This window comes from Bacillus cereus group sp. N21 (assembly GCF_016483395.1).
GTDB lineage: Bacteria > Bacillota > Bacilli > Bacillales > Bacillaceae_G > Bacillus_A > Bacillus_A pseudomycoides.
Map to the genome: position 1 here is coordinate 1 of NZ_JAEHBX010000041.1, position 44,093 is coordinate 44,093.

A 44,093-nucleotide genomic window follows, 5' to 3' on the forward strand; every position below is an offset into this window, starting at 1 on the left:
CCCAAACTATAGAAGATCTAGCTAAAAAAGTAGCTTAGATTTAACTTTTTTGTGTCCAAAATATTGACTCAAATCCATTAGGTAAGAATGCTCCATTCTTCTCTATTTACCTATATTTATATTTTTACTAATTTATTATGATATCAACGTTGATTTAAAGTGTTTTTTTACGAAATAAACAAATGGATTTTTTCAGGAATACAAACACAATAAACTGTTCCGTTTTCTTAGTTCACATAATTTGAAGTTGTACTTAAAAAATCTAATCCAGCTGCAAGACGCATTGCATAATCCTGCTCAACCTCTTCGTCAATAACAACAAGGTGATTTTTGGATATTTCATTTAATATAACTTCTTTATCTCTATTGTTAATCTCAAATTTATCCATCTGTAGTAATAACTTCAAAAGATCTAAACTATCCTCAATCTTAGAGTGTAAACTGAATTTTTTAACTGTCTTATCCATCTCTCTATGTGAATTACAGCCTTCCCTTTTTTCTAACCTTTCACAAAAGGTTTTAATATCTTTAATTTCTATAAAGTCTAATCTATCCTCATTAGGTAGAATCTTTAAAGCATCACACGATTTTGGTCTATTAAACTTAAATCCACCATCTCACTTAAAATTAAACCTACATAATCTTAGCTTGATGGATATGTGTTACTACCCCCACTTTTAAAAATAAAAAAGGCAAGCAACCCCAGCTATACGCTAAAATCACTTGCCTCATAAGAATTATTTAGTTATGAAAAGTAGGCTTATAAAACGAACGATTATCAAGCGCAAAGACACGCTCTGTGTATTCACCTGGTTTCGTGCGTCCAAGGGCACGGTCCATCATATTCATCTTCGCATCTAAATTATCGATGTAATGCAGAATTTCTGCTTCTTTTACTAATGGCGGTTTTGGGCTACCCCATTCCGCTTTCCCGTGATGGGATAAGACGATATGCTGAAGAATTAATACTTCTTCTCCTTCGATTTTCAGCTCATCTGCTGCTTTTCCAATTTCGTTTACCATGATGGAAATGTGGCCAAGTAGATTTCCTTCTAATGTATACGTTGTTGAAATCGGACCAGATAATTCAATTACTTTTCCAAGGTCATGTAAAATAACACCTGCATACAGTAAATCTTTATCTAAAGATGGGTATAGCGTAGCAATGGCTTTCGCTAAATCAAGCATCGATACAACGTGATAAGCAAGCCCCGATACAAACTCATGGTGATTTTTCGTTGCTGCTGGATAGTCTAAAAATTCACTTTGATGCTTATTTAATAAGTGTCTTGTGAGACGCTGAATGTTTGGGTTCCTCATTTCAAATATGTACTGTGTAATCTTTTCTACCATATCTTCTTTTTTCACTGGTGCTTTTTCTACAAAGTCTGAGATATCTGTCACTTCATTCGCATTTGCAACGCGAATTTGCTTCACACGAAGTTGAATGCGCCCTTTATAGTTTTGAATATCTCCAGCTACCTTAACAATCGTTTCCGCTACATATTGCTTCTCTACCTCAGGTGATACATCCCATAGCTTCGCTTCAATATCTCCAGTTTGGTCTTGTAAAATGACTGTTAAAAATGGCTTCCCATTACTTGCGATACCTTTTGTCGCTGTCTTAATTAACAAGAAGATATCGACTTGTTCGCCAACTTCATACTCTGCAATTTTCTTTTTCATCCTGATTCCTCCACCAACTTAAGTACTTTTAGTATAGCACATTATACCTTATTTTCTTTACGCTCACGTGTTAATTTTATAATCTGTTTTTCCGTAAATAATGATAATAGATGGGCGTGGCATGTAAAGAAAATCACTTGTCTATCCTTCGCAATTTCTTTTATTAACTGGGTTGTTCGTTTTGTTCGTAGTGCATCAAAATGCACAAAGCTGTCATCAATAATAAATGGATAAGCATGCTCAAACGTCCGCGCTAACGCAAAGCGCAGTGATAAATAGAGCTGTTCCGCTGTCGCTTGACTGAGTTCATGGCTATAAAAACGAATACCATCACTTCGTTCTACAATAAACGGCTCTGTTTCTGATGGTGAAAAAATCTTACTATATTGACCACCTGTTAAATATACAAAATACTCCTCGGCCTTTTGTAAAATGCGCGGCAGCTGCACTTCATGATAGTATTGCTTTGTTTTTGTTAACACTGTTTTTGCCGCTGCATACGCCGCCCACTTCTTCACTTGCTCACGCACTTGGGACTTTTTCATTTCCCATTCATGGAGTAAATCGCCGTACGTACTACCTTCTTCTAAGTTCGCAACATCTACGCGGTGCTCCGCAATACGCTCGGTCAACTCCTTCTCTTGTGAAAGGAAGTCTTGTATATAGAGCGCTTCTTGTTTCAGCTTTCCTTCATACCCTTCCACTTGATAGTGTTCCGCTAATGATAAGCTTGTTAAACGTTTTTCTAACATGTCAATCTGAGGTGATAACCGTTCTACTTGCTTCTCTGCATCTTCATGCTTTTCTGCCCTCTTGCCAGCTTCTAAAAACATTTCTTCATCAGTAGCTGCTGCCATTTCCCAGAGCGCATCTCTTTCTAATGTAAGTTGTTCTACTTGATGCTGTAATAGTGCTTGTTCTTCTTTCCAATCAGCTAGCTTCCCTAAAAGCTGCTCCCTCTTTTGTTTCTTTTCTTTTTCCTTTTGAATACGATTACTGATCATATGAAGATGATCAAAATCTGTATTTTCCATAACGTTTTCTAGTTTATGTTCAAACTGCGAAATCATTTCATATAATATTCCTTTTCGCTCCGCCAGCTTTCCTACCTCACGATATAACTGCTGCATCTTTTCAATGCGTTCAAATGCTGGCAATATATGCGCATATGTATAAAAGTGCGGGAAAGAATAGCGCGCATTATATGTATCGACTTGCTCTCCCATACGAAACGTATCTCGCTCCCATTCTTCATATGCAGAAACACCTTTATCATAGGTTCGTTCTATTTGTTGTAATTTATAAGACTCTCGCTCAAATAATTTACGAATTTCTTCATCTTTTTCTAATTGATAACGAATGGATAGCGCCTCTTCATTTTGCCTTCCACCTGCACTTTGCTGCAGCGAGAGCAGTTCTTCTTGTAAACCATCGGAAGAAGTATCTTTATACAAAACAAGTGCAAGTACAATTAGGACAAAGACGATAACACTTGTAAATAACAACGCACGATTATCTAGAAATATACTTGTCAGCAAAATCACTGTATTAATAGCTAACAAAAGGAAACAAATCGTCTGCCAGCGCTTTTTCTTTTCCTGCGCGATTTTCATTCTTTCTTCATATTTACGCTTCATTCGTTCCACGCCAGTACCCATAAAAACTGTATCTTGAAACGATCTTTCCTTTTCTACAAGCGCCTGTCGCTCTTCATCCGCTAACATCTGCTTTCGGATGTGCCCTACATTCTCTTCCTGTTCTTCTAGTTGCTCTTGCACTACTTTAAAGCGCTCATCTAGCTGCTCTTTCCGTGTTTCTAATGCTCTTGCCTTTTGCACCGTTTGCGTTATCATTTCTTTCGCTGCAAGGCTTGTATCAAATGAAAGCACACTTTCTTTCTCAAAAGTAGCACCAATTTGCTGCTCAAGCTCTTCTATCTCTTCTTTCATATTTCCAATACTTACTATAATATCACGCATTTCTTGACGTGCATTTTCATATGACATATGCTGCATACGAAGTTCTTCTACATAGCTATCCTTTTGCAAGAGCTCTTCTTGTACTTCTACCCCATCCACTTCCGTTTTCATCATTTCCATCCTTTTCTGGATGGAATCCAATTGCACCCCGAGCGGCTCGAGTTTTGCTTTTATCGTTTCATAACGTTCTACTCCTCGAACAGGAAACGGATTCTTCTGTTCTTCTAGCACTTTTTCATATGCATGTTTTTCAATCACAAGAGGTTGCAATGCAGCCAATACTTCATAGTCTTGCTTACGCTTTTCTGCCATCTCTTTTTCATTCCGAATATGGGCAAGACGCCCTTCATTTTCTTTTAACTGCTCCATTAACTTTTCATACGTACCAATCTTCCCTTGCCACGTTTGCAGCTTTTCTTGGAGCTTCTTTATTTCTTGAAGTGACGCATTGATCTCAGGCTTACGACCATTTGGCTTAAAACGCTGCTCCATTTCTTTTTCTAACTTTTTATCTAACTGCAGCAGGGCATCGCTCCCAACTGCACTCGCCGAAAATAAATAATTTCCGATTTCAGCTTCTCCAATATGATGAATATTTTGAAGACCGTGCATATCAAACGAAAAGACAGAATCAAACAGGCTCTCATTCACCCCGCTCAGCACAGTCTGCAAAACTTCTTCTCCAGCTGTTGTTCCATCTTCAAAGTATACTGTTACTTCCCCAGCAGCCGTTTTCGGCAAGCGCTCGATTTGGAGTCTCCCATACTGCTCAGTCATAACAGTCACCCTACCGCCGTACTTCCCGCCTTCTTTCGGCTCATAACGCCTTTGTCCCCTTATTGGGAACCCAAACAAAATACTCTTTATAAACGAACGAATCGTTGATTTTCCTGCTTCATTTTCACCGTACAACACCGTCAGCAATGAAAGATCCATTTCCACATTTTCTAATTTTCCATAACCATAAATATGGAGTTTTTCAATTTTCATTTTTTATCCCTCTCTTGCTGGAATAGTTGCTCTAATATAATATTTTCCGCTTCCTTTTGAATCTCTGCTTTTTCCTCATCTGAAAAGGATTCAATCACATTACGCGCAACTGGAGATGTCCAAATCGTCCTGAGCACCGCATCCATATTCGTAAATGATTCCAATTCTTGCAATACACTACCAACAAAATGATTCTCCTCTTTTAATCGCTGGATTTCTGCAAATGAAACCGTCTCATTCTTCCACTTCATCACATACACAAAATCTCTTCGTTCTTCTCCCGCTGCTAAAATATGAAAAATCTCTTCCACACGTTTTTCATCACGTAAATAAGGAGACAATGGCCCTTGTCCGATGAATACAATTGTCAAAAGAGTTCCTTCCTCTTCCTGACGCCATTCATTCATCACTTCCGTACAAGCTGTCATAAGGTCATCAACTGTTTGCAGTTCATCAATGCTAATTTCCGTCTCTCCCCAAACTACATCCGCCGCACCGAAAAATGAACACACCGTTCCCTGCTCTGTTATCTCAACAAGATACGCCCCCTTCTCTCCTGTTTCCTTCCGGTGGCGTCCTTGTATATTGCCTGGATAAATGATATACGGCTCCTCTGCTAAAATCTCTCGCTTATGTATATGCCCAAGAGCCCAGTAATCAAATCCTTTTTCTTTTAACTCACGAATTTGAAACGGCGCATAGCGATTATGTTCCGCATCGCCTTCCACACTCCCGTGAAGCATGCCAATATGAAAAGGCGCATCGCTCATTTTTGCATACTGCGCCGTCATATTATCCGTTACAGCCTGCTGCAAATAACTAAACCCATAAATAGATGCAAGCAGTTCACCATCTTTATAAAACGGCTTTTCTTCTACATATGGCTCTGCAAACACATGAACATTTTCAGGAAACTCGATTGCTGCCCAGCTTCCCCCTAAATGATCGTGGTTACCATGAATGATATAAACCAGAATCTCATACTGCGAAAGGCGCTTCATCTGCTCCCTCACAAACACTTGCGCCCTAAGACTTCTCGTTTCCGCATCATATAAATCTCCTGCTAGTAATACAAAATCAACGCGCTCTTGAATTGCTTTATCGATAATACGCTCAAACGACTGAAACGTACTTTGCTTCATTCTTTTCCAAACAGATGACGGCACATTCATTTCCATCCCTTTAAACGGACTATCCAAATGCAAATCTGCCGCATGTATAAACTTTACTTGTTTCACAAATAAACGATCCTTTCTTTATCCTATAAAAGTTTCACTCTATTTTACCACGCAATGTCACATATTTCTTTGCATATTCTAGCATTTTATGACAAAATAGTTATAAGATTCTGATTTTAATCTTTGGAGGGAATTTTCATGGGAGTATACGTTCTAACAGTCTTTGAAAAAGATGGTTCCAAAATGCTAGACGAATCATTCGAGGCGGCAACAGAAGCAGAAGCGAAATCAAAAGGAGCATCCATTTTACAAGAAAAGGGATTGCATAAGCACACACATCGCTGCACATCTTCAGCAGGAAAGCTCGTTTTATTCCAGCGCTAAAAAAAGAAGCGTCATCCGCTTCTTTTTCATTCTATATCTTCATCACACCACGTAAATACCACATCTAGAATCCGGTTACCAATACGCACGCGTCTGTTCCACTTTCCAGTTTGAATTTGGCGCGTTAGCTCATCTTTCATCTTTTCCGTCCAGTCGTGAATGGTTCCATTCCCGTCGTACGGATATACATTAGGAAACTCTTCCTGCAGAAGACTCAAGCTCTCTGCATCCAAATGAAAATGGAAATAGTAGTTGGCCGTAAGCGATGGCTCTTGCAATTGTAAAAACGGATCGTCAACTTGCTTTCTATTTCGGTAGAAAGTAAATATATTCACCTTTCCGCTCGTAATTTGGTCAATTTGAATTTCGTGCTTCTCTATAATCACGTCGTGCCCACCTCGTTATATACTACCTTTAGTATATATGTCTTTTGCATCAAAGTTAACCATTTTCACACGAAATTCATTTCCTTCATCTATTTCCCGTACCTCCAAGTAACAATCAGAACACATAAAAAAAACAAATTTGAAGGGGAGCGATTCTATGTATTTCGGTAGCAAAGGTTGGTATGTAAAGGAACTAAAAAAATTAGGTATCCGTACTTATGAAGGTAAAAAACTAGAATCCTATCGTACGCATGTGTTGGCTAGTTTGCTTGAGAGAGTTCAGAAAGAATCGGCTTAATACTAATACAAGAAAGAAGCAACGTTTGTTTTTGCGTTGCTTCTTTTTTATTTTTCATAAAGGCTGTTTTCATATATATTGGAGACACAAAATCTTGAACGCATTAGGAAGTCTTGGTTTTAATCCATTACAAGGCATCATAGTGAGCGACGAAACTTTCTTTCGAGAATCTTTAAAAGGTCATCGTGAAATCGCTCATAGAAAAGACAAAAAAAACAACTTGAATTAGTCCAAATTGTTTTCCCTTAAGAATTGTATAATTTGCCCTTTGTGGTGGTTATCGTGGTCTGTAAATTCCTTAACAATATATATAAGTGAGTAAGGTGCTCCAGTATGTGGACAATGAGTTACACTATTTGCAGTTAATGACTTGTTTAACTTTTCGATTGTAAATTCGTTAAGTTCTCTTATAAGTAGTTCCCTTGTATCTTTTGCTTCTTCAAGAAGTTTTGATTGTGATATTCCTGATTTTGCATAGTCTGATGCCTTTTTATTATGTGTATCAAAATTTGGAAACTCCATTCCCTTTTCATTTTGTACAGATGGGAGGACTTCTTTTAATAGATGATTATCCCAATTCATAATATGGGCTATTATCTCCCTTACAGACCACTTACCTTCGGCTATTGATTTAGACCATAATGTGTCATCAATTTCTTCTAAAGTGCTTAACCAAGATGAATAATAACTAAAATTACTAATTATGTTTTTTACCTCACTCAATTTAATCCCTCTTTTCTAAATTAATTTAATTTAATTTAATATAATTATAACATTAAACTCATAATACACAAACGTATGTTCTTATAAATATTTTCAGTTATAAAACCAACAGCCTTTTATAAAAAAAGAAACAGATGATATGCATTTCGTTAGCAAAGGTTGGTACTTAAAGAAATTAGGTACCCGTTCCGATGCTTCGCCACATGAACCTCGGTAATATCCTTATTCTCTGTCTCCTTATCATAATAATCCTCTCTTTTATAATTCCTATCAAATTGAACTATTCGTCTACTCTCATATTTAAGAATTGCACAAGTTGATCATTTAAATAACTTGTACTATAAGAAAAATCATTTTGATACCATTCAATAATGATGCCAATAATCCCATTCGCTTGGTAGGAACAATAGAGTGAATGGTTAACTCCTTCTTTAAGAAAAGCCTCTTGATCTTGAAGTAACAAACGCTTTATTTCCTCAAACAATAAATAATAGTACATTAATGGAACCTTTTTTGAAAAAACAATTCTGTAGAATGACTTATATTTTTCGATATGATGAAAAACCCGAATGGTAGACGGGTCTAATTTACTCGTTTTCAATACTGATACGTGGCGATAAGGTTCTTGATAAGAACGGACCAAATCCGCTGTAATTTCTTTAAAATATTCCTCGAATAAATCTTCTACTTGTTTATAATGCAAGTAAAATGTACCACGATTTATTTTTGCCTTTCTGCAAATTTCCGAGATTGAGATGACTTCTAGATTTTTTTCATTTAGTAATTCTAACAATGCATTATGTAACGCCTCTTTTGTTTTCACAATCCGCATATCTGTACGCATCTTTTTTCACCTCTTATTGAACACATTTCTAACTATGTGTTAATTATTGAACATTTATCGTTTTTTTGCTCATTGTAAGCGCTCTTTTATATGATTATAATTTTTATTGAACAACTGTTCAATAAAGTGAAACTTTAATCAGTGGGGGGCTTCATTCCCCACTGATTATTAGTCGAACCAATCGGGCTTTTACGGGCAGTTGATCCCCCACCTAACTTCCTTGCTTTCGCTGAATTTTGAGGTGGAGGTCTTACTGCCCGTTAATGCGGGATAAACAGACAAAGGGGGCCGTTTCGAATGAGATTAAAAGGAAAAGTAGCAATTGTCACTGGTGCTGCGTCAGGCATGGGGAAAGCAATCGCAGAAGGTTATGCAAAAGAGGGCGCAAAGGTCGTTGTATCAGACTTAAACTTAGAAGGGGCTCAACATGTAGTACAGGGAATTAAGGCTACAGGTGCAGAGGCCATTGCTGTTCAAACAAACGTTACTTCCGATGAAGATCTACAACGTCTTTTCAATGAAACAAAACAAGCTTATGGGAAATTAGATATTCTTGTTAATAATGCAGGCATCATGGACGGAATGGAGCCTGTTGGTGAAATTTCAGACGAACGCTGGGAGAAGGTTTTCTCCGTTAATACAGTAGCTGTAATGAAAACAATGCGGATTGCAGTGAATCTATTCTTAGAACAAGGACATGGTACGATCGTTAATAATATTTCTGCAGGCGGATTATACGGCGCACGTGCTGGTGCGGCTTACACAGCATCTAAACACGCAGTCGTTGGCCTAACAAAAAACACTGCCTTTATGTATGCGAACAAAAACATCCGTTGTAACGGTATCGCTCCTGGAGCAGTCATGACAAACATTGCTTCTTCAATGACTCATTTGAGCGAATTTGGAGCAAGCCGCCAAGCATTAGGTATGGCAATTAATCCACGTGCCGGACAACCAGAAGAAGTTGCAAGGCTAGCTATCTTCTTAGGCTCAGACGAGGCTAATTTCGTAAACGGACAAGTGATTGCGGTAGACGGCGGTTGGACTTCCTATTAATACACCTATTAGGGGTTACAACCTATAGCTATCAAATTTAGAGAAATGAGTTGATCTGTTTTCTTAACTTGATGGGTATGGTGTTCATTCAGAATACATGTAAAAACGGGTCATAACATGAACTGACCCGTTTTACTCTTTATATCATTATACTCTTCATCAAATTAGTAAGTTTATGTTAAAATCGTAAATCTTCTGCATCACTCAGTTGTTCTGGATGTCTATTTTTCCTTTTTTGAGGAATCATCTTTGGTCACCATATCCTGGTAGGTCGCCCGTTCGTTTCCAATCTTGACATCAGCGATAAAAATCTTCCGTTCTTTTACCGGACTAGGTTTCAGTTCACCGTACTTCGGTTTCCACTGTGGGTGGTAAAGCCCTGTTTTGAGGTAAGGCGTACGCGCACGTGTAGTATAGGCATTAGGACCTTGCACTTCCCATACAACTTTTCCATCCTTCCATATTTGTAGCAATCCGTCGTTCCCTAATGACCACTTTGCATGAATTACCCAAGAAGACCAGATTCCTTTTTGCACCAGTTCGTCCAATGTCTTAGAATCGCGCTCTATATTCGCAGTAGGACCGAATGCGCGTTGTATACTCCATCTGTCACCTTTCACTGCAATAGCCAATTCCGGAAAATCCCGATCCACCCGCTCACTGCCGAGTACAGCATGCCATTGCATGACGATATCGTCGCCACTGCCCTTGTCGAACACCCAATCCTGCGGGATATAAATCCGTGCTGTATACCAACGTTCGTGGAACCCTTCTTCGTATGGCTGTGCAATTTCCGAGCGGAATTGTCCTTGAGAATGCGGAACAACGAACTGCACTGCTTTGTGATCTCCCGTCATGCCTGGCGCATTTACTACATGTACACGCTGCGTGATCGTGTCAATATCTAGGTTGGTGCGGTTTTCCGAGTCGTTGATTGCTATTTTCCATTTTTCTAGCCCAGATTGAAAGATATCTTCTAACATAATAGAATTATTTGTTTCCTTCAACTTAGGCTTCTTTTCTTTTTTGGATATATAGGGTTGAGTCACTGTCTCTTTTCTATTAACCAATACGATACCACCTACAAGTAAACTGACAAATAGGAAAGATATAGCAAGAATTTTTTTCATCTTTCGTTACACTCCATCTGGTTGATGTTTCTTTTGCATTTGATGGCATTAAAATCTCTTAAGTTGAGGGCGATGTATAGTTCCCCTATTATGTAATGCCAACCCATTCCTCTCCTATTATATCGAATTAATCCATCATTAAATGAAACAACAGAATAAATATTGAATGTCCCATAGCAACCATCTCTGGTCATTTCACTTCCTCAACTCACTATATTGCTTATGAATTCTGTTTTCTGGTTTTTTGTCCACCGTATACAACACAATAAGGAATAACCATTCCAAAGGCTTCATGATAAGATAGATAATGTCTGCAGACCATTTTGAATTGATATGCCTGCTGATTGGGTAGCCATACCTGTCATAAAAATTACGGATGGCTTTATGGAAGTTTGGAACATATTGTTCAAGAATATTCTCAAATGCATTAGCAATTAGTAGCTGGCGGTTCACAGGGATTCTTTCTCCACTTCTGATGCCTGCCCTAACTGGCTTGACCAATTTTTTATGCCCTCTAGCAGAGACCGTACACAAATAATGCCCGTCACCCGCCACTATCTCTGGTTTTGGCGCAGGGATATTCGAATAGTTGAAAGAACTTGTTTCAAGGAACACAAGAATAAAGCTATCTGGTCGTTGCCCAAACAGAACCAAAATTAGCTGGATGATAATCAGAACTGGAAACAAGCTTATAGCCCATAGTTTTGACATCTGTTGATAGTTATTACATACCCGGAAGAGAAATAGCATACATTTATTGTTGTACTCAATCTCTTTTTCATGCTGACTAGCAAGAAAATGGTTCAGAGAATCTTTCAAGCTTACGATATATAAAACAAACAACGATAGACAGCTAGTTTGCAGAAGAAAAACCGAATATTCTTCACCATCATTTGAGAAGGCTGTATGAGTGAGATAGGCAACCGCAAATATGATATTCAGTATCATTAATGTACTGCATACCACATAAATAAGCGGAGGAAGATCCCCATAATTAAGGCTTACGATCCAAAAGCTAATCATCCCCAATGTTATTAAGACAATTACTGAAACTATATATTCATTTGCAAGAGAAGCATATCCATTATTCTTAGCACCAGTCCTTTCAAAAATATGCAATTGCTCACCAGCACCCGCTGCCACTCCATTTAGAAAAAAGCCAAGCATGAATAAACAATAAATAACCATGGAGGCAAAAACATCTATTGATTTGATTTTGACTGATTTCTCCTTCGTAAAATTCCGAGACATCCTAAAAAAGGCATACCTAGGAATTGAAATAAATAAGAGCACCTTTATAAAAACAAGCAACTCTCTCCCTCCTCTAATCCATCCAAACACTTTGTTAGTATTTTAACAGTTTACCTTTTGCAAAAAAAACTATCATCTTATTTCTCGCTATTAATAATCCTAAGAACGAGCAAAAATATGAGAATAAATGTTTAATGATAAATAAAACGGACAAAATCCCTTCGCCCCGACCGCTTCTATGCATGGCCAGATGCTCTCGACCACCTCTAAAAAGAAAGGGGTCTTTATCTTTTATCCAACTGGCTCATTCTCTTCTATAAACATTTGAATTTGACAACTATAAGATTCTGTATTAAAGAAATCGTTAAATAACTCCACTTCAATGAAACTTTTAACTTTTAAATTATTTTCTTTTACATATTTAATGATTTTATTTCGACGTTCCTCTTCATTCTCTTTACTATAAGATAACGTTACATACTTTCCCTTTGGTAATATTTTTATATTTTGTTCAGCTTCTATATTAGAATCCCCTTGAAATCTACTAAAAACATATTTTGGTTCTGCATCCCCCTCTGAATTAAAGTTATATATGATTCCTCTTTCCATTGACATTTTCCCCTCTTTATCTTGAATGATTTTCTCTAAGTCTGAATAGTAAAGTAGCTCTTGTAAACTTCCCACTTCTTTACATGGTGCTACAATTACATAGCGCGGTTCAAAGAACTGAATAGATATCTCATCACTATTTAATATATCCTTAGAAGTCTCTACCTTCATATTTAAGCTATCAATGGTTTTGATTACTTCTTGCATTTTCTTTATGTTTTCTTCTGCTTCATATCTTTTTAATTGTAAAAATTGTAGTAATTGATCAGTATCACAGTCCTTAAAAATCTCTTGAAGCTCTACTATACTCGTTCTTAACTCTCTACAGCTTTTTATAATATCTATATGAATAAATTGATCTATAGAATAATACCTATAACCTGTTGTTTCATCAATATATCTTGGAATAAGAATCCCCATTTTGTGATAATATCGTAACGCTTTTATTGTGATGTCCTTTATTTTCGCGACTTCCCCAATAGAAAATAAGTTTTTCACCCTAATCACTTCCTTTATATTTTTCTTATATTATCATTGACTCTCCCCTTAAAGGAGACCTTATGATCATAATAAGATATTTGCAATAAAATACAAAATTCACTTATATACAAGGGAGTTTCGAAACATGAATACAGTAACATACAGAAGTCTAGTTAAAGAAGATTATGAACCTGTCAAAGCTTTGATTGGTGAAGCATTTGGCTTCAATGAAATGATTGAGGATAAAAAATTTTTAGATTCCGTATTAAACATCTATTTGCAAAGTTGTATTTTAGGGAGTTCATTTAGCAAAGTAGCAGAAAAAGACAATAAAATTATTGGTGTTATTTTGGGGGATTCAAAAAAAGACAAAAAGCGTTTAAAGAAAGCTCATAATACTTTAAGTTTTGCCTACACCATGCTGAAAGTATTCATGACTAATAAAGAGAATAAAAAATTCATAAAAGAATCCTCAAAGGTTGAAGACACATATAAAGAACTTATAGAAGGAAAGGAAGATGATTTTCAAGGTTGTATACAGTTATTTATTGTATCAGGGGAATCTAGAGGTCTTGGGGTTGGAAAGGCTCTAATGAATCATTTGTCTAATTATATGAAAAGTACGAATGTGAAATTTTTATATCTATATACAGATAATAAATGTAACTATGGATTTTATGATAGTCAAAACTTTGAACGTATAAATGAAAAAGAAATTTATTTTGATTCAATGAAAACAAAACTTAATGTATTTTTATACTGTTATGATTTTTAACTGCTGGTAAAAACCGTATCACTTATTCGGGGTACGGTTCACCATAACTCATTTAAATGAAATTTTCTCTGAAACAAATTGCTTTTTTACAATTCCAGCCTATTTCATTCATTTCCTGTTAGAAATTCGTCTATACCGGCCTACATTAAATTCATATTATATATGACAAACAATATTTGATGATTTAAAAAGGAGGCAGTGAATTGTCTTTTAAAAAATTTGTCGATGCATTACCAATTCCTCCTGTCTTAAAAGCAGAAGGTACCCATGATGGAGTACCATTCTATGAAGTAACAATGAAGCAAGTCAAACAAAAATTACATCGGGATTTGCCGCCAACTACTGTCTGGGGTTACAACGGTATGTACCCGGGGCCTACATTCGAAGCAGAAAGAAATCACCCTATTCTTGTAAAATGGAAAAATAAATTGCCCTTTGAACACCTGCTGCCTATCGACCAAACTGTTCATGGTGCGGAATCATCCATACCTTCTGTTAGGACGGTTGTCCATTTACATGGAGGCCGTGTTCGTCCAGAAAGTGACGGATATCCTGACGCATGGTTCACAAGAGATTTTAAAAATGTTGGGCCGAAATTCGTGACTGAAGTCTACTATTATCCAAACTGTCAACGCCCTACAACACTTTGGTATCATGATCACGCCCTTGGAATTACCCGTTTGAACGTTTATGCAGGTCTTGCGGGCTTCTATCTTCTCAGAGATGAAGAAGAGAAAAAGTTGAATCTTCCGAGTGGAAACTTTGAAATCCCGCTGGTCATCCAAGATCGTTCATTCTATGCTAATGGTGAACTCTTTTATCCATCCCAACCAGGAAATATGCCGCCTCCAGCCCCACAGCCACCTCCACCAATCGATCCTACATTACCAAATCCGTCAGTCGTCCCTGAATTTTTCGGTAACACAATTTTAGTCAATGGAAAAGTATGGCCTTATCTTGAGGTTGAGCCGCGGAAATACCGGTTCCGCATCCTAAATGGCTCCAATTCTCGTTTTTATCGTATGAAGCTGAGCTCTGGGCAAAATTTTGTCCAAATTGGTACGGATGGAGGACTTTTGGAAAAACCAGTCCTAGTATCCGAAATCATCCTTGCACCTGCGGAACGCGCCGATGTCATTGTCGATTTTTCAAACCATAATGGTCAACGTATTATTTTAACAAATAACGCACCAACCCCGTTCTCTGACGGCGAAAGTCCTTCTGAAGATCTGAGACAGATTATGCAATTTCGCGTCAAACAAACATGCTGCAAACCTGACAAAAGTAAAATTCCAGAGAAGTTGAGTTGCTTGGAACAGCTGAATCCCCAGGATGCTGTAATCACACGAAAAAACACTTTACTTGAAGCTACCGATAATTTTGGACGCCCTATGCCATTATTAAATAACATGGAGTGGAATCAGCCTATTACAGAAACCCCGTATAATGGAACTATAGAGATTTGGGAGCTGTACAATACGACACCAGACACTCACCCGATTCACTTGCACCTTGTCAATTTTCAAATTTTGAATCGTGCTGTATTTACTGGCGATCCAAATGGTTCTAACCTCAAAGTCGGACCGCCCATACCACCTGATCCGAACGAGAAAGGATGGAAAGATACTGTTCGTGCTAATCCTAGAGAAGTTACTCGAATCATTGCACGTTTTGGGCCATTTACAGGAACCTATCCGTGGCACTGTCACATTCTTGAACACGAAGATTATGACATGATGAGACCATACCAAGTGTTAGCTAATCCTAGCTTTAACCCATGCGAATGAGATCCAGAACAATGCAGCGATAACTCCTTTTCTCAATGTTTTGACTGCTATAAACAACGGAAAAATAAAAAAGAAGAGAAATAATGATTCCATGATTTCTCTTCTCCTTTTCATTCATTTGATATCTTTATCATAAAACTATTCAAAGTTCCTTATGCATCTTGAAATATAGAGCTTGTTCAAAAAGCGCATCTTTTGAACAAGCTCCATAAAATTAAGCAAATACTCGCTTAACCTCTTTTGCAATTTCATTTATTAAATCTTCCGCTTGCGGATACAAACCAATTTTATCCATAAATGCATGATCTGTACCGTTGTACTGAATAAGCTTCGTAGGTACGCCGCTTCGTGCAAGTTTTGCCGCGTAAGCTTCGCACTCTACTTTTAAATAATCAAATTCAGCAGTTGCAATTAGCGTCTGCGGCATATTACTTAATTGATCTGAAAGCAGCGGAGAAACATGAGGATCGGTGATTTCCGCTTTACTTTGCAAGTAAAGCCTGAAAAATAATTCACCGCTTTCAGCCAACCCTTTAATCATTGGAATGATGAGCTCAGAATAGTTACGAATCTCATATTGGTCGAGGCTCCAGTTGAAATCTTCAGTTTGGACGCCGGCCATATTCACTGTTGGGTAAATAAGCGCTTGTAGCTTAATCATCTCTGTTCCCTTTTCAATATCCATGAGCGCGCACACCGTAGCTAAATTCCCACCCGCACTGTCTCCAGATACGGCAATTTGCTGTGGATTCACACGAATTTCTTCAGCGTGCTCATACACCCATGTTACGGATTCGAAACAATCTGTCAGTCCTGCTGGATATGGATGTTCAGGCGCCAAACGGTAATCAACGGAAATCACAACGGCGCCTGCTTTTTCTGCCAATGCTTTACACGGATTTTCCACGACATCCACACTGCCGCCTATGAAACCTCCGCCGTGAAAGAAGACAACCGCAGGCAGAATCCCTTCGTTAGAAGGCGTATAGATACGCAGTGGAATCGGTCCATTCGTTCCATCAATTGTTTTATAAGTGGTTTCGACTTTCCCCTTCGTAACGTCGTCATTGTTCCATCCCATCATAGCCCGCATTCCCTGAACAAAACCGAGAGTATCTGACGGATCAAATGACTGGTTTTCCGTCGCAGCCATTTTTTCTGCCGCTTGTAAAGTCACTTGGAGAACACGAGGATCTAATTCACCAATCGCATTAGAATCAGGAATTGGTTTAACGATAAAATCGAAGCCTCTTTTTTGGACAGCTTGCACGTCCTTGCTCAGTTTAGAAACTAGATTAACGTAAGAAGTTGTATTACTCATCATTACCGTCTCCTTTTTTGATCATTTTTTTTTCGGAAAATTGGGTTACTGGTTTCTCCCGTACTTCGCTATACGAGAATTTTCAATTACACCGTTCCAATTGAGTCCAAAGGCGAAGTCATATACATGGCCCTCAGAATCGACATGGCATTTCATGTCATGTGCGACATCTTCTAGCTGCTGCTCAACTGTTCTCATATTCGCCGGCATTTGCATCGGCAATAGGCCTGATGGCTCGTAAGCTCCCGACAGAACGTCCATAATTGCCTGATCTTGAACGCCAAAGTTCGATACGATCGCATCAACTTCCGCTTCGAACTCTGCGACAATCATTGGATTCGACAGTAAAATCGATACGACGACCGGCTTTCCTTTCATCATTTCTTTCGTTTCAAGCACCATGTCCAAGTCGTGTGAATTGTGCGTTGTAACTGTTTTACCTTTATAGGAACGGTTTAGCAGATCAGTTTGCCTAGGGTCGCCAGCAATACTCCGTTCGCGGGCATGCTCAGCTGTATACGGCTTGTATTGAAGGCTAATTGGTACATAACCATTTCCTCCATTATCAGCATCCTCTTGACTGTACCCCACGCCTGACTTCGGACTTTGGATGAACACAAGTCCGAAATCCGCTTCGTCCGGATTATTAGTAATATCGAAATATTGGGCCACAACGTCAAGATTGACTGGATGCTCCAGTTTCTCCGGTGTTGGCATTCCAAACCAGCTCTTCCCAGCGGGCAAATACCTTTTCGGAATGTATACTTTGCTTTTTGGCTGAATCGGCAACGTCTGCCCCTTATTCTTCAGAAGGACGATTGACTTCAACTGCGCTTCATAACCTGTTTTCACGAAATCTGGATTGCAGACAATTTTCTCACTTTCCTCAGACTTGAGATAAGGATTTTCAAAGAGACCAAGTCGGAACATATTTAGAAGCAGACGGACCGCTGATTGTTCGAACCGTTTTTTCATATAAGCCTCTCCATGTTCAGATACCCCTAATTGGTAAGCCTCTAAAACAGGGCCAACTTCGTTATTGCCTCCAAACTGGTCCACGCCAGCCATCAACAGCTTATAGTGACGCTCCGCAACACTCAGATGCTCAACGCCCCATGACTTGCCCGTCATAAGTGTATCTTTGCCGCCACACTCATCAGCAGTAATCATCCAATCTGTGCAAACAACGCCGTCATAGCCATATTGCCCCCGCAGTAAGTCGGTAATTAAATAGGAATTATAAGAGTTGCCGACGTTCTCTCCGTTTACTTGATCTTGATCAAACGAAATCGTGTAATATGGCATCACTGCAGAAGCCTTACTCGTCTTACCCTCCAGTTGAAAAGCTCCGTCAATGAACGGCTTCAAATGCTCTTTAAAATTGTTTCCTGGATAAACGGCATACTTTCCACAGGCAAAATGCGCGTCTCTGCCACCCTCACCGCTTCCTCCTCCAGGCCAATGCTTCACCATAGCATTCACACTATCCAATCCCCAACCACCTTCTAGTTCCTGCTCGCCTTCTGATGTTTGGAAACCGTCCACATAAGCGCGCGCCATATCCGTAGACAAACGTGAATCCTCACCGAACGTGCCGCTGAAGCGGAACCAGCGCGGGTCAGTTGCGATATCGATTTGCGGTGACAGTGCTGTTGTCATGCCAAGTGCCCTGTACTCCTTAGAGGCAACTTCTCCAAATTGACGTGTCACTTCAGGGTCAAATGTCGCTGCAAGACCAAGCGTTTCAGGCCAGAATGATACGCGTGAAGCCGTTCCTGCGCCGACGTTAAATTCGGAGCTGGCATCAGAACCGTGACGCGGATCCGAGCTATTGTTCGCTGGAATGCCCAAACTTGTCCCTTCCGCAACAACCTGCAGCTTGTTGTTCCAGCGCGCGGCTGTTTCCGGATTTTCAACTGTTGTCATGAGAACATGACGGAGATGGTCTTCAGTCAAAAATGCGATTTGCTCATCGGTCAAATCCCACGGCTGAGCGCCGCTCTCTTCATAAGACTTTCCGCCGTAAGTCCCGGCAAACCAACTATCACTCGTGGCTGGAATTGCTTGATGCCCACTGTATAACATCAATCCTGCAATTTCCTCGATAGACATCCGCGTGGCAAGATCTTTTGCCCGTTCTTCAGCTGGTAATCTCCAGTCCTCATACGGCTTCAATACTCCGTCCTTACTTAAGTTTTTAAAAAACGAGCCGTTCTGCTCAATGATGCGAACCTTGGATAAAATGGAATAGCCAAGTGTAGGTCCGCCTTCGTTACAGACGTATGCAATCAACGGCTGACCTGCGTTATTTTCTTTGGCTGACATAGAAGAACCCTCCGTTTCTTTAAATAAAATCGCTGTATAGCGAACATATAAGTCATACTTTTTCAGAAAGCGTTTACAATTTAATTATTAAAAAAACCGCTCGTCCTCAAAGAGACAGCGGTTTATCGACTTTTATTGCCTTATTTAATCTTTTTATGTAAACAACTTGAATCATTGAATCAAAAGGGATTAAAATTTAACACAATTCGTCACCATGCAGGAATGAACTCAATCAACTCGACTCCGTGCGGCTCCAAAATGGAAATACAAGTGTGACTGTTCTCCACTTCAACATACCGACTCGTCATACGCGGCTGAGCGCCGGCCTTCAAATATTCCACATCCTCTAGGCAGAGTGATTGCGGCGCCCCCATCTCTACCCAGCGGTCATAGCTGCTTCCATATTTTCGGCCGAGCGTGCGGGTAACGATCCGATACTTTCCGCTCGGTAAACCCGTAAGCTCTAGCTCTAACTTTACAGTCTTCACGTCCTTGAAACCGTTATACCGGTTAACCGCATCAATAAAGGAAATATCACCAAGTGCGTACAAATCATCAAAATGACAATAATTAAAGGTAAGCACTTGATAGCCGCCTCGGCCAGAAGTAACGATGTAACGATCACCACGCTCAATCAGGTGATCACCTAACTTTGCTAATAATTCATAGGCAATCATACCAGCCTTAGGGATACCATGCTGAGCAATCAGTCCAAGTCCCCCGTGAAACAAATCCGGTGAAGCAGCCGTTTCTTCAATGTTGTCGCTTAGCACCCAGTAACCAAAGCCTTCGATACTGTCCAAATTATCAATAATATTTTTGACGATATAAGCAGCCTTGTACAGCGTATCATTCGTTAGTTCGCGATGATACGAAGTCGAATTCCACTCTGTCAAATACAAATCGGCCCCGGGCATCTCATGTTTCTCAAGTAACCTTTTCTCATGTGCAAGTCGCTCCTTTAGAAAATCTGGATTCGGAGATACACCGCCAAACTCTTCAATCAGTTTCCGAAACGACTCCAATTCGTTAAACACGTCACATTGTTCTAGATTATTCAGCCTTTCATGCGGGTAAAAATGAAGCGGAACGAAATCGGGCAAACACTGTCGCTCACGGCAAAATGCAAAAAACGCATCGTAAAACTTTCTTCCATCAATCGTAATGATTCGGCCAGGCGCTCCAATTTGAAGACGAGGCGATATACGTTTCACAGTTTCATAGGTGCGAGCATACAACTCCATATATTCCTCCATCGTTCTCGGCCAAAATGCCTTCAACTCCGGTTCGTTCCAAAATTCGAATTTCCAGGACTCTACCTCTTCCTTGCCGTAGCGATTCATACAATGGCGTAAAAAGCGATCAACAAGCTCACACCATTTATCGATAGACCTCAGCGGACTAATATAACTCTTTACATAAAAAATGCTTTTCTCCTTGTCCGCTGCCAAAGCAGATGGCATAAAGCCAAGCTCGATAAACGGCTTAATTCTAACTGAAAGGAGAAAATCAAATAGCTCATCGACCAATCTAAAATTGTATACAGGCTTGCCTGTCTCGTCCTCAGTGTATACCATCATAGAGTCGTCAAATATGCCATGAAACCGCAAATAGCGAAAAGGGCAGCGCTCCTGAACTCGTTTCAATTGCCACTGCACGTCCGCATGCAATCCTTCTTTTGCTTTTCCAATCGCGATCAAATTTTTCCATGTATGCCTTATTGGACTGCTGTGAGCGGATAGGCTAACCTGATATGCCTTCGTTTCGAGCCCTATAATCTCTTCTACCTGCTGCGAAGGACTTCTCTGTAAATATTGGCTAATAATTCCGAGTGCGCTCGATTGATTAAACGTCAAATAATTGGAAGATTCCCGTTCCTTCTTCTTACCAAGATCTGGGCGGAAATGCTTCCGGTATTCACTTGGCGTTACGTTATACCTTGCTTTAAAGGCAGTGTAGAATGACTTAGCGTTCGGAAATCCGTGCTTAAAAGCAATATCAGCAATAGGTATTTCCCCATTGTGAAGCAGTTCCTCCACCGTATATTTCAAACGAATGCTCGTTAAATAAGATTGAAAATTAAGACCGATGTTATCACTGAAAAACTTAGACAAATACGGAATAGACAAAAATTCACGCTCAGCAATTGCCTGCAGTGTAATCGGCTCCTTATAATGATCTTCTATATAAGTAATAATACGAAGCATCCGCTCCATATACTTCTCATTCATAATGCCCGCAGATGCTGAAACCTTAAATTGCTTCAAAAGAATAGAGAGCACTTCCAACATTCGAATTTGCATATCGATCTCATAGGCGTCACCTTTCTGATACATTAGCTGCACCATCTCAGCCAATAAACGTCGCACCAGGTCTAAAGCATGACGCCGCTCCTTATCTCCTGAATAACAATCAAAGCTAATCTCATCTGCCCGTGCTATTTTTTCCTTCAAATAACTGAAAGGAATAAGAAACGTCGCAATAATATTCCGATCAAGGCCAATCACCTCATGCACATGACATTGGTTGATAAGTAGCACGTCTCCCTCAGAAAGCGTCCGTTTCTCATGACTTAGCCTAACCTCCACCGTACCGCGCAGTACAAAAATAATCTCTACGCTGTTATGCCAATGACTCGGTACATAATTGACACTGTTCAATGAAACATCAAAAGGCAGACTATCATTCGTCTCAACCAACTCGTATACAGCATTTCGCATGAAGCTTTCCTCCTTTTAGAACGGTACTCTTACCTGTTTTTTGGAATGGAATTTTCTTTTCCATTAGGCTCTGATTTGTAGTATAATCCCTTAAAATTACAGTAATGATAAATTTATTGGGTATATCCGTTTTTTAGTATTATACCATTGAATTCTAAAGCTTCATCTGTAACGAGCACTTCATTTGAATTCATTTATAATAACTCGAGCGATGTACACTGAAAAATTTAGTATGCCATGTAATCAGACATGTCTTTTTTAAATATGAAACTTGTGCCTTTTAGTAGATGAAGAATCCCTTGAGTTCCATTATTCTTTCCACGGATACCTTTAATTTCACCAAATTCTTTATACTTTCTTCGCCAATCTTTAACTTGTGTAGAACTCCTAATATTCTATCGCTTAGCTATGAGTTGATAATTGCATTCACCATATAAATAGCTTTGAACAGCCGATAGTTGTAATTCGTCTGACTAAGTATTAGGTGTTGAACCTTTTTAACTATGAAAAATCCCCTTAGAGTATGTCTACTCTAAGGGGATGATCCTATCATTTCATGAGATGCTTTTTTTATTTTATATACGCACAGCCGTACCACTCACAGCAACCATTAGCATTCCGTCACGAACAACCTCGTAGTCTACATCAATACCAACAATGGCATTGGCTCCTTTTTGCTTCGCAAGTTGTTTCATTTCCTCCATTGCAATATCACGAGCTTCTTTTAATTTACTTTCATATGCACCAGCACGGCCACCTACAACATCACGCACAGAAGCGAATAAATCACGAACAATATTTGCACCCATAATTGCTTCACCATTTACAATATCCACATACTCAATAATTTCTTTTCCTTGAATTCCAGAAGTTGTTGTTACGATCATGATTGACACTCTCCTATAATTTATAAAATTTATTAGCGTTTCTTATATCTTTATTATTACATTAAAAAAATAAATGAACTATCTAATAATCTTACAGAAAGGTGACATCTTTGTAAGGTTTATAAATAAAAAGAACAGAATTACTTTATGGACTCTGTTCTAATCGTTTCGTTTATTTTTCCCTATCAAATGCTCGCTCTATTTTTTCTAATCTCAATTGTATATAAACTATAAAGGAGCACCCCTAGCCCTAGAATTTTTTCATTCTTAGACGCATTGGAACCTAATGTAATAGTAGGCACATTTAGTCCCATAAACCTTTCACTCCATTCTATAGGCATATACCCTTGCTTACCGATTGCTAATGTACGTCCATCTGTTGTACGAAGAGTACTTTGAATAAAATCAAACTCTACTTCTACATCGGACAATTTTGTTACTTTATCAGTCATTAAAGAACCACGTATCGCCGCAAATCCTTGTATCATCTTCTCTTTAAACATACCAATTTGGTTATAATTCGAATCATAGATTACCCAATCATACCCGTCAGCTTCAGTATGAAAATATGCCAGAATTTCCCCGCTACTCGCTTCTAATCCATAAACATCTCTATTACTTAAAAAAGGTATCACTGAAAAAAGAATGTTAGATGAAATGATCTTTGTTCCAGCAACATATCCCCCATCAGGATGATATAAACCAAATTGTTTATTCTGTTTAGGCAATTCTAATACGACAAACGTATCGACATCCCAAAACGTTACATTACTTTTCACCGCATTCTTTTGTATCAAATTCCCTTTTCGTAACTGCCAAAATCCAATTCCGAAAAAAACAGAAGAAACGATTACAATAAAAATAACTTGTCCCCAATTCACCATTCCCCAAGTTCCATATACACACCATAGTGCAAATAGAAAAATACCGGTTCCAATAAAAAGTTTAAACTTTCCTTTTCGCTTATAATAATCAAATAATTCCATATCTACGTCTCTACCCCTTATTTGTATTTCCCAACTATTAATGTATCAAAAACAAATTAGATCCTCTAGAAAAAAATGGCTCCGATCTAATATCGAAACCATCTTTTAAGTATATAATTTTAAGGCTCTTTCTATAAAACTGCCACTCGCTTTCCCTCCAGCATCAAGTACAATGACCCTCTTTAATCCCGATAAATGGTTTGAACCGCTTGATTTCGAAGGTCATAACAGAAGTCCTTCCCATCATCCTCTTCTTCATGTAACGCAAGCCACTGAAATTCGTAATCTTGATTAATGAAGATGTGGTCCGCAATATCGTTCATCTTCATTTTGAGTGACAAATACACCTAGTGCAAATTATAATGAATTTTTGAAAGCGTATTAATTCACGCGAAAAAGTAAGCTACAATAGAAAAAGAAAATAAACTACTATAAAACGAGAAGAAATAGAATTTATCGTCATGAATTTGAAAAAACTATAGGGGTATAAGAAAATGAACAATAAACTTCATGAACTCAATAAACCAAAAAAACCACTATTCGTCATTGTGTATGACCAATTGTATAAATTAATCACGGATGGAACATTTCCTCTAGGCAGCCAACTTCCAACAGAACCCGAATTGGCCAAAATATTTGGTGTGAGCAGAATGACATTAAGACATGCTTTGGCACTTTTACAAGAAGATGGATTGGTTAAAAATATCCATGGAAAAGGAAATTTCATTACAAGATTTCATCATAATGAAAGTAGCGATGGCTTAGAGAAGCTGGGGAATCCCTTATATAAATGCTATACGGAAAAAATAGATGATATCGAACTTAATTTCCGAATTGACCTAGTAACGGACTATGCAATGCAAGTATTAAATCAACAAATGACTGCAGTGGTTGCGTTGGAACGCTGGTATAAAAATCACGATAAGATAGTAGCTTTTGCTTTTACTATGATGCCAATAGAAGCCGTTTCCAAATTGAACCTTGACTTACATAACGAGAAGCAAGTATTGGAAATGTTGGAGGAGAAAGTATATGAACTGGCTAACTCCTCTACCATTGAAATTAAACGTTCTAATTCCGCCAATACTCCGTCATTAAAATACCAAATTTTCCATGGGGAGGAATTTGATTTAATTTTAGAAAGTGTATATATCAGCGACAAATACCCTGTGGTTTATAATAAATACTATATACCAATAGAATTTAGTCAAATTAGGATTAAAGCATCTAAATAATCGAATGAACAATCCATTATCTCTTAGAAATTTCCATTCGTGGAGAGCTATTGGCTTCTTTTAATTTCTCCAAATGCGGTATGAAACAACGTGTATTTGTCGGAATTTAGTGAAGAGAGTATCCTACAATACACTGATTTTCTGTTCCTACTTGCACATTATATCCAGCTTTCAGTTGACCGTTTTTCATGGGGTCTTCTTTCATTCTCATAAGCGTGGCATCTGGATCTGTCTTCGAGAAGCTATTACGATCACCGAAAGTCTCTTGATGTGACTCATATTTTTGTAGTCGTGATAAATAGTCTTCTTTCAGTTTCTTATGTATTTTTCGTTTCTCTTGATACACTTTCTTTTTCTCTTTTTTTACTCCCTTATCTTGTTCCTGTTCTACTTCCGTTTTCGCTTGTTCACCATGTCATGGATCACTCTTACCACATAATCTTCTGGGATTAAATCGCTATAGTCCATTGGTAGAATTAACCGACCCATGTTATTAATGAATGAAAGTAGCTGAATGGTTACTCATAAAGTGAAACTTTAATCAGTGGGGGCTTTCTTCATCCCCCACTGATTATTAGTTGAACCAATCGGGCTTTTACGGGCAGTTGATCTCCCACCTAACTGCTTTGCTTTCACCGAATTTTGAGGTGGGAGTATTACTGCCCGTTAATGCGGGATAAAAAAATCGCCTCCTATTTCTTGTTTGTGTGGTTACTTACAATTATAATGGGGGGCGATTTTTTTGTAACAAAAAAGACAAATTCCAAAAGAAAGATGGGTTGTGAGCAAAGGAAAGGTATGATATCCTTTTCATTGTTCAGATGCATACAAGTTTTTAGACAACTATACAATATTGTATATCCCAAAGAGTCATCATGAAAGCGCAATCAAAAGGTAAGATGTTTTTGGTTGTTCATGAAAATGCTTCCTTGTAAGCATCATAAGAAGGAAAGGCATGATATCCTTTTCAATATTCAAGTGCATACAAGTTTTTAAATAACCAAACAATATTATATAGTTCAAGGAGTTATTATGCATCATCATGAAAGCGCAATCAAAAGGTAAGATGTTTTTGGTTGTTCATGAAAACGCTTCCTTTTTAAACACCATAAGAAGGAACGAACAAAAATCGGTACAACTGTGCACAAGAAAGCCTCGCATATGAAACAAAAGGTGTAGAAATTACTGAAACTATCCTTTACAAAAGGATCAATTGGTAGTTAAAGGCCAGACAATCATGACTCAGGAAGACAATTCCCTGAATAACAAGAAAAGAGGAATATAGCTATGTCTACAATTAATGAAGATGTGAGCATGAAGAAAACTCAGAAATATAGTGCTAAGAAAGCAGTACCTGTTACCTTACTGTTATTTCTATTATGTTTAGTAATTGACAATTCGTTTAAGATTATTTCTGTTGATATGGCAAAAGATTTTCACATTTCAGCGACAACAGTTAGCTGGCAAGCAACATTAGCTGGTCTTGTGATTGGAATTGGAGCAGTCGTTTACGCAGCTTTAGCGGATTCTATTAGTTTTAGAAAACTTTTTAGCGCTGGGATTATTTTAATCTGTGTCGGTTCAGTCATGGGATATATTTTTCAACATTCGTTTTTACTAGTTGTTATTTCACGTATTATCCAAACTGCTGGTTTAGCATCAGCTGAAACGTTATATGTAATATTTGTCACAAAGCATTTACCTGCAGATGAACAAAAGAAATTTTTAGGATTAAGTACAAGTAGTTTTGCTCTTTCACAGCTTATCGGTGCATTAACTGGAGGTTATGTTTCAACATATTTCCATTGGACAACTCTATTTTTAATTTCTTTAGTAACACTTTTCACTCTTCCTTTTATTTTAAAATACATTCCTAAGGAAGAAGCGAAAAACAGTCATGTAGATGTATTAGGATTATTCCTAGTCGGAGCCATTTCAGCGTCTCTACTACTATATATTACAGATTTCAATTGGCTTTACCTAGTCTTGTTTATTGTTGCAATTGCCTTGTTCCTTACTTATATTAGTAAGAATTCAAAAGCGTTTATCGGAATCTCATTCTTCCAAAATAAGCAGTTTATCTCATTGCTTGGCGTTGCATTTATCATTTACTCTGTACAGCTAGCATATATTTTCCTATTCCCATTCTTGCTTGAAAAGATTTACGGTTTGCAGCTAGATACAATTTCACTATTATTAATTCCAGGATATATCGCAGCGACTATCGTTGGGGCTCTTTCAGGAAAAGTTGCAAAGGTTATGGGAAGCAAGCAATGTATTACGCTCGCTATGTGCAGCATTATAATCAGCTTACTATTAGGCGGATTCTTTATCAAAACTTCTGTTGTTGTATTCGTAATCTCTATGGTTCTATTCTCTAGTTCATTTGCATTCATGTATGCACCATTACTTGACTCTTGCATTTGTACAATTGATAAAGAAAAAACAGGAACAGCAATCGGATTTTATAACTTAACACTAAATGTCGCAATGTCAATCGGAATTGCCTATACAGCAGCGATGATGGACCATTCCGCAATGAAAAAAAGTTTCTTCGGAATGACAAACAATGTGGATGCTTCCATGTTTAGTAACATCCTATTCATTCTCGTACTCGTTACCCTTTTCAGTTTATCTCTGTACTGGGTATTAGTAGGACGAAAAGCGACAAAATAGGTTTATAAAAACCTTAAAATGATTATTTCATGTTAGAACCCCATGCCCATCAACTTAAGACATTTTAATACCCCAAACGTTATTCTTTCTAAACAAGCTAGATTAGAAAGGATGACGTTTTCTTATGAATCTCTCAATTCAAGATGAACTACAACCATTTGCGGAAGAATTACTATGATATGTTACACCTGTCTTTTTAGAAGAACTTGCAAGAGAACTCGAATTTGTAAAGCGAAAACGAAAGTTCATTTTGTCTCCGTTCTTAAGTTGATGGGCGTACGGTTGGTCCCCTTTATAAACTCAATATTTACCAGACTGGTCTTAACCTCGATGATAATTTACCTTCATTTGCTTCATAAACCAATTTTGTTAAATCGTCTTTGAGCATTTGCATTCGTTCAGCACCTATGTTTTCAATCCAGCGCTGTTCTATCTCAGCTATTATCTCCTCTTTTGCTTTCACTACTAGCCAGCCACGTTCGGTCAAAACAATAATTTTTCCTCTCTTATCAGTGGGATGAGTTTGGCGTATTACATAACCACTTTTCTCAAGATAATCCACCATTTTACTCACAGCTTGCTTTGTAATCCCTAAGTATTCAGCTAGTTCTATACCTGTTGCTCCATCAGGGGTGATACATTTAAACATAAAACCATGTGCAGGTCTAATATCTCCAAAACCTAATTCACTCAATCTGTCATGTAGTTCATTAATCAATGCACTAAAGGATAATGACAAAAGTGATGAAAGATCCAATTCACTAAATACTTGATGATTCATACTTAAAACCTCCTTGAATAAAGTCAATTAAGTTGACTTCATTCGAATTCCATTGTACTATACATAATATAGTCAATCAAATTGACTATATTATGTATAGTATGAAAGAAATGGATTCGCTAAAAAAATCAATACACTATGGAGGTTCTATATGATTCCTATTGTTAAAATTAGAACAAGTGCTAGCAATCCATTAAATGTATATGCACCTCCCGTTGACTACCTATTAATAGTACATGTCAAAAAAGATGGTATTGTCGAGATTCATGGTGGACATGATGGATTCCCTTGTTTTGAATTTTATAAGCAAGTAAATTTTGGTCCGTTTGAACAAATTTATACACATGATTTCAGAGAAACTGGTAATACGCCTGAATCTATAGCTGGAAAAATGGAGTATAGTTTTAAAAAGATATTGTAAAGTCCATGTGTTCATTGTCATCAAACCAAGATAAATTTGTATTCATAATAATAACAATTACCATGGGATACCCTTTTTAGTGATTAAATATAGAACAACGTAAGAGTGAGTAACAGGAGGAAAAGAGAATGACAACAGTTTTATTTGTAAAAGCAAACAATCGTCCAGCAGATCAAGCGGTTAGTGTAAAATTATATGAAGCTTTTTTAGCGAGCTATAAAGAATCACATCTAAATGATACAGTGGTAGAGCTTGAGTTATACAATGAAGAATTGCCATATGTAGGAGTAGATATGATTAACGGTACATTTAAGGCTAGTAGAGGATTTGATTTAACAACAGAAGAAGCAAAGGCTGTAGCTGTTGCTGATAAATATTTAGATCAATTCCTTGCAGCTGATAAAGTTGTGTTTGGTTTCCCATTATGGAATTTAACAATCCCAGCTGTACTACACACATATATTGATTACTTAAACCGCGCGGGCAAAACATTTAAATATACGCCAGAAGGTCCAGTAGGTCTTATTGGAAATAAGAAAATTGCATTATTAAACGCAAGTGGCGGTGTATATTCTGAAGGACCAAAAGCCCCAATGGAAATGGCTGTTAAATATGTAGCAAGTATGATGGGCTTCTTCGGTGTAAAAGATATAGAGAAAGTAGTAATTGAAGGTCACAACCAATTCCCTGATAAGGCAGAAGAAATTATTGCCGCAGGGCTTGAAAAGGCTGTTAAAGTAGCTAGTACATTCTAATTAACAAAATACTTGTCACTCAATATGGCAGTACCAACACTTTTATAACGGTGGTACTGCTTTTTTATTTGCTTATCTCGCTACTTTGGGACAGTAAGAAGCCAATTGATGCGAGCTTTCCATTCTCAACTTATTAAATCGATAGAAAGAAGGATTACATTACAATGGAACGTTTATGGACAAAAAACTATATAATGCTGACAATTACAGCGTTATTACTATTTAGTGGTTTTTATTTACTAATGCCAACACTACCTATGTTTATTAAACAATTAGGTGGAAGTGAATCTCAAGTTGGATTTATTATTGGAGTGTTTACAATTTCGGCAGTAATTTTTCGTCCTATTATTGGAGGATTAATGGATCGGTATGGTCGACGGGTATTTATAATAAGCGGACTACTATTTTTTGCAATTACAATGTATTTTTATGATTTGGTAACAGGAGTTATATTTTTAGTGATATTACGTATCCTTCATGGAATCAGCTGGGCAGTTGCTACAACTTCGACAGGAACAGCTGTGACTGATATTATTCCACAATCTCGTCGTGGAGAAGGAATGGGATGGTATGGACTTGCAATGACTTTAGGTATGGCTTTAGGACCAATATTAGGTCTTTGGGTAGCAAAATCATTTTCATTTCATTATCTATTTCTTCTATGCACAGCATTAGCAATTATCGCATTAATATTTGCACTTGGGACAAAAATACCAGCGGTTCAAAATACATCAAAAAAACCAATATCATTTTTTGAAAAAACAGTCTTACCAATAGCTATTGTTACATTTTTCCTATCCATTACTTTTGGTGGCATTACAACATTTTTACCACTGTTTGCAGCAAAAATCCAAGTTAATGTTGGTACTTTTTTCTTAGTTTATGCTATCACACTTACAGTAATTAGACCGCTTGCAGGGAAGATATCTGATAAACATGGGGAAGGATTCATTATTGTCCCTGCACTTTTTACACTGATAGTCGCACTATTAGTCCTAACAATGACAAAAGGGCTTGTTGGACTAGTTATTACAGCCATCTTGTACGGAATTGGATTCGGGTCAGCACAACCCGCTCTTCAAGTAGCAACTATACGATTAACTCCACCAGAGAAAAGAGGTGTAGCGAACGCTACATTCTTTACTGCTTTTGATTTAGGGATTGGTTTAGGAGCTATCCTTCTAGGATTTGTTTCACAGCTCATGGGATATCACATGCTATTTATTCTTTGTGCTGTATCTGGGTTTATTAGTCTGTTAATTTTTATTTTGTTTGTAAAAAAGACATTAAAATAACTTTTTAGTTTACGAAAAAAGCGCTATTCTTTTTGTAGTGAACCGAACCCCGAATAGTGGACACTTTAAAAAAAGTGGACCTATTCGGGGTTCAGTTCCCCCTTAATAATCCGATTTTTTTATTTCCGCCAAAAAGTTGAACAGTCTATCCTATCCAAAATATGGTTCTGTTGCAAAGTTATCCAAAACATAGAGAATCTAGGGTTGCATCGTTAAATGGTTATGCAACCATTAATAATTCCTGTAATTCGTTATACACCGAAAAGGCGGAGCCTATTTGAAGACTTCGCCTTTGTTTGTATAGGACATGAATGGTTTCAATGCCTTTTATTGTACGAGAAGCATGCCGGAGAGTTTGAAATCCCGATGACCTAGCAAAACGACAATAGTAGCTTGTTTGAATTGTTTTCCTTTAAAATATCCCATTTGTTACGCTCCCGTTCATCTTTTTCCAAAGTGTACTTGAGTTTCGAAAACTTTGCAACAGAACCCTAATACATCTCCACATAAACTCCAGATAGCAAGGTTATAATGGCTACAAGAGGTGATATAAGGATGAACTATCATATTCTTGTGGTAGAGGATGATCAAGAAATTCAGGAATTAATTAAACAATTTTTAATGACTCAGCAGTATGCTGTTACAGTTGCATCAGATGGATTAGAGGGTATGAAACAATTTAATAAGCAATCCTTTGATTTAATTCTGCTAGATGTGATGATGCCAAACCTTAATGGATTTGAAGTTGCCAAAATAATTCGAAGCCAGTCAAATATACCCATTATTATGTTAACCGCGTTAGAAGAAGAGCAAGATCAAATGAAGGGATTTGATCTTGGCATCGATGATTATATTACGAAACCTTTTTCTTTTCATGTTTTGATTAGACGAGTCGAAGCAGTGCTGAGGAGAAGCTATGTTCAAAGTACGGAGAATCATTTATTTTTTAAAGAAATACATGTCGATTGCGATGCATATAAAGTATATGTAAATGAGGTGGAAATCCCCTTAACGGCAAAAGAATTCGAAATTCTGCAACTACTACTTCAAAATAAGAAAAAAGTAATCACAAGAGAAAGCATCGTAGAAAAGGTTTGGGGATACGAGTATCACGGAGAAACTCGAATGATCGATACACACATTAAAAACATACGGAAAAAATTAGATATGTCCTACATTAAAACAGTAAAGGGCATTGGTTATAAAATCGATGAATAGGATCGTAAAAATCATGAAGATGAAGAAAATTACCTATAAACTCTTTATGACTACATCCCTCATTCTGTTGACCTTTGCAGCCCTGATTTATTTAACTTTATACTTCTTTCTCCCTACCTTTTATGAACAATACAAAACAGATCAGCTTCAAACAGGAATAGAAGAAATCATTGATAAATCTAAAGATCTTACGTTTCAAAATGCTATACCACTTTTTGATGAATACGCACAAAAAAATAACGCAATGATTTCCCTTCAAAATAAGGAAGGCGTAGTTATGTATTCTCCTTCTTTTAGTTTTATTCAAAGAGGTACCCAAGCACATGTGATTGCCAAAGCAACACCATTAGGGAGTTCAGATACCCTTCGTAATTCATATGATGTTACTGTGCCGATTCAATTCCAAGATGTTACCTTAACACTTGTGGTGTTCGCAACATTTCAACCTATTGATGAAGCTACGCAAGTCTTAGTACGTTTTCTTCCCTATATCAGTATCATTGTACTTGTGATTGGTATAGGAAGTGCTTATTTCTATTCAAGGTTTATTACAAAACCACTCATTTATATTAATGAGGGTGCACAAAAGATGGCAAACTTAGATTTCTCCGAAAAAATTGAGGTTCGTTCCACGGATGAATTAGGAGAATTATCCAATAGCTTGAACGATATGTCTATTAATTTACAACAAGCTATGTTCAATTTACAAAAAGCGAATCAGCAATTAAAGAGCGATATTGAAAAAGAAAGAGAAATAGAAGCAAAACGCAGAGAATTTTTTGCAATTGTATCACATGAATTAAAAACTCCTCTCACTGTTATGAAAGGATACCTAGAAGGGATGATCTATAATATTGGTCCCTATCAAGATCGTGACCAATACTTAAAGAAAAATCACCAAATTATTGAAAGTATGGAACAACTGGTTCGCGAAATTTTAAGCATGTCAAAACTAGAACAACATACCTTTAAACTACAATTAGAAGAAGTAAATCTCTCAGAATTAATGGATACAATCACAAAAGATATCGGATTTTTTGCTTCTCAAAAAGACATTCAAATCATAAAACAAATTGATTCTGACCTTTTTGTTTATACAGATTGTGTTCTGTTAGAAAAAGCCTGTAAAAACATTATTCATAATGCAGTTATGTATTCACCGCATAACGAAAAAGTCTATATACAGTTAACCCAAGATTCTAAACAAAACCACATCCAAATGCAAGTCATCAATACAGGTGTCAAAATTAATGAAGAGAATATACAACATATCTTCAAACCATTTTATCGAATCGAAAAGTCAAGAAATCGAAATACTGGAGGGAGTGGCTTAGGGTTATATATCGTCAAACAAATTTTTGAAGCACTGGGTATAAGGTATTCTATAAATAATGTAGAAGAGGGTGTACAATTTTTTGTTAGTATTCCAATATCTAAATAACAAACTCCCCTATTAATAGGGGAGTTTGTTATTTAAGGATTATTAATATCTTTTACTACTAATTGCTTCTTGCTCAAATAAATTGCTCGATCCGATTGTTTTGCAACTTCTTGTGAATGTGTAACAACAATTACACATTTATTCTCTTGATGGGCAAGCTTCTGAAACAAATCAATAATCTCTTTTGCGGTTTCTTCATCAAGGTTTCCTGTTGGCTCATCAGCGATAAGTATATCAACATTGCAAGATAGCGCTCGAGCAATTGCTACACGTTGCTGTTGTCCACCACTTAGTTGCAGGACATTTCGCTTCGCCTCTACTTCTGTAAGTCCTACCTTCTCTAATAATTCTAATGCCCTTTCCTTTTTATTTTTCACCTGAACACCTGTAATTTCCATTGCCGTTAGTACATTTTGAAGAGCGGTCATATAGGTAATTAAATTATAGGATTGGAAAATCACGGATACATATTGATTCCGGTATCGATCTAAACCAATCTTTCGAATATCCTTACCCTTATACAGTACATAACCATTTTTAGGTATATCCAAACCACAACCTAGGCTAAGAGCTGTGGTTTTGCCAGATCCAGACGGCCCTAAAATCGTGTAAAAATGCCCTGTTTGAAAAGAAAAATTCACATTATCTAGTATCGTTACTCTTTTTCGGTTACTTTCATAATAATAATTTAAGTTTTTAAATTGTAAAATTGTCTCCATGCCGAGCCTCCTTATTCATCTTTTAAAAGGATTTGTTTTGGATTTAAGCGTAGAATAGATAATGCCGGAAGAATGGTTGCTAATATAGCAATAGTCAGTCCAATTCCCCCCATTTTTCCTAAATCCTCTCCTGTTACACTTACATCAATTTTATCAATTGGATCTTCGCTTTGGTTTTGTAGATTACCACCAGCTCCAACCATCATTACACTACCATTTTGTGAATTGTCTTTTTCTTCGCTTGCTGTAGCAATTTCATTAGAAAGTAAATTATCCCCTATTAATTGAGAAACTTTAGATCCTGTTGTTATGGATAATCCAAATGCTAAAATAGCAATACATACTACTTCTACTACGAACTGCGCCATCATTTTCCATTTTTTCTCTCCAATAGACAATAGAATCCCCATTTCCTTACGACGTGCTTTAATCGATAACATGATGATTAATCCTAAGATAATAGCACCTGCAATAGATACAATATATATAATCATTTGAGAAGTAGAAGAGATATTTTCGATAGGACCAATCATTTGTTTGTACAATGAATCATGTGCATCTAACTTAAAATAATTAAAATCAATATCAGATTTTTTTGCTTCTTTTTTAAATGCATCAATGTATTGTGGATCGTTCAAGTAGTACACGACTTGAATGCTACTACTAGCACCTTCATCTGCCTCTAATTTTTTGACAGTAGAGTGAGGCATATATAGCTTATTAGCTGGATCCATCATAGGAGGGGCATTTCCACCCATCGATGGTGCTTGTTCATCCGTTTCGTAAATACCAATAATTTCAAATTCAAGAGTTTTCTTCTTATCGCCTGATTGAATTTTAACCTTATCTCCTACTTTCAAGTTGTTTTGTTCCGCTAATCGTTTTTCCATTAAAATTACATTCTGATCTTTCATCTTTTCTGTAATTGGTTTCCCATCAATGATTTTACTTTTTCCATTTTTAAAACTTTCTTGTAATAAAGTCTTGCGCACTCCTTCTATTATAAGAGAAGAATTCATATCTATTTCTGAACCTGAACCTGATCCTCCTCGTACAGTCGCCACTCCCGCTCTACCTTTTCCTTCTTCTTCTCCTTCTCCTTCTGAAGCTCCTACTAATTTAAACCCATCCGAAATTCCGAAAGTATTGGTTATATAATTATAGTCTTTTACATACTTAGACTTCGCTAATTGATCTGCTTCTTTTGTGTTGAGATGCGGCGGATTAGGCATTTTTCCAGTTTCCCTTGCTTGTTTTCCTAATTTATCAAAATCAAGACCCAAAGTAACATCTGCACCCAGTTTTTTTCTTGCAGCATCAGCAGCTTTTTTTGATGCATTTTGGATTGTGAATCCTGCCAACACTAAATTTGTAACAATCAGAAAGACAGCCATCAAAATTAATGATGTTCCTTTTCGTTTTTTCATACTGAGAATTGCGCGTTTTATAAAATTCATTTTTTCTAACCTCCTTGATAGTTTTTATTCTATATACGCTATCTGGAGTTTGTATGGAGATATTCAGTAGTTTATCTAGAGGGACAAGGAGTTTATATGTAGTTATTCATGTACATATTTCTAACGGGTTCTGTTGCATAGGTTTGTAACATCAAAATAGTTGAAAAAATAGCTGATCAAGGTGTTACTGTGCATTTTAAAGAATTATTTGTTGCAGATTCACGTATATCAGTTCATTATAGAATTGAAAAAGCTGATGGAAGTCTAGTACCGTTTGAATTTGATACAACTGGATTAGACCTTAAAAGTGATGGTAAGGCAAATGGACAACAAGAAGAAAATCCTGAATATAATACTAAGGATGGTATGTTATCACAGTTAGGATTTGTTCAAGGTACAGATGATTTACCATTCAAATTAATGGCAGATGGAAAAGAATTAAAACATGTAGGTATTCATGATAAAGATAAACCCGAAGGCGTTGTTACATTTGTTGAAGGTCCTGAAGGGAAAGGATCCTTTAAACAACCACTTACGATAAATGTAAATATAAATAAAATCGGAAAAGTAACTGGATCTTGGAAAGGACAAATTCAAATTGATCCTGCAAAATTGAAAAAATAAAACAAATTAAAATGAAAAAAAGAATAGAACAATGTGTATCCAATACGATGCTTATATGCTTCCTCGTTTTCATTACATTTATTTCGTACATTGTTTTCATCCTATCTTTTATTTATTAATTAAGTTCATAAAATCAATATGCGTAATGCTAATAAGAAAATAACGACTAAAAGGCGTACCCGTCTACATTTCAACGGAAATATAGGCTAAATAGCATAAATCTTTTATTCACAAAAACATCCCAATAGAGTAAACCCTATTGGGATGTTTTAATGAAATAGATTTAACGGTATTTCACAGTATGCCATATGACTTGTTTCAAAATAGGTATCTTTCTTGTTTTCTTTTGTAGGGTACAACAAAGAAAGAGTGGAAAAACATTAAAGCCATAATTACACATAAAGAAAAAGAATCCCTTATGATTTATGGGATTCTTTTTCTTGTTTAAAGTTTGCTCACACAAATGATCTGTACCTCAACTAATTATTAGTTGAGGTACAGATCATTTGTATGATAATTTTAAAAAATAAGTGCAGAGAATTATATTACATGAATGCTTTTATAAGTGTTGTTACTAATGGAAGTACTCCACCTAAGAATGTTAAAACTGCCATTGCGATTGCCATAATCATTTCCTCCTTTTTAATATTAAGATATTATGAATCTTTATACTCTTATTATAGTAAGCTCTTATTAATGTATCAATATATTTTAATATGCGATATTACATCTAAAAACCATGTTTTATACTGTTGGTGAATTCTACAGCATTTTCCGATGAACTAAACAGCTAATGAACATGAAATTTCGCGTAAATAAAAAAGGAAGAGAATTTTTATAATTCTCTTCCTTTTTTATGTTTTCATAAACATTAATTATCTATCTTAAGAAGGTACCTGCTGCTTCATAAGGTACCTTTTTATTTGGCGTTGCCTCTTTCTTATTTTCCTTCTATTCACCTACACAATTGAGACTTTCCAGTATCCCGAAATACCATTATCTTAAACTACGAGAAAGCTCCGTAAAAATAACCCCTAGCGCATAGGCACCAGCATCAGGATAACCTAAGCTTCTTTCACCAACCGTACCAGCTCGGCCCATTCGAGCGACAATTTCTTTTGTATATTCCGCTCCTTTAACGGCAGCCGCTGCTCCTTTTTCAAAAGCAGTCTTAAAGTTCATGCCAGCTGCAGCGCTTTCTGACCAAGCATTTGCACAAGGTACAAGCGCATCTACAAGCGTCTTATCGCCTACTTCTGCTCCTCTTCCGAAAGAGCGCTCACCGATAGACTGTATACCATGAAGTGCAGCTTGCAACATTTCAGCAAACTCTCCAACTGTCAATTCCATTTTCCCTTCCATAGCCTTACCTGCAGCTCGGAAAGCTCCGCCCCAAATTGGACCAGAAGCTCCACCGCAATGTTCCATAATCACCATAGAACACGCATCAAGGAAAGTTCCAATATTTAAATGCTCTTGATCTAAAATCGAGCTCCATTCACGCTTTAATTGTTTAAATCCTTTCGCGACACTCATTCCAAAATCACCATCACCTGCATGCGTATCCAGTTCGCAGAATGGTACTTCGTTCTTAATAATAACTTCGCTCATTTTATCTATAAGATAAATCATATTATTTAATGTGATTACCTCATTCTTAATGATTGCATGTTCTTCAGCTGTTTCCGTCTCAAAGAAAACTGGCTTCTCTTCTTCGTGCTCCGCAATATCAACGTATTCTACACTCTCAATTGGTCCATCTACTTTAAACGCAGGTGTATTACATTCTTTCGATAGCAATGTCTTCAGCTCATCGTCTAGTTTCATCACTGTTAGAGAAATTCCAGCCATATCAATACTCGTCATGTAATTACCGACAAACGTTCTATTGATTCGTATAATTCTTTTACTTAACTCTCTCGTAACTGCATTGTTAAACAGATACAGTTCTTGAAGCGGTGTGCCGCCAAATCCGTTTACTAGAAGTGCAATTTCAGCATCTTCATCTAGTCCTAAATCTTTCACAAGGTCATTTGTCATGCGTAAGGCCAATTCATCTGCAGTCGCAATTTTTTCCCGTTTTCTGCCTGGCTCTCCATGAATGCCAACGCCATATTCCATTTCATCTTCACCTAATTTGAAAGTAGGTGATCCACTCGCCGGAACCGTGCAGGAAGTTAATGCAAGACCAATTGTTCGAACATTTGCCGCTGCTTTTTCCGCTACAGCTTTCACCTGCATTAAATCCATACCTTCTTCCGCTGCCGCACCAGCTATTTTATGTACTAGCACAACTCCCGCAACACCGCGGCGTCCCACTGTATAAAGACTATCTTCTACTGCAATATCATCATCTACGCGGACATATTCTACTTCAATGCCATCCTCAGTAGCTAAGTGAGCACCATTTTTAAAGTTCATGATATCGCCACTGTAATTTTTAATAATGAGCAGCGTACCTTTTTTACTAGCTGTTGCTTTAATCGCTTGATACACCTGTATTTGCGATGGAGAAGCAAACACATCTCCGCATACTGCCGCATCCAGCATCCCTTTTCCAACTAACCCTGCATGTGCCGGTTCATGTCCACTTCCACCACCGCTAATTAAAGTAACCTTATTGTCGTTCATTTCTTTTTTCTTGATTACTTTATACTTTTTTAACAACTCCAGTTCCGGATGAGCCATCACCATCCCATTGCACATCTCCATAACGAGCGTTTCAGGTTGATTTATAATTTTTTTCATTTCTTATTCCTCCTCTGTAAGTTTTGTTACACTCTTCGCAAACCTATTCGTTTCCACACTTCCATAGAGCTGCCATAATACATACCCTTCTGAATTATGATATATTTGAAAGCGCATTCTTATTAACTATAATAAAATGAAAGCGTTTTATGGTAAACGGACAAAATGAACGATTTGTCTAAAGACACCCACTTCATTTATAGGTAGGATGTTAATTATTAAAAACGAATAAAGCTGTAGGGATGATTATAATGACCTCTTCTATCATTTCAAAAAAAATCATGGCCAACTCATTAAAAAAATTAATGGAAACTGAACCTTTTCATAAAATATCCGTGAGTGACATTATGTTAAATTGTCAGATGCGCAGGCAAACTTTTTATTATCACTTTAAAGATAAATTTGAATTGTTAAGTTGGATTTATAAAGAAGAAACAAAAGAGAATATTATAGACTTTCTTGATTATGAAAAATGGGGAAATATTTTCGACCTATTATTTGATTACTTTTACCAAAACCAATGCTTCTACCGAAATGCATTTAAAGTAATCGAGCAAAATTCATTTAATTATTATCTCTTTGAACATACGAAAAACTTATATCTCAAAATCATCGATGAACTATTAATTGGCTGTAAATTAGCAATTTCTGAGGTAAAAAAAGATACACTGGCCTCTTTTTATAGTCACGGATTTGTTGGGACAATAAAAGATTGGATTGAGAATCATTGCGCTATTGATCCGTCTATCATGTCTTCGATGATGAAAAATATGATAAACAATCAATTAGTCCTTTTACTAAAGCAATCAGCAAACAAATCATAAGGTGGAAAAACAATGAAAAAAATTATGAATGATGCTCAAAATATTGTTCAAGATATGTTGCATGGTTTTTATTTTGAACATAACGATAGAATATCTTATAACCGAGAACACAACATCATTTATCAGAAAGACCTTGCCGAAATTAGGCAAGATGTTGTCATCATAAGTGGCGGCGGTAGCGGGCATGAACCAGCTGATGTTGGTTATGTAGGAAAAGGTATGCTTTCAGCGGCAGTCAATGGAGAAATTTTCACCCCTCCTACACCAGAACAAATAGTAGCGGCAGTTCGCTCTGTGCCCAAAGACAAGGGCGTCCTATTCATCATTAAAAACTTTCAAGCTGACGTAGAAAACTTTTTAACTGCTGAATCTTTAGTAAAAGAGGAAGGAAGACTTGTTGATCATGTCATTGTGAATGACGATGTTTCTATTGAAGATGATGCTTCCTTTAATAAAAGAAGACGAGGAGTAGCTGGTACGGTTTTCGTTCATAAAATACTTGGAGCAGCAGCTCTTGAAGGCTATTCATTACAACAATTAACAGACATCAGCCATTCTGTTATTCAGAATCTGCATACATTAGGAGTTGCGCTCTCTCCAGCAACCGACCCTATCCAAGGAAAGGCTTCTTTTACCTTACAAGACAATGAAGTCTTTTACGGAGTCGGCATCCATGGAGAGAAAGGATACCGAAAAGAAGTATTATCTTCTTCTGAAAAATTGGCAATCGAGCTTATGAATAAGCTCAAAAGTATTTACCGCTGGAAAAAAGGTGATAAGTTTGCCATCTTGATTAATGGATTAGGTGCTACTCCATTAATGGAACAGTATATCTTCGCAAATGACATTCGCCGTTTGTGTGAGCTTGAAGGATTAGATATTCGATTTGTCAAAGTCGGAACCCATCTAACCTCCTTAGACATGCAAGGCACTTCATTAAGCTTACTTAAAATAGAAGATCCACTTTGGGAAAAATGGTTAAAAGCGGATGTTGAGGTGGCTAGCTGGTAGTTTCAATTAGCTTGAAAAGGTGTTTTCCATATGTGAAAACACCTTTATATTATTTAGAATCCTTTGTTCTTCTTTAAATTGTAGTGCCCATTCTAGTGTATGCTCCTCAATAACAACTTGCTTATCCATAGTTCTGTCTCCTTACTCGTTTTTTGCTTGAATATAACTCCAACTTAAGATACATAAAACTATTAGATACTGTATATACATGAAGTCTACATAGCATTTCATTATCAAAATTTAAAATTAACTTTCTGGTCTAAAACTTTATTTTAATAAAAATTCTTTTCCCTAAATAAACACTAATTTTGCCCATAGAAAAATCCCCTCCATAGTAAACAGATTAATGTGCTTTCTTTTTACTGTCTACAATAAGGGGGATCCTATCATCGTGCCACCTTCTTTTTTTATATCACTCTTTAATCCCGCTATTCGTGGGCAGTAAGTCCCCCACTGACGGACACTTTCTTTCGTTTAATAATATTTCAGTTCACTCTCCGGTGTTTGTACAATCACAGGACTTTTAGCAGGATTTAACCATCTTAAAACAGAAAGAACATTTTCCCGAGATGTTGCTGTGCAACCGTATGTATACATATCTGAAATATGGAAGAAAATCGCCGAGCCAGCTCCAGCTATTCGTTCTGTATTATAGTTAATCACAAACCCATAATCATATTGAGGAATATTCATATTTTCGGCACTGCTCCAACGGTCATTTGCTGGTTTTTGCTGCCACGTGTTATATAAAGGTGAATTAGAATCATCCACCCAAACATCATTTGATGTAATTTGCCGATATGGTAGTTTTGTTCCTGGATTACCGTAGCGACCAAAAGCTGTTCCAATTGTATATTTACCGCGCGGAGAACTTTTTCCTCCTTCTGCCATTGTATAAGCAAATCCATCACGTCCAATATATCCTTGCATAGCAGCATACACTGGATACCATTTATTATTTCGCTTCTCGAATGTTTGAATTTCTGCCTTACTAGTTCCATAATCATTTGCCGTCACAAGAATAAGCTGTTGATTTTCTCCTATTGTATATAAATAGTCAGCATCATTGCTTGCAACCCATACACCGCTATTCTCAAAGTAATACCATGCCCCGCCTATTTTATTCCAACCAATCTCCATTCCACCATTGCTATTCATATAAAACCAATTCGTTCCATCAAAATACCAATCTGTTTTCATTACGCCATTACTCTCAAAGTAATACCACGTTCCTTGAATCTTTTTCCATCCTGTCTCCATTCCACCATTGCTATTCATATAAAACCAATTCGTTCCGTCAAAATACCAACCTGTTTTCATTACGCCGTTACTCTCAAAGTAATACCACGTTCCCTGAATCTTTTTCCATCCGCTTGCCGGCACATTATTCACATAGTAATACCAATTGTTTTGTTCAAACACCCAGCCATCTTTTACGACAATTTGCTGATTTCCACCTGTCTTTACTTCTGCAAAACTTTGTATAGGTGCTATTAATAAGCTTCCTGCTACACATATTGATGTAATCATTCGCTTCATTACATTTCTCCTCTTTTTCTTTACAGAATATACACTTACATGTTTAAAATATCTAACAGAAAATTTTTCTAGCATCCTATGAAAAATGCTAGAGAATCAAAACCACATTGCTAATTTTTACGAATTTCTTCCTTCTATAATAGAATGGAAAAGAAACAGCTAGCAAGAAGGATTTTAAAACTCCTTTGCATACTAATGATAATGGGGATTTTATTCCTTACGAAAAGAAATGTTTTTGATACTTTTGTAATAATCTTGTAACATATTTGCAATAAAAGTATTGAATTTGTTTTATTAGTTAGATATATTAGTAGTAGAGAAAGGCATTTTTCTAAAAAAGGAGCAGATTATCATGAAAAAACAAATCGTTAGTATGTTATTTGTTGCAGGTATATTGTTTAGCGGAATACAACCTCATGTTTATGCAGAAACAAATAAACAGTCTACTCCAATAACCGGCTGGGTACAAAAACAACACGCATGGTATTACTACATAAATGAAAAAATGGAAACAGGATGGGTAAACATAAATAACAATTGGTATTTCCTTGAAAAAAATGGTGTCATGAAAACTGGATGGTATCAAGAAGGACCACATTCGTATTTTTTAAATAAAGATGGCGCTATGCACACTGGATGGCTAAAACAAGATGAAAAGTGGTACTTCTTCAATAAAAACGGTGTTATGCAGTATGGGTGGGTTTCCGACAGTGGGAAATGGTACTTTCTTGGAAAAGATGGTGTCATGAAAACTGGATGGCATCAAAACTCACCATATGATTGGTACTACTTAAATAAAGATGGCGCTATGCACACTGGATGGGTTCTTGATCAAAACAGATGGTACTTTTTAAATGCAAAGGGTATTATGCAAACAGGTTGGGTACTTGACCAAAACAAATGGTACTTCCTTGATAAAAGCGGTGCAATGAAAACTGGATGGTTTGTCGACGATCAATTACAATGGTACTATCTCGATAAAGACGGTGCATGGAATCCTGATGCAAAACCAACTTCTATTCTATACAACGTTCAAGGAACATGGTCAGAACAAGAACTACCGACGAAACCACCGTATATCGGCCCAGCTTTCACAATGATGAAGATTAGTCCTATTTCTGAAAACGAAGCAGTTGTCGGTGTATCTTCTTATTCCGATAACGCTGAAGATATAGCATATATAGACGGTACTGTAACATTCAAAGATAATAAAGCAACTTTAATTTTTAATCAATTTGGTAAACAAGGTCAAATTGATATTGAAATCGTAGATGGCAAAGCATTGTTAAATATTAAACTTCTAAGAAGTTCGGATGAGTGGAACTTAATTCAAGGGAAACATACATTGCCTATATATAGAAGATAAGATTTCATAAAAACGAGGAGAACCAATATATGAACTGTACCCTATAAAATGGACAGTTTAATAAAAGGACCTTTAAAAATTAAGCACTTAAAAGATGGTTCCGGTATTGTACGAGGCCACTGAAAAACTTTCGTTTTTCATCTCATAAAACACGTGTAAAACAAAAAAGGCGACTTTTCGTTCAGTTT

Annotated in this window: 35 protein-coding genes and 6 pseudogenes; 17 read left to right on the forward strand and 24 right to left on the reverse strand. The window is 37.0% G+C overall.

Annotation, left to right across the window (positions count from 1 at the left end):
- Window positions 1-227: 227 nt before the first annotated feature.
- The 4 genes from JDS96_RS20225 to JDS96_RS20240 form a co-directional block, all read right to left on the reverse strand.
- Window positions 228-467, reverse strand: a complete 240-nt coding sequence (locus JDS96_RS20225; protein ID WP_199667828.1) for a hypothetical protein — start codon at window positions 465-467, stop codon at window positions 228-230.
- 274 nt (window positions 468-741) lie between these two features.
- Window positions 742-1,686, reverse strand: a complete 945-nt coding sequence (yhaM, locus tag JDS96_RS20230; protein ID WP_098165804.1) for a 3'-5' exoribonuclease YhaM — start codon at window positions 1,684-1,686, stop codon at window positions 742-744.
- 41 nt (window positions 1,687-1,727) lie between these two features.
- On the reverse strand, window positions 1,728-4,655 hold the full coding sequence (locus tag JDS96_RS20235) for an ATP-binding protein (RefSeq protein ID WP_199667829.1): 2,928 nt from the start codon (window positions 4,653-4,655) through the stop codon (window positions 1,728-1,730).
- On the reverse strand, window positions 4,652-5,893 hold the full coding sequence (locus JDS96_RS20240; protein ID WP_199667830.1) for a metallophosphoesterase family protein: 1,242 nt from the start codon (window positions 5,891-5,893) through the stop codon (window positions 4,652-4,654). The genes JDS96_RS20235 and JDS96_RS20240 overlap by 4 nt, the downstream gene beginning before the upstream one ends.
- 138 nt (window positions 5,894-6,031) lie before the next feature.
- Here JDS96_RS20240 and JDS96_RS20245 point away from each other — a divergent pair, with 138 nt between their 5' ends.
- Window positions 6,032-6,217, forward strand: a complete 186-nt coding sequence (locus JDS96_RS20245; RefSeq protein ID WP_003195690.1) for a YhzD family protein — start codon at window positions 6,032-6,034, stop codon at window positions 6,215-6,217.
- Between the two features lie 26 nt (window positions 6,218-6,243).
- Here the strand turns inward: JDS96_RS20245 and JDS96_RS20250 are convergent, their stop codons facing one another.
- Window positions 6,244-6,603, reverse strand: coding sequence for a hypothetical protein (locus tag JDS96_RS20250; protein ID WP_199667831.1), 360 nt, complete (start codon window positions 6,601-6,603; stop codon window positions 6,244-6,246).
- A 157-nt stretch (window positions 6,604-6,760) separates the two neighbouring features.
- Here JDS96_RS20250 and JDS96_RS20255 point away from each other — a divergent pair, with 157 nt between their 5' ends.
- Window positions 6,761-6,901 carry a YflJ family protein gene (locus JDS96_RS20255; protein WP_018766939.1) on the forward strand — a complete coding sequence of 47 codons (141 nt, stop codon included), beginning with the start codon at window positions 6,761-6,763 and terminating at the stop codon, window positions 6,899-6,901.
- Between the two features lie 76 nt (window positions 6,902-6,977).
- Window positions 6,978-7,115, forward strand: a pseudogene (locus JDS96_RS20260) (IS1595 family transposase); the annotation flags it as partial.
- Between the two features lie 11 nt (window positions 7,116-7,126).
- Here the strand turns inward: JDS96_RS20260 and JDS96_RS20265 are convergent.
- Both JDS96_RS20265 and JDS96_RS20270 read right to left on the reverse strand, forming a co-directional pair.
- Complete coding sequence (locus tag JDS96_RS20265) at window positions 7,127-7,624, reverse strand: DinB family protein (protein ID WP_199667832.1); 498 nt, start codon at window positions 7,622-7,624, stop codon at window positions 7,127-7,129.
- 280 nt (window positions 7,625-7,904) lie between these two features.
- Window positions 7,905-8,468, reverse strand: coding sequence for a TetR/AcrR family transcriptional regulator (locus JDS96_RS20270; RefSeq protein WP_199667833.1), 564 nt, complete (start codon window positions 8,466-8,468; stop codon window positions 7,905-7,907).
- Between the two features lie 297 nt (window positions 8,469-8,765).
- Here JDS96_RS20270 and JDS96_RS20275 point away from each other — a divergent pair, with 297 nt between their 5' ends.
- Window positions 8,766-9,524 carry an SDR family oxidoreductase gene (locus JDS96_RS20275; RefSeq protein ID WP_199667834.1) on the forward strand — a complete coding sequence of 253 codons (759 nt, stop codon included), beginning with the start codon at window positions 8,766-8,768 and terminating at the stop codon, window positions 9,522-9,524.
- Window positions 9,525-9,745: 221 nt separating this feature from the next.
- Here JDS96_RS20275 and JDS96_RS20280 read toward each other — a convergent pair whose 3' ends face one another.
- The 3 genes from JDS96_RS20280 to JDS96_RS20290 form a co-directional block, all read right to left on the reverse strand.
- Complete coding sequence (locus JDS96_RS20280) at window positions 9,746-10,654, reverse strand: polysaccharide lyase family 20 protein (protein ID WP_199667835.1); 909 nt, start codon at window positions 10,652-10,654, stop codon at window positions 9,746-9,748.
- Between the two features lie 195 nt (window positions 10,655-10,849).
- Window positions 10,850-11,965 carry a DUF6688 domain-containing protein gene (locus JDS96_RS20285; protein WP_199667836.1) on the reverse strand — a complete coding sequence of 372 codons (1,116 nt, stop codon included), beginning with the start codon at window positions 11,963-11,965 and terminating at the stop codon, window positions 10,850-10,852.
- Window positions 11,966-12,196: 231 nt separating this feature from the next.
- Window positions 12,197-13,012 (reverse strand): MerR family transcriptional regulator, encoded by an 816-nt coding sequence (locus JDS96_RS20290; RefSeq protein ID WP_199667837.1) that lies wholly within the window; start codon window positions 13,010-13,012, stop codon window positions 12,197-12,199.
- A gap of 127 nt (window positions 13,013-13,139) precedes the next feature.
- Here JDS96_RS20290 and JDS96_RS20295 point away from each other — a divergent pair, with 127 nt between their 5' ends.
- A complete protein-coding gene (locus tag JDS96_RS20295; RefSeq protein WP_199667838.1) occupies window positions 13,140-13,769 on the forward strand; it encodes a GNAT family N-acetyltransferase in 630 nt (209 codons plus the stop codon).
- Window positions 13,770-13,972: 203 nt separating this feature from the next.
- A pseudogene (locus tag JDS96_RS20300) lies at window positions 13,973-15,553 on the forward strand (multicopper oxidase family protein); the annotation flags it as partial.
- Window positions 15,554-15,770: 217 nt separating this feature from the next.
- Here the strand turns inward: JDS96_RS20300 and JDS96_RS20305 are convergent.
- The 6 genes from JDS96_RS20305 to JDS96_RS20330 all read right to left on the reverse strand — a co-directional run bounded on the left by JDS96_RS20305 (window position 15,771) and on the right by JDS96_RS20330 (window position 24,124).
- Window positions 15,771-16,877 carry an alpha/beta hydrolase gene (locus JDS96_RS20305; protein WP_199667840.1) on the reverse strand — a complete coding sequence of 369 codons (1,107 nt, stop codon included), beginning with the start codon at window positions 16,875-16,877 and terminating at the stop codon, window positions 15,771-15,773.
- 45 nt (window positions 16,878-16,922) lie between these two features.
- A complete protein-coding gene (locus JDS96_RS20310) occupies window positions 16,923-19,202 on the reverse strand; it encodes a glycoside hydrolase family 3 protein (protein ID WP_199667841.1) in 2,280 nt (759 codons plus the stop codon).
- 209 nt (window positions 19,203-19,411) lie between these two features.
- On the reverse strand, window positions 19,412-21,922 hold the full coding sequence (locus JDS96_RS20315; RefSeq protein WP_199667842.1) for a GH39 family glycosyl hydrolase: 2,511 nt from the start codon (window positions 21,920-21,922) through the stop codon (window positions 19,412-19,414).
- Between the two features lie 575 nt (window positions 21,923-22,497).
- A complete protein-coding gene (locus tag JDS96_RS20320; RefSeq protein ID WP_006093801.1) occupies window positions 22,498-22,809 on the reverse strand; it encodes a heavy metal-binding domain-containing protein in 312 nt (103 codons plus the stop codon).
- 185 nt (window positions 22,810-22,994) lie between these two features.
- Entirely contained in the window at window positions 22,995-23,795 is an 801-nt protein-coding gene (locus JDS96_RS20325; RefSeq protein WP_199667843.1) for an ABC transporter ATP-binding protein, read from the reverse strand.
- Window positions 23,796-23,977: 182 nt separating this feature from the next.
- Window positions 23,978-24,124, reverse strand: coding sequence for a hypothetical protein (locus JDS96_RS20330; protein ID WP_018782901.1), 147 nt, complete (start codon window positions 24,122-24,124; stop codon window positions 23,978-23,980).
- Between the two features lie 165 nt (window positions 24,125-24,289).
- Here JDS96_RS20330 and JDS96_RS20335 point away from each other — a divergent pair, with 165 nt between their 5' ends.
- Window positions 24,290-25,030 carry a GntR family transcriptional regulator gene (locus tag JDS96_RS20335; protein ID WP_199667844.1) on the forward strand — a complete coding sequence of 247 codons (741 nt, stop codon included), beginning with the start codon at window positions 24,290-24,292 and terminating at the stop codon, window positions 25,028-25,030.
- Between the two features lie 109 nt (window positions 25,031-25,139).
- Here JDS96_RS20335 and JDS96_RS20340 read toward each other — a convergent pair.
- Window positions 25,140-25,352 (reverse strand): annotated as a pseudogene (locus JDS96_RS20340) (IS5/IS1182 family transposase); the annotation flags it as partial.
- Between the two features lie 965 nt (window positions 25,353-26,317).
- Between JDS96_RS20340 and JDS96_RS20345 the strand changes: the two are divergent.
- The gene (locus tag JDS96_RS20345; RefSeq protein WP_018766949.1) at window positions 26,318-27,706 is read left to right on the forward strand and encodes an MFS transporter; all 1,389 of its coding nucleotides are present in this window, start codon (window positions 26,318-26,320) and stop codon (window positions 27,704-27,706) included.
- A 307-nt stretch (window positions 27,707-28,013) separates the two neighbouring features.
- Here the strand turns inward: JDS96_RS20345 and JDS96_RS20350 are convergent, their stop codons facing one another.
- The gene (locus tag JDS96_RS20350) at window positions 28,014-28,487 is read right to left on the reverse strand and encodes a MarR family winged helix-turn-helix transcriptional regulator (protein ID WP_097836624.1); all 474 of its coding nucleotides are present in this window, start codon (window positions 28,485-28,487) and stop codon (window positions 28,014-28,016) included.
- A gap of 166 nt (window positions 28,488-28,653) precedes the next feature.
- Between JDS96_RS20350 and JDS96_RS20355 the strand changes: the two are divergent.
- From JDS96_RS20355 to JDS96_RS20365, 3 genes and pseudogenes are all read left to right on the forward strand, one after another.
- A pseudogene (locus JDS96_RS20355) lies at window positions 28,654-28,908 on the forward strand (DUF3238 domain-containing protein); the annotation flags it as partial.
- 128 nt (window positions 28,909-29,036) lie between these two features.
- Window positions 29,037-29,663 (forward strand): FMN-dependent NADH-azoreductase, encoded by a 627-nt coding sequence (locus JDS96_RS20360; protein WP_199667845.1) that lies wholly within the window; start codon window positions 29,037-29,039, stop codon window positions 29,661-29,663.
- A gap of 164 nt (window positions 29,664-29,827) precedes the next feature.
- The gene (locus JDS96_RS20365; protein WP_199667846.1) at window positions 29,828-30,958 is read left to right on the forward strand and encodes an MFS transporter; all 1,131 of its coding nucleotides are present in this window, start codon (window positions 29,828-29,830) and stop codon (window positions 30,956-30,958) included.
- Window positions 30,959-31,178: 220 nt separating this feature from the next.
- On the opposite strand, the pseudogene JDS96_RS32270 reads toward JDS96_RS20365, so the two are convergent.
- Window positions 31,179-31,340: pseudogene (locus JDS96_RS32270) on the reverse strand (IS6 family transposase); the annotation flags it as partial.
- 149 nt (window positions 31,341-31,489) lie between these two features.
- Here JDS96_RS32270 and JDS96_RS20370 point away from each other — a divergent pair.
- Together JDS96_RS20370 and JDS96_RS20375 are read left to right on the forward strand one after the other, a co-directional pair.
- On the forward strand, window positions 31,490-32,176 hold the full coding sequence (locus tag JDS96_RS20370) for a response regulator transcription factor (RefSeq protein ID WP_199667847.1): 687 nt from the start codon (window positions 31,490-31,492) through the stop codon (window positions 32,174-32,176).
- A complete protein-coding gene (locus JDS96_RS20375) occupies window positions 32,169-33,617 on the forward strand; it encodes a sensor histidine kinase (RefSeq protein ID WP_199667848.1) in 1,449 nt (482 codons plus the stop codon). Before JDS96_RS20370 ends, JDS96_RS20375 begins: the two co-directional genes overlap by 8 nt.
- A 32-nt stretch (window positions 33,618-33,649) precedes the next feature.
- On the opposite strand, the gene JDS96_RS20380 is transcribed toward JDS96_RS20375, so the two are convergent.
- Together JDS96_RS20380 and JDS96_RS20385 are read right to left on the reverse strand one after the other, a co-directional pair.
- Window positions 33,650-34,336: an ABC transporter ATP-binding protein gene (locus tag JDS96_RS20380; protein ID WP_199667849.1), complete on the reverse strand. Its 687-nt coding sequence runs from the start codon at window positions 34,334-34,336 to the stop codon at window positions 33,650-33,652.
- Window positions 34,337-34,347: 11 nt separating this feature from the next.
- Window positions 34,348-35,793, reverse strand: coding sequence for an ABC transporter permease (locus tag JDS96_RS20385; RefSeq protein WP_199667850.1), 1,446 nt, complete (start codon window positions 35,791-35,793; stop codon window positions 34,348-34,350).
- 150 nt (window positions 35,794-35,943) lie between these two features.
- Between JDS96_RS20385 and JDS96_RS20390 the strand changes: the two are divergent.
- Window positions 35,944-36,417: pseudogene (locus tag JDS96_RS20390) on the forward strand (DUF4179 domain-containing protein); the annotation flags it as partial.
- 996 nt (window positions 36,418-37,413) lie between these two features.
- Here the strand turns inward: JDS96_RS20390 and dhaK are convergent.
- The gene (gene dhaK / locus JDS96_RS20395; protein ID WP_199667852.1) at window positions 37,414-39,165 is read right to left on the reverse strand and encodes a dihydroxyacetone kinase subunit DhaK; all 1,752 of its coding nucleotides are present in this window, start codon (window positions 39,163-39,165) and stop codon (window positions 37,414-37,416) included.
- Window positions 39,166-39,416: 251 nt separating this feature from the next.
- Here dhaK and dhaS point away from each other — a divergent pair, with 251 nt between their 5' ends.
- Together dhaS and dhaQ are read left to right on the forward strand one after the other, a co-directional pair.
- Window positions 39,417-39,989, forward strand: a complete 573-nt coding sequence (gene dhaS / locus JDS96_RS20400) for a dihydroxyacetone kinase transcriptional activator DhaS (RefSeq protein WP_199667853.1) — start codon at window positions 39,417-39,419, stop codon at window positions 39,987-39,989.
- A gap of 12 nt (window positions 39,990-40,001) precedes the next feature.
- Window positions 40,002-41,000 (forward strand): DhaKLM operon coactivator DhaQ, encoded by a 999-nt coding sequence (gene dhaQ / locus JDS96_RS20405; protein ID WP_199667854.1) that lies wholly within the window; start codon window positions 40,002-40,004, stop codon window positions 40,998-41,000.
- A gap of 6 nt (window positions 41,001-41,006) precedes the next feature.
- Here dhaQ and JDS96_RS32845 read toward each other — a convergent pair whose 3' ends face one another.
- Window positions 41,007-41,129, reverse strand: coding sequence for a hypothetical protein (locus tag JDS96_RS32845; RefSeq protein WP_018766963.1), 123 nt, complete (start codon window positions 41,127-41,129; stop codon window positions 41,007-41,009).
- Between the two features lie 345 nt (window positions 41,130-41,474).
- The gene (locus tag JDS96_RS20410; RefSeq protein WP_199667855.1) at window positions 41,475-42,539 is read right to left on the reverse strand and encodes a cell wall-binding protein; all 1,065 of its coding nucleotides are present in this window, start codon (window positions 42,537-42,539) and stop codon (window positions 41,475-41,477) included.
- 352 nt (window positions 42,540-42,891) lie between these two features.
- Between JDS96_RS20410 and JDS96_RS20415 the strand changes: the two genes are divergently transcribed.
- Window positions 42,892-43,905 (forward strand): PspC-like choline-binding domain-containing protein, encoded by a 1,014-nt coding sequence (locus tag JDS96_RS20415; RefSeq protein WP_199667856.1) that lies wholly within the window; start codon window positions 42,892-42,894, stop codon window positions 43,903-43,905.
- The last annotated feature ends 188 nt before the right edge of the window (window positions 43,906-44,093 follow it).

What these genes read in the sequence shown, in the direction of transcription:
- JDS96_RS20225 (WP_199667828.1), bottom strand. Translation starts at nt 467, where the DNA reads ATGGATAAGACAGTTAAAAAATTCAGTTTACACTCTAAGATTGAGGAT.
- yhaM (WP_098165804.1), bottom strand. Translation starts at nt 1,686, where the DNA reads ATGAAAAAGAAAATTGCAGAGTATGAAGTTGGCGAACAAGTCGATATC.
- JDS96_RS20235 (WP_199667829.1), bottom strand. Translation starts at nt 4,655, where the DNA reads ATGAAAATTGAAAAACTCCATATTTATGGTTATGGAAAATTAGAAAAT.
- JDS96_RS20245 (WP_003195690.1), top strand. Translation starts at nt 6,032, where the DNA reads ATGGGAGTATACGTTCTAACAGTCTTTGAAAAAGATGGTTCCAAAATG.
- JDS96_RS20255 (WP_018766939.1), top strand. Translation starts at nt 6,761, where the DNA reads ATGTATTTCGGTAGCAAAGGTTGGTATGTAAAGGAACTAAAAAAATTA.
- JDS96_RS20270 (WP_199667833.1), bottom strand. Translation starts at nt 8,468, where the DNA reads ATGCGTACAGATATGCGGATTGTGAAAACAAAAGAGGCGTTACATAAT.
- JDS96_RS20275 (WP_199667834.1), top strand. Translation starts at nt 8,766, where the DNA reads ATGAGATTAAAAGGAAAAGTAGCAATTGTCACTGGTGCTGCGTCAGGC.
- JDS96_RS20280 (WP_199667835.1), bottom strand. Translation starts at nt 10,654, where the DNA reads ATGAAAAAAATTCTTGCTATATCTTTCCTATTTGTCAGTTTACTTGTA.
- JDS96_RS20295 (WP_199667838.1), top strand. Translation starts at nt 13,140, where the DNA reads ATGAATACAGTAACATACAGAAGTCTAGTTAAAGAAGATTATGAACCT.
- JDS96_RS20305 (WP_199667840.1), bottom strand. Translation starts at nt 16,877, where the DNA reads ATGAGTAATACAACTTCTTACGTTAATCTAGTTTCTAAACTGAGCAAG.
- JDS96_RS20310 (WP_199667841.1), bottom strand. Translation starts at nt 19,202, where the DNA reads ATGTCAGCCAAAGAAAATAACGCAGGTCAGCCGTTGATTGCATACGTC.
- JDS96_RS20315 (WP_199667842.1), bottom strand. Translation starts at nt 21,922, where the DNA reads ATGCGAAATGCTGTATACGAGTTGGTTGAGACGAATGATAGTCTGCCT.
- JDS96_RS20320 (WP_006093801.1), bottom strand. Translation starts at nt 22,809, where the DNA reads ATGATCGTAACAACAACTTCTGGAATTCAAGGAAAAGAAATTATTGAG.
- JDS96_RS20325 (WP_199667843.1), bottom strand. Translation starts at nt 23,795, where the DNA reads ATGGAATTATTTGATTATTATAAGCGAAAAGGAAAGTTTAAACTTTTT.
- JDS96_RS20330 (WP_018782901.1), bottom strand. Translation starts at nt 24,124, where the DNA reads ATGAAGATGAACGATATTGCGGACCACATCTTCATTAATCAAGATTAC.
- JDS96_RS20335 (WP_199667844.1), top strand. Translation starts at nt 24,290, where the DNA reads ATGAACAATAAACTTCATGAACTCAATAAACCAAAAAAACCACTATTC.
- JDS96_RS20345 (WP_018766949.1), top strand. Translation starts at nt 26,318, where the DNA reads ATGTCTACAATTAATGAAGATGTGAGCATGAAGAAAACTCAGAAATAT.
- JDS96_RS20350 (WP_097836624.1), bottom strand. Translation starts at nt 28,487, where the DNA reads ATGAATCATCAAGTATTTAGTGAATTGGATCTTTCATCACTTTTGTCA.
- JDS96_RS20360 (WP_199667845.1), top strand. Translation starts at nt 29,037, where the DNA reads ATGACAACAGTTTTATTTGTAAAAGCAAACAATCGTCCAGCAGATCAA.
- JDS96_RS20365 (WP_199667846.1), top strand. Translation starts at nt 29,828, where the DNA reads ATGGAACGTTTATGGACAAAAAACTATATAATGCTGACAATTACAGCG.
- JDS96_RS20370 (WP_199667847.1), top strand. Translation starts at nt 31,490, where the DNA reads ATGGCTACAAGAGGTGATATAAGGATGAACTATCATATTCTTGTGGTA.
- JDS96_RS20375 (WP_199667848.1), top strand. Translation starts at nt 32,169, where the DNA reads ATGAATAGGATCGTAAAAATCATGAAGATGAAGAAAATTACCTATAAA.
- JDS96_RS20380 (WP_199667849.1), bottom strand. Translation starts at nt 34,336, where the DNA reads ATGGAGACAATTTTACAATTTAAAAACTTAAATTATTATTATGAAAGT.
- JDS96_RS20385 (WP_199667850.1), bottom strand. Translation starts at nt 35,793, where the DNA reads ATGAATTTTATAAAACGCGCAATTCTCAGTATGAAAAAACGAAAAGGA.
- dhaK (WP_199667852.1), bottom strand. Translation starts at nt 39,165, where the DNA reads ATGAAAAAAATTATAAATCAACCTGAAACGCTCGTTATGGAGATGTGC.
- dhaS (WP_199667853.1), top strand. Translation starts at nt 39,417, where the DNA reads ATGACCTCTTCTATCATTTCAAAAAAAATCATGGCCAACTCATTAAAA.
- dhaQ (WP_199667854.1), top strand. Translation starts at nt 40,002, where the DNA reads ATGAAAAAAATTATGAATGATGCTCAAAATATTGTTCAAGATATGTTG.
- JDS96_RS32845 (WP_018766963.1), bottom strand. Translation starts at nt 41,129, where the DNA reads ATGGATAAGCAAGTTGTTATTGAGGAGCATACACTAGAATGGGCACTA.
- JDS96_RS20410 (WP_199667855.1), bottom strand. Translation starts at nt 42,539, where the DNA reads ATGAAGCGAATGATTACATCAATATGTGTAGCAGGAAGCTTATTAATA.
- JDS96_RS20415 (WP_199667856.1), top strand. Translation starts at nt 42,892, where the DNA reads ATGAAAAAACAAATCGTTAGTATGTTATTTGTTGCAGGTATATTGTTT.